We start from the raw sequence: 56,434 nt of genomic DNA, 5'->3' as shown, positions 1-56,434 counted from the left end.
AAGGGGCAAGGCCCCTTGCGTTCTCTTGGGGGATCTAAAGGGGGCCATTCTCTCACGTGAGAGAATGGCCCCCTTTAACGCACCCCCTGCACGGTGCAGGGACAAAAGCAGCGCTGCCGCGCTGCATCACCCCCGCGCCTTAGCGGCGCGCTTTAATTTATAGAGCTCTTCGGCAGCCAGCCGCGTCTTGGCGACCACATCCCCGCCGCCTTGCGGAAAGCAGTAATACAACGCTTTGTGGTCGCCGATGCACAGCATATCGCCGATCTCGTACCAGAAATAGTCGGCGTACAGGCTGTACGAGGCCTCAGGCTTTTGGAAATAGTCCAGTTTCCCGCCGCAGCCGGTCAGGTGGAAGCCGTTTTCATCGTGGTGCAGCCGGCCTTCGCCCACGCGGCAGATCTCGCGCATGTTGACCATCATGCAGATCTGCACGGGAATATCAAGCTGATATGCGCCGCTTTCCAGCTCCTCGCGCACGCACTGCCGCTCCCAGGTGTACCAGTCCGGCACGTGGGTGAACGCGGCCTCGCCGTTCAAACATTCCAGCGTACCAATCTCTGTCAAGCGGTATTCCTTGTTACAGCTTCGGCAAATGAGAGATGTGCCCTTGCCCTCCATTTTCCCCTCGGCGAGGCAGTGCGGGCACTTGTAGAGCACGCGGTTGAGTCCGTCGGCGCGGAACGGCTCGCTGACGGAGACGCCGTTTTCCTCCTGCCAGCGGAAATTGTCGAAGCGGAAGGCGGAAAAGATGCGCTCATTGATCTCGGCGACGTTCCTTTCTGCAACGTCGCTGGACGAGAGCAGGCACTGCATCTGCGCTGAGACCTTCGCGCGCCGCTTTTGCAGCCCGTTGTAGAGCGGGTCACGCGCGAACGCGCCGTAGGTGCGGATCATCACGACCGGCACATTCAGTGCCTTGACGCACTTGCCGATGCTCTCCGGCAGCGGTGTGGCCGTGCCGTCGAAGCTGTAGCTCGCCTCGGGGTAGAGCAGCACAGACGTTTTGAGCGTCCGCACGCAGTAGAGCATATCGCGCACGAGCGTCGTGTCCGAGCAGAACTTGCGCGTGGGGATGCAGCCGACGCTGCGCATCAGCCACTCCTTGCCGACAAAGCCGTCCGACGTGCAGACGATGTTGAACGGGCGCGGGTACAGCACCGCCTCCGCGATTTTGAGGTCGAGAAAGCACGAGTGGTTCATCAGGACAAGGCAGGGCTCATCGCTTTTGATCTGCGCCATGCCGATCTTCTCGCAGTGGAAATGCGTCGCCAGAAGGTCGGGCGCGGAGGCTGCGCGCAGGACCGTCCGGAACAGGAGCGACGGCTTTTTCGGCTTTTTGTGCACCTGCGGCGGCTGGGCAAGCGCCTGTTCATATGTCATATCGACGACTTTAATTTTCATTCTGTTTCTCCGGCACGACGTGGACGTTCAGATGATCGTAGGACATCTCCACGTTGTGCTTTGCAAAGGTGTTGCGCAGGCGCTCGTACATCTTAAAATAAGTGTCCCAGTAGGCGTCTGCCGCCGTCCAGCAGCGGATGGTGTATTCGATGGAGCTGGCACCGTAATTCGAGAGATACACCGTCGGCGTGGGTTCTTTCAGCACGGCGGGGAAGGCGAGAACGGCGTCCATGCAGGCCTGCTTCACCTCGTCCGTCGGCGCGTCGTAGGATGCTGTGACCTTGTAGACGATGCGGCGGCGGCCCAGGACGGTGAAGTTGATGATCTTCGAGCTGGACATTTCGCGGTTGGGCTGGAGCACGATCTGTCCGTCCGGCGTTTCGATCTTCGTGTGCGTCAGTGAAATTTCACGCACCGTGCCGGTCGTGCCGCCGACTTCGATCTCGTCGCCGAGCGAGAACGGATGCGAGAAGAGAATGACGAGCCCGCCGGCGACGTTGCCGAGAATGTCCTCGGCGGCCAGCGTGACGCCCAACGTCAGCACCGACATGATGGCGGTGAGCGACGAGGTGTTGATGCCGAGCGCCTCGGCTGTGATGATGATGGTAAGCAGATACAGAAGCGTTTTGAGGCTTGTGAGGATGACCTTTTGCAGCCGCTCGTTCAGGCGGTTCGCGCGCGAGAGCAGCCGCGAACAGAGCTTGAGCACGAGCCGCACGACAATCAGGCAGATGAGGAACGTCAGCAGCGCGGAAAGGATGCTGCCGATGCTGTAGCCACCGATCGAGCGGGAGATGATCTGGGAAATATTGTCCATGGCGTTTCGCCCCTTTCGATGCCCAGTATATCAGTGTTGCCGCGCCTTTGTAAAGAGCACGCTAAGATTCCTCAGAATTCCTTAAACTTTGCCGGTTGAGAAACGGGCGGAAAGAGCGTATAATGCAGCGTGATCTTTTTTGAAAAGGAAGTGCCCGCATGCGCCCTTACGCCCTCATCGACCTCCACTGCGACACGTTGACCGACTGCATGTACGCAGGATCGAACATCATCGACACACTCGACGATCCCGCGCGCACGCTGTCGCTCACAAGTATTCCGAAGGACATCCACTGGGCGCAGTTTTTCGCCGTGTTCGTGCCCGATGAGCTGCGCGGGGAGAAGGCCATCCGCTTTTTTGATGCCGCCTGCGCGAATTTCGACCGCCAGATGCGAAAATTCGCAGATCGTGTGTCGCCCTGCCGCAATGTTGCCGATATGGAGCGCGCGTGGGCGGCGGGGAAGACCGCGGCCTTTCTGAGCGTGGAAAATGGCAGCGCGTTTGCTGGCGACCTGTCGCGCATCGGGAAGACGAAGCGTCAGGGCGTCTGCGCCGTGACGCTGACGTGGAATGGGGAAAACGAGCTCGGCTCGGGCAATGTGACGGACCGCGGCCTGACGGACTTTGGCCGCGCCGCCGTGCGCGAAATGGAGCGCTGCGGCATTTTGATCGACATCTCGCACCTGAACGACGCGGGGCTCGCGGACGTGTTCGAGACGGCGGAAAGGCCGTTTCTCGCCACGCACTCCAACGCCCGCGCAATTTGCGCGCACAAGCGCAACCTGACGGATGTGCAGATCAAGGAGATGGTGCGTCGCGGCTGCCTGATCGGCCTCAACTACTACGGGCCATTCCTGCGCGACGGGGGAGCGGTCAGGAGCTTAGACGACGTCTATCGCCATGTGGCGCACTTTTTCGACCTCGGCGCGCGCAAAAACCTCGCCCTCGGCTCGGACTTCGACGGCGCGGTGCTGCCGCCGTGCCTTGATTCGCCGGAGAAGGCGGCGGATTTTTACGAGTATCTGCTTTCGCGCGGCGTATCGCAGCAGGACGCAGACGGCATTTTCTTTGAAAATGCTCGCACATTCCTGCGGAAAAACCTTGGGTGAGCGCAAAACGCTTGGCAGCGGGCAACGCACTGTGATACAATCAATAAAAACAGGGGAGGGGAGCACATGGCAAAAAAATCGAGCCGCAACACCAAGGCGCGCATCGTCTCGGCGGCGTGGAAGCTCTTTTACGAGCAGGGCTATGAGGAGACGACGGTGGAGGAGATCATCTTCGAGTCGGAGACGTCGAAGGGCTCGTTCTACCACTATTTTGACGGCAAGGACGCACTGCTCTCGTCCCTCTCAGTGCTGTTTGACGAGCGGTATGAGGAGCTGATGCAGCAGCCCCACGACGAGATGGACTGCATCGAGCTCTTATGCTGGCTCAATCAGGAGTTGTTCACGACGATCGAGAACACGGTCTCCATCGAGCTTCTGGCGCGGCTTTTTTCCTCCCAGCTCGTGACCAAGGGAGAAAAGCACCTGCTCGACCGCAAACGCACGTACTATCGTCTTTTGCGCCAAATCGTCTCTCAGGGGCAGGAGCGCGGGGAACTGACCGACACGCGTACCGTGAGCGAGATCGTCAAGGCCTACGCGATGTTCGAGCGCGGGCTGATGTATGACTGGTGCCTTTCGGGCGGGGAATATGCGCTTGTGCAGTATGCGCGGCAGATGATGCCGCTATTTTTAGACGGCTTTCGCAAAAAATAAAACTTGTTTCAAAAACAGTCTACTAAATCGTCTTGCAGAAAATGTAGTAAAATCAATCAAAAAATCAGAATTTTGCAGTGCCGTACAGGAATTATTCTGTACGGCATTCTGTATTTACGTCTACTTTCTTTTGTGCTATATTGTGCTCGTCTTAACGAAAACTAAAGGAGAAAATCACATGACAAGCGCACAGATCATTATTGTAGTGACCATCGTTCTCTATCTCGCCGCGATGGTATTCGTCGGCGTGTATTTTGGCAAAAAGTGCAGCGGCAGCAGCTCGGACGATTTCTACCTCGGCGGCCGCAAGATGGGCCCCATCGTCACGGCCATGAGCGCCGAGGCGAGCGATATGAGCAGCTATCTTTTGATGGGTCTGCCTGGCCTTGCCTACCTCTGCGGACTGCCGGAGGTGACGTGGACGGCCATCGGTCTGGCCATCGGCACGTATCTCAACTGGCTGATCGTCGCGCGCCGCCTGCGCCGGTATTCGGCCAAACTCGGCGCCATCACGATCCCCGACTTTTTCGCCCGCCGCTATGGCGATAAGAAGCATCTGCTCTCCTGCATCGCGGCGGTCGTGATCCTCATTTTCTTTATTCCCTACACGGCGTCCGGCTTCAAGGCCATCGGCACGCTCTTCAATAGCCTTTTTGGCGTGGAGTACCACACGGCGATGATCGTCGGCGGCATTGTGGTCGTGCTGTACACGGTGATGGGCGGCTTCATGGCCGTTTCGTTCACCGACCTGATCCAGTCTATCTTCATGACGATCGCGCTCATCGTCATTGTGTGCTTCGGCGTGCAGCAGGCGGGCGGACTGGACACGGTCATCGACAACGCCAGCGCGCTGCCGGGCTATCTCAACATGACGCAGGGCTACGACGCCGCGACCGGCACGGCCTCGACGTACAGCGCTCTGAGCATCGTCTCCACGCTCGCATGGGGCCTCGGCTACTTTGGCATGCCGCACATCCTGCTGCGCTTTATGGCCATCCGCGAGGAAAAGGAGCTCAACCAGTCCCGCCGCATCGCGACGATCTGGGTTGTCATCTCAATGTTCATCGCCGTGTGCATCGGCGTCATCGGCTACAGCGTGTCCGCCGCGGGCAAGGTGCCTTTCCTGACGACGAGCGCGGAGTCTGAGACCATTATCATCAAGCTTGCAGATCTGATGAGCCGCCACGGTGTGCTGCTCGCCGTCATGGCGGGCATCATCCTCTCGGGCATTCTGGCCGCAACGATGTCGACCGCGGACTCGCAGCTCTTGGCCGCGGCGTCCAGCGTGTCGCAGGATCTCATGCAGCACTCGTTCGGCATGAAGATGAATCAGCGCACGACGATGCTCGCCGCGCGCACCACGGTCATCTGCATCGCCATCATCGGCATGGTGCTTGCCTGGGACCCCAACAGCTCCGTGTTCCGTGTCGTTTCGTTCGCGTGGGCGGGCTTTGGCGCGGCGTTCGGCCCCGTGATGCTCTTCTCGCTCTTCTGGAAGCGCGCGAACAAACAGGGTGCGCTCGCGGGCATGATCACTGGCGGCGCGGTGGTCTTCATCTGGAAGTATCTCATCGCGCCGATGGGCGGCGCGTGGGCCATCTACGAGCTGCTTCCCGCGTTCCTTGCGGCGTGCATTGCGATCGTGATCGTATCGCTCGCGACGCCCGCGCCGGAGAAGGCCGTCACCGATACCTTTGACGAGATCTGTGGCAAATAAAAGGGAAGAACAGGCGAGGGCTGCGGCCCTCGCTTTTCTTTGTTAGCCAAATGGAGTGAAATGGAAAAATATGACAAAAAATCCGCATTGACTATTGAAAATGGAATGACTAACGTTTATTATAGATAACATCTATTTATGGATGCTGACATCAGGCGGCGGGATACGTGCATTTGTCCTGCCGGCCGATACTACACTGATGGCAAGCAGTGAAAGGAGAAAACAGCAGTGTCAAGACTCGATATTATGACGCCCTCCCATGCCCAGACCGTCATCGACGGGCTGTACCGCGATGTGGAGCGGCGTATCGCCGCAAGCCCTCCGGGACTGTGTCCGGTGGACCTGGCCAAGAGCTTTCTGGACCTCTGCCATGCGCAGACGTGCGGCAAGTGCGTTCCCTGCCGTATCGGCCTCGGCCAGCTCTCTGAGCTGATGGAGCAGGTGCTCGAGGGCGAAGCCACGATGGAGACCATCTCGATCATCGAGCGCGTGGCGCGCGTGATCGTCAACAGCGCCGACTGCGCCATTGGCCGCGATGCGGCGCGCCTGGTGCTTGACGGCGTGCAGGGCTTCCGCGACGACTATGAAGAGCACATCCTGCGCCACCGCTGCCTTGGCGGCATGCGCGAGCCCGTTCCCTGCGTGGCACTGTGCCCTGCGGGCGTGGATATCCCGGGCTACCTCGTGCTCATCAAGTACGGCCGCTACGCCGACGCCGTGCGCCTGATCCGCAAGGATAACCCATTCCCCTCGGCCTGCGCGTACATCTGCGAGCATCCGTGCGAGGCGCGCTGCCGAAGAAACATGATCGACGACGCGGTCAACATCCGCGGCCTCAAGCGCTACGCGGTGGATAACGCGGGCTACGTGCCGCAGCCTGACTGTGCCGAGCCCACAGGCAAGAAGGTCGCCGTCATCGGCGGCGGCCCGAGTGGCCTTTCCGCGGCGTATTACTTAGCCCTGATGGGCCACAAGGTCACCGTGTATGAAAAGCGCGCGAAGCTCGGCGGCATGCTGCGCTACGGCATCCCCAACTACCGCCTGCCGCGCGAAGTGCTCGACGCGGAGATCGCGTCGATGCTGGCGCTTGGCATCGATGTGCATGTCAACGTCAATGTCGGCGACGATGTGACGTTCGACGAGCTGCGCCAGCAGAACGACGCGCTCTACATCGCGCTCGGCGCGCACACGGATAAAAAGACCGGCATCGAGGGCGAGGACGCCGAGGGCGTCATCTCCGCGGTCGAGATGCTGCGCGAGATCGGCGACGATTACATGCCGGACTTCCGCAACAAGGACATCGTCGTCATCGGCGGCGGCAACGTCGCGATGGATGTCTGCCGCAGCGCGGTTCGTCTCGGCGCGCGCAAAGTGAGCTGCGTCTACCGCCGCCGCCAGGAGGACATGACGGCCCTTCCCGAGGAAGTGGAGGGCGCCGTTGCCGAGGGCGTGGAGCTCGTGACGCTTCAGGCACCTGTCCGCATCGAGACCGATGCGAACGGTCACGCCGTCGCGCTGTGGACACAGCCGCAGATCATCGGCGAGATGGATAAAAAGGGCCGCCCCGCGCCCGAAAAGGCCAAGCGCAGCGAAAAGCGCATCGCGGCGGACGTTGTCGTTGTCGCCATCGGTCAGGGCGTGGAGACCCACGGCTTTGAGCAGACGAAGATCGCCATCAAGCGCGGCGCGTTCGTCGCCGAGGCCAGCGGCCAGATCGACAATATGGACGGCGTCTTCGCCGGCGGCGACTGCGTCACCGGCCCTGCGACCGTCATCCGCGCCATCGCGGCCGGCAAGGTCGCCGCGGCGAATATCGACGAATACCTCGGCTTCCACCACGAGATCGACCCCGGCGTCGAGATCCCCACGGCGCGGCTGAACAACAAGCCGCCCCACGGCCGTATCGACACCACCGAGCGCGAGGCAGGCGAACGCAAGCACGACTTCAAGTGCATCGAGTGCGGCCTCACCGATGAAGAGGCGTACTCCGAGGCGTCGCGCTGCCTGCGCTGCGACCACTTCGGCTACGGCATCTTCCGCGGAGGGAGGAAAGGCAAATGGTAAGAAACATTACACTGACCATCGACCACAAGAGCGTCACCGTGCCCGAGAATACCACGATCTTGGAGGCCGCGCGCTCGGTCAATATCAATATCCCGACGCTGTGCTACTTAAAGGACATCAACGAGATCGGCGCGTGCCGCATCTGCTGCGTGGAGGTCGAGGGCATGGAGCGCCTTGTCCCCGCGTGCGACAATGTGGTGGCGGACGGCATGGTCGTCTTCACGAACAGCGCCAAGGCACGCGAGGCGCGCCGCATAAACCTGCGCCTCATCCTCTCACACCACGATACGTCATGCACGAACTGCACGCGAAGCGGCAACTGCACCTTGCAGCAGCTGGCGAACGACTTCAACATGCGCGGCACGCACTTCCCCAAAAAGCTGCGTCATGAGGCGGTGGATTATTCCACGCCGCTCATTCGCGAAAACGACAAGTGCGTGCAGTGCCTGCGCTGCATCCAGGTGTGCGAAAACGTGCAGAGCGTGAAGATCTGGGACCTTCTCGGCACGGGCTCGCGCACGGTCGTGGACGCGTCGTACAACCGCCGCATTCAGGACACCGAGTGCACCTACTGCGGCCAGTGCATCACCCACTGCCCGACGGCGGCGCTGCGCGAGCGCGACGACACGGGTCTCGTCTTCGACGCGATCGACGATCCGAATACCGTCACCGTGGCACAGGTCGCGCCCGCGGTGCGCGCGGCGTGGGCCGAGCAGTTCGGGCTCGACAGCGAGTTCGCAACGCCCAAGCGCATGGTCGCGGCGCTGCGCGAGCTGGGCTTCAACTATGTGTTCGACACCGACTTTGCCGCCGACCTCACGATCATGGAGGAAGGCAGCGAGTTTATCGAGCGCTTCACCCACAAGGACCAGTATCAGTGGCCGATGTTCACGTCCTGCTGCCCGGGCTGGGTTCGCTTTGTGAAGTCCCAGTACCCCGAACTGACGGACAATCTCTCCACGGCCAAGTCGCCCCAGCAGATGTTCGGTGCGGTGGCGAAGAGCTACTTTGCCGAAAAGGTCGGCATCGACCCCAAGCGCCTTTTCGTCGTCTCGATCATGCCGTGCGTGTCGAAAAAGAGCGAATGCGCGCTGCCGACGATGAAAAACGACGCGGGCGACCCCGATGTCGACGTGAGCATCACGACGCGCGAGCTGAACATTATGATGCGCGCGAATCACATTGAACCCAAGTACCTGCCCGAGGAGGAGTTCGACAGCCCGCTCGGCTCCGCGACCGGCGCGGCGGTCGTCTTCGGCACGACCGGCGGCGTGATGGACGCGGCGCTGCGTTCGGCGTACTTCCTCATCACGGGCAAGAATCCTGACCCTGACGCTTTCACCGCCGTGCGCGGCATGGACGGGTGGAAGGAGGCGACGTTCAACATCCCCGGCGCGGGCGACGTGCGCGTCGCGGTCGTGAGCTCGCTCGGGAAAGCCCGCAAGCTCATTGAGGCTGTCAAGCGCGGCGACGCAGCGTATGACTTTGTCGAGGTCATGGCCTGTCCCGGCGGCTGCGCGGGCGGCGGCGGCCAGCCCATCCACGACGGTACCGAGCTTGCCGAGGAGCGCGGCAACGTGCTCTGGCGGCTCGATCAGGGTGAGCTTCTGCGCTTCTCACACGAGAATCCGGATGTCAAGGCGCTCTACAAGGACTACCTCGGCGCGCCGCTTGGCGAAAAGTCGCACCACCTGCTGCACACCGACCACAACGCGTGGCAGATGCCGCAGAAAATGCTGTAAGGACGCAAAAAAACTCCGTATGAGATTTCTCATACGGAGTTTTTTATTGCTGAATTTTATCGGGTGTACGCGCCGTACTCGCTGATGATGGCGCAGAGTTGACTGAACGCCTGCTGCGCGTCGCCGTCGATCTTGTAGGCGACGGCGGGGTGGGCGTCATCGTAGATGAAGCCCTCGTCCCAGTTGAGGTATAGGTCGTGCTTCTGTCCGTCTTCGGGGATCCACCAGACGGTGACATAGTTCTCGTTCTGCGTGAAGCGGGAGAGAAGCGACGTGGGCAAACGATAATAGCGCTGCACCGAAATTTCGGACATGGCGCTGCGCAGAGCTGCGGCGGCCTCACTGTCATCCTCTACTCGGCAGTCGCCGGTGTCGAACGTGCCGTAGCCGTCCGGCGTGGGAACAATGGTCGAAATGCAGAAGAGTCCGTCGACGCGGGCGGCCTCAGGTGCGGGGATCAGCTCGCCGAGCGGCTGCGCACGGCGCGGCAGCAAAAAGATAGCCACGACGAGCAGCATCGCGGCGACGGCGATGAGCACGGTTTTTCTCTTTTTATCCATGGGGTTCTCCTTTCCAACATCAAACTTGCTTTTGTCGTCCAACAGGGGAGAGGGGAATCGCTTTTCGATAGTTTACCTGAGAAAGAGCTTTTTGACAAGCCCTTCTTCGGGCGTGACATAGAGTGTGCGGTAATTGTCGTAGGTCACCATGCCGGGGCGTGCGCCCGCGGGCTTTTTGACGAACTTCACGGGGCAGTAGTCGACGGGGACGCTGCTGCTCTCCTTCGCCTGCGAGAAGTAGGATGCGAGCATTGCGGCCTCGCGCAGATCATCGTCGCTCGGCGTGAGTCCCGCGCAGCGCAGGATGACGTGCGAGCCGTGAATGTGCTGGGTGTGGAACCAGTAGTCGCGCTTGTCGGCCTTTTTCGTCAGCTGATCGTTCTGCACGTTGCTGCGGCCGACGAGGACCTCGAGCCCGCTCGACGTTTTGAATGTGCGCGGGGCGAAGGCGCGCTTGAGCTCCTTTTTGCCGCTCGACTTTCGGATATAGTTCGTCTCCTGCAATTCGCGGCGGATCTCATTGAATTCCTGCTCAGTCTCCGCCTGCGCAAGCTCCTGCAGGACGCTTTCCAAGTACGCGCGTTCGTTTTCCGCCTTTTCGATCTGCTCGCGCAGGTGGGATTCGGCGGTCTTGAGCTTGTTGTACTGCTTGTAGTTTTTCGCGGCGTTCTGCTGGGGGGAGAGCAGCGGGTCGAGCGGGATGTCGATGGTCGGGCAGTCGTCCTCATAGTAGTTTTCCGCATGCAAGACTTTTTCTCCGCTCTTCATGCGGTACAGGTTTGCGGTGATGAGGTCGCCGCGAAGGCGGAATTCGTCGCGCTTCTGCGTCGCGGCGTAGTCGCGCTTCAGATTTTCAGCCTTGCGCGCCATGCGGTCGCGCGCGACCGTGACCGCGTGCGTCAGCTCGCGGCCGCGGCGGGCGGAGAGCTCCTGCCGCTCACGCGCGTCGTAGAACTCGTCGAGCATTTGCGAGAAGCTCTCACGCGTCTCGACCTGCGTTTCCGCGCTGTACTGCGCGATGGAACGGTAGGTGAAATCCACGGGCTTGCCGTCGCGGTAGAGGATGACGGGCATATAGTTATCTTCCTTTACAGCGTTGGCTGTATCGGAAAATTCCTGCACCAGCGCCCCGCGCTGCGCATCGTTCAGCGCGCCGAAGCGCACGTCGGTCTCGTGTCCCGCGCGGAAAGCGAATTCACGCGCGATCAGCGGCGAAATGCCGGTGTAATGGTCGAGCACCCACTTGTCGACAGGCTGCTCCGCGTCGCCGCCGCGCTGCGCGAGGGCGAGGGAGTCCTCCTCCTGCGATAAAAGCGACAGCTTGTCGAGCGGCGTTGGCAGGTGGTAGAAAAGGCCGGGCAGCAGTTGGCGCGTGGCGGAAAGGTCTGCATCCACGCGGCGCAGACATTCGACGATGCGCCCCTGCGCGTCGAGCAAAATGAGGTTCGAGCGCCGGCCCATGCATTCGAGCACGAGCTGCTTTTGGCTGATCTCGCCGAATTCGTCCGTGCACTGGAGCGTTAAAATCACCATGCGTTCAAGGTCCGGCTGCTCGATGGACAGCACGCGCGCGCCGACTAAGTGCTTGCGCAGCAGCATGCAGAACATCGGCGGCTGGGCAGGGTTGTTGCGCAGGATGTTTGTGAGCTGGATGCGCGGCTGGTTCGCGCCCGCGTTAAGCAGCAGCCGCAGATTGCCGCGCAGCAGCAGAACGATCTGGTCGCGCGCGGGCTGCTGCACCTTGTCGATGCGCGCGCCGATGAGCTGAGGTCTCAGCTCGTGTAAAACTGCCCGCAGGCAGATCGCGTCAAGTGGCATTGTCGTCCTCCATCATCCGGTTGAAAAGCTCGTTGATGCGCGCGTGATCGTCGCGCAGATACAGCCAGCCGAACAGCGCCTCGAGGCCTGTGGCCTTCTGATAGTCCGCACGGTCGGCGTGGTGGGGGATGGAATGGACATTCGCGTTGCGCCCGCGGCGGAACACAGAGGCCTCGTCCTCCGTCAAAAGGGGTAAGAGCTTTTCGGCAAAGCGCGCCTGCTGCGGCGCGCAGACGAGCTCGACCGTCGCGCGGTGCAGCCCCTTGCCCGTCGCCTTGCCGTGCACGCACAGATACGTGCGCACAAGCAGCTCGTACACCGCGTCGCCCAAGTGGGCGAGGCCGATGGAGCTGATGGCGCGGATGGCGTCGTCGTTCATTTTGGCTTGCGTATAATCGTACATAAAGACTCCTGAAGTTCGAAAGTACACATATTCTATAACCTTGTCGGAATTCTGTCAATCGGCGCGCGCCGCCGCGCGCGAAAAGCCGTTGCGCTTTTGCAAAAATCCGCTATAATGGCAGAAAAGACAAGACCTTTGAGATCGGAGAAGAGAAGCCTATGAAAAAACTGACCACCGCGCTGCTCACGGCGCTTTTGCTGCTGAACCTTGCCGCCTGCGGCGAAAAGGAGCCGGACGACACCCCGTCCGGCTACGACAATTCGCTCATTTCCGAGCTTTACAGCGAGGAGGGCGAGTACACGGACGCCGAGAACAACACGCTCGCATACAGCTACCATGTGCCAAGAATCGTGTCGGAAACGGCGGTCGCCGCCGCGCTGAACGACGAGATCGCCGATCAATTCGGCGCGCTCGTGCAGGAGCAGAAGAACATGATGGCCTCCCGCGTTTCGCTCACATGCATTTCCGTCACGTGGACAAGCTACTGGAACGACAGCCTGCTCTGCCTCGTGGTGCGTGCGGAGATGGACGGCGACACAAGCATGACGGAGACGTACAGCTACGACTTTTTCGGCGGCAAGCGGCTGATGAGCGAGGATCTGCTGGCGCGCTGCGAGCTTTCAACGCAGGACTTCATCACGGCGGCGCGCCGCACCGCGGCAAATTACTTTGACGAGATGTACCGCGACGCGCTCAGCGGCAGCATGGGCGGCGCGGACTTCATCGCGTCCTACGCCGAGCGCCGCGCGTGGACACTCTCGGACGAGAACATCAACGCGGAAATGCGGCTCTATCTCGACAGCGGCGCGCTGCACATGATCGTGCCCATCGGCTCGTTCGCCGGGGCGGAGAGCTACGACGCTGACCTTGCGCTCGACCTCTCCGCGCGCGAGACGGTCGAGAAGACGGCGCAGGACAGCTTTGTCAAGGCCGCGCTCTCGGGCGGCGATTTGACCGTCAGCTTTGAAAAGACGGCGGACTCCGCGTGGTACGCGGAGAATTTCCGCTTTGACTACGAGACCGTCTACCCGGTGGAGGGTTTGTATTCCGACTACACGGATGTGTTCGTCGGCTCGGTGGGGCAGGGGTACTTCCCGTACATCTTCCTGCTGACGAGCGAGGGGGCGGTGGAGTATGTGAACCTGCTCGAGGGCCTGACGGCGGGCTTCCTCTGCGACGGCGGGCCGCTCGGCGGCGTGAAGGACATCGTTTCGTTCGAGTCCGGCGAGGTCGAGGAGGACTATGGCACGTATCAGACGGTGTTCGCCGTCGACGCATCAGGGGAGAAACACGATCTCTCCGGTGCGGTCAGCGACGCGGACTACACGATCCCGTCGGAATTTCTCGGCGAGTGGACGGCGACCGTGACGCACGACACGGCTGAGCAGGGCAGCTACGACAGCGACTACATCCTGACGCTGACCGATGGCGGCGGCCTCACGGTGCAGGACATCAACAGCGAGGTTGGGATTTACTTTGAGTACACCGGCCAGCTCAACTACCTTGGCACGAACGGCGAGGGCATGGTCTTCGGCTACCACTTGAACGAGAATGCAGGCACGGTGCGCTACGGCGCGTTCACGCTGCTGCGCGGCAGCGACGGCCTGCACGTCAAATCCGTCGCAGGCGAAAACTTCTTCGACGCGCCGAGCGGACGCTACACAGTGTTTGCGAGAGGGTAAAAAGAAAAGCAGGGCCTTTTTTGAGCGCGGAAGGGCCCTGCTTTTTTTGCGGCTTTGACGCGCTAAGCAAAATTAGAGGGGGTACCGCTTTGACCGCGCTCCTGATCCATGCGGTCACACCCCCTTGGCATCTGACGGGAGAAAGAGGCTTTGGCGGCATCCGGAGACCAAGGAGAAAGCCTCTCAAATCGGGGGAAATGCTCTAGTGAAAGGAGGACCTTTCAAAAAAGCAAAAATTTCTTCAAAAAAGTGTTGACAGGTTCTACTCTCTGTGCTATATTATCACTTGTTCCGAGCCGAACGGAATGGTAAAAGCAAAACGGCATGGGGGTATAGCTCAGCTGGGAGAGCGCTTGACTGGCAGTCAAGAGGTCAGCGGTTCGATCCCGCTTATCTCCACCAAGAAAAAGCCTTGAAAGTGTAAACTTTCAAGGCTTTTTTGCTTACCATCGATCCGAAAGAAACGCGGGTGGAAAGAACATGAAACTGATCTGCATCGGTGACAGCCTGACCTTTGGATACGGCGTGCATCTGTCTCAGCGGTGGACGCGGCTGTGCGCACAGGAGACGGGCTGGGAGCTTGTCAATGAGGGCATCAACGGCGACACGACCGGCGGCATGCTGGCGCGCATGCAGGGCGGGGTGCTTGCGGAGCTGCGCGAGGGCGGCCTTGGCGCCGACCGGCCCTATGTGCTGCTGATGGGCGGGAGAAACGATGTGTTCTACTCTGGCTCCGACGCTGCGGCGCGGGGAAATATGGGCGCGATGATCCACCAGCTCTTTTCCGTGGGCGTGCTGCCGATGGTTGGTATCCCGCTTCCGGCGGATGCACCGCATGCGCCGTGGGCGTGGGCGGCCGCGGTCGATTTTGAAGCGGCGGAGCGGACGATGAAAGGGTACTGCGCATGGCTCAAGCGGTACTGCACGGCGTTTGGCGTGCCGTATATCGACTTCTGCGCGGATTTTCTGTCGCCAGACGGATCGACCCGCTCGGAGCTGCTGCTCGACGGTCTGCACCCGACGCCGGAGGGACACCGCTTGATGGCGCGGCGGCTGAGCGCGCAGCTGAAAAGACAAGGATAACAGCCCTGAAAAAGGCTTGAAAATCAACGACCCTGATAGAAGGAGACCACGACCATGAAGCTATCATATCTGGACCTGATGACAACCGATCCAAGCTACAATCTGGCGATGGAGCAGTACGTGTTCGACTGCCTCCCGCGCGACCGCATGTATTTCATGCTCTGGCAGAATGACAACGCGATCATTGTCGGAAAGTATCAGAACACGATCGCTGAGATCAACGAAGAGGCCGTGCGCGAGCGCGGCATTCGCGTGGTGCGCAGACTTTCCGGCGGCGGTGCGGTCTATCACGACATGGGCAACCTGAACTTCACGTTCATTACAGATGTCGGCGAGAGCAATGCGCTGGACCTCAAGCTCTTCTGCGAACCGGTCGTGCGCACGCTGGCGACGCTCGGCGTGAAGGCGGAGGTCAACGGCCGCAACGACATCACGATCGACGGAAAGAAGTTTTCCGGCAACTCGCAGTACATCCGCCAGGGACGCGTGATGCACCACGGCACGATCATGTTCGATTCGGACCTCTCTGTCGCCAGCGAGGCGCTGCGCGTCGACCCGACAAAGATCCAGACCAAGGGCATCCGCTCGGTGCGCAGCCGCGTGACGAACGTTGCCGAGCATCTGCCGGAAAAGGTCACGCTGCCGGAATTCCGCCGCATCCTGCTGGAAAACATCCTGAAGGAGAATCCGGGCGAGGCCTACCCGCTGACGCAGGACGACCTTGCGGCGGTGGAAAAGCTGCGCGCGGAACGTTACGCCACATGGGATTGGAACTACGGTTTCTCTCCGGCGTGCACGATGCTGCGCCGCCGCCGCGTGGACGGCTGCGGCCTGACCGAGGCCTACATCACCGTGGAGCACGGAAAGATCGCGGCCCTGACATTCAAGGGCGACTTCTTCAGCGCCTCGGAACCGGACGAGCTGGCGGCGCACTTTGTTGGCTGCACGCCGTACCGCGCGGGCTATGAAAAGGCGCTCGGCGATGTGGACGTTTCGCGCTACTTCGCAGGCTTGCAGAAGGATGAGCTGATCGACATCCTGTGCGAGGGATAATAGAAAGGGGAGCCGGTGTAAAAAGTGCCGACTCCCTTTTCCTCGCTCAAATGGCAGGCATAGCATGTCATTTTCCGCCCATCAGCAGAGCCAGCAGCTCTGCAAGCTTCGACTTCACTACGGCATCACCGCTTGCGGCGCTCTGCGTCAGGATGCCGTCGCACAGCGGGGAGAACGCTGCGCTCCACCACTGGAGGGTATTAGTGCCGCGCGCGGCGCAGAAAAGCAGCATGACTACGAGGCCAACGGCAAGGGAAAGCTCCCATTTCGTCCATTTCATCGAAAAACCGCCCATCTCAAAGAATTTGCTTCGAGTATGGACGGCTTTTTCGCTTCTTAAACAAATTCCGTGCAAAAAGTTTGAATGCTGCTGCTTTGCAGCGCGTCACAGGCTGCGCGGCAGGAGGTCTCATCGGAAAAAAGACCGAACACCACGCTGCCTGAGCCGGTCATGGCTGCGGCTTTGGCACCGTGCAGCAGGAGAGTATGCTTGATTTTTTCGATGCAGTCCCTCTGCTCGCCCTCGAGCGCCTGCTCAAAGACGTTGCGCACGTTTGCACACAGCGTGTCCGCGTCGCCGTGCTCAATGGCGACGAGCATCGCGTCCGTATCAGGACGGTCGGTGATCGTTACACCGTCTACGCGCGCGAAGAGCGCGGGTGTGGAGATCGGGAAGTCCGGCTTGCAGACGGCGACGAAGAAGCGCGGCGCGGGCTTGAGGACGGTCAGCTTTTCGCCGCGGCCCTCGGCCAGCTGCGTGCCGCCGCGGATGCAGAAGGGAACATCACTGCCGACGCTTGCGCTGATCTGCTCGAGCCGCTCGTCCGTGAGCGCGGGGGAGACAAGATCGCGCAGTGCGCGCAGCACCGCCGCGGCGTCCGCGCTGCCGCCAGCCATACCGGCTTCGGACGGGATGCGCTTGGTGAGCGCGATGTCAATGCCGCCGCGGTAGTCCATGGCCTCGCAGAAGACCTTTGCCGACTTGACGGCGAGGTTGCGCTCATCGCAGGGAAGCGCCGCGCCGTCGACGCGGCAGGTGATGCCTTTGCCGTCTGTGAGCGTGACGGTCACATCGTCGTGGAGCGAAACGGTCTGCATGACCATCTGCATCTCGTGGTAGCCGTCATCGCGCTTGCCAAGAATGTCAAGCGTCAGGTTGAGCTTAGCATAGGCGGGGACAGTTATGCTGCGCACGGGCTCCTCGACCGGCGCATTCAGCGCCTTGCCGCAGTGGGGGCAGTAGGCACCGCCTTCACCTATGCGTCCGAGCGGTCTGCCGCAGTGCGGACAGCGGTAGTAAAGAACCCCAATCACGATGGCAAAGAGCATGATCGCGATACCGAGAATAACAAGCGGTACGCTGACGCTTGTGCCGACGCCGCTGAGCAGCGCGCCGGTAAGAAGCAGCGGTGTTTGGAGCTTTTGGACCCTGCGATAGTCCATCAGGGGCTTTTTGTCGTTCATCGCGGCCTCCTTGTGCGCTCAGTGCTTCTTTTTCTTGTGCTGGATCTTTTTCTTCTCCTCGGGCTCCGGCTCGTCGGCGATCCACGCGCCGCATTTCGGGCAGCGCTTGGGATTGCCGCGGCCGAGGTGCTCGCCGCACTTGGGGCAGCGGTAAAAGCGCCACCAGACGATGAGCGAAGCGCCCATCATCATGAGACCGACGAGCGCGGTGACGGTGTTTTGAAAGCCCCATGCGCCGACGAAGGAGACCACTGCGCCGCCCCAGAGCAATACGTCCTGCCAGATCCTGGCTGTTTTCAAATCCATAGAGAATCCTCCTGATGAGAAAAGCGCCGCAAGGCGGCGCTTTTCTGCAATGGTTACATTAGGTTAGCGGATCTTGCGTGCCTCGACGTAGTAGCGCTTGTCCTGCGCGTGACCCATGGAGAAGGTCTTGCGCGGCAGAACGCCGTCGGCCATGACGGTCTTGAAGAGCTGCTCCTTGCCCATCGCGGGAAGCAGGAAGCCCATGTTGCCCTCCTTGGAGCCAAGCTCGCGGGTGACCTCATCGCCGTGGATGTAGTCGACCTCGCCGCCGAACTGCTTGAGGTACTCGTCGATGAAGGTCTGCAGCGTGCCGACGGCGAGCTGGACCTTCGGGTCGGGGACGGTGACGAAATCGTCGTGGCCGTTCCAGCAGACCTCGATGACATGGCCCTCGCCCTTGCCCTCGTGGGCGTTGGGGTAGAACTTCTTGAACTCGTCCATGAACTTCTCATGGTCGACGCCGAAGAGCACGCGGTGGATGGGCTCGAACTGGAGCGCATCGTCGTGGTTGTTCACGACCTCGACAAGTGCGTAGCGGGAGGGCAGCGCGAGGTATTCCTCGGGAGTCTTGCCCTTCTTCTGCTCTTCATAGCAGGCCTTGGCGGTGGCGAGGGAGTGGTTGCCGTCGCCGACGGCGAACAGCAGGGGCGCGACGCCGGAGACGCCGTACTTGCTCTTCATCGCCTCGTCGGTCGTGAGGCCGGTCAGCGCGTCGGCGACTGCGTCGATCTGCGCAGCGGAGAGCTTGTAGCCCTTGATGTGGCCGCCGTTTTCCATCAGGTCGAAGTCATAGACGCTCTCCATCTTGTCGGCCGCGGCGGTCAGGGGCTCGATGACGGTCTTCTCGGGGTCGTCAATGAGCAGCATGACGTGGGGCAGCTCGATGGGGGCGTTGCGGCGCACGCGGGCGCGCGGGGGGATACGGTCGAGCACGGTGCCCTCAGTCGCGCGGATCAGCGCGCCGGAGCCGGGGGTGAAGTCGTACTGGTCGAGGTCGACCATACCAATGAGGCCGTGACGGATCTTACCGTCGCTCTGGCCGCGCTCGATGTAGATGAGGGAGTCCTTGAGCGTCTCGAAGATGCCCTCTTCGAGGTACTTGCTCATCGAGGCGTTGATGTCGGCGATGAACTCGTCGACGTTGGGGGCCTTCAGGTTGGCCTCGGGCAGGATGAGGCGCAGGGTGGAAGGCGCGTCGCCGACGGTCTTCTCCACGCGCTCCCAGTACTCGGGCTCAGAGGTGAACTGGTCGCATGCGACGACCGCCCACTTGCTCATATCGACATCCTTCTTGGGCAGCAGAATGTCGGAAGGATAAAAGCCAAGCTTGGAAAACTTTTCGTTCATGGTGATTCCTCCGTTATTTGTTTGATAAGCGGAACGCGGGGCGCTCCGCTGGTGCGATTGTAAAACAAATTATACAATAGCCCACGCGGAAAAAGCAATGGAGAAAGTGAAAAAATGTCCAAAAGCGCTTTATGGAAATGCCATGATAGAGCGCTTCGCGGCCCGCTTGCTTGACGAACGCCCCGCGGCATGATATTCTGACAACCTATGCGGAAAAATACGAAAGATTCAGGTGATGATTTTGGATAAGCGCGCAGATTTGGGACACGGGGACGTCAAAAAGCTGCTCTTTTCGCTCTCCGTGCCGACGATCACCTCGCAGATCGTCAACATGCTCTACAATCTGGTCGACCGCGTGTTCATCGGCCACATGCAGCCCGCCGAGACCGTCGGAAAACTCGCGCTCACAGGCGTTGGCGTATGCCTGCCGATCATCATGGTCATCTCGGCGTTCGCGTCGCTCATGGCCATCGGCGGCGCGCCGCGCGCCTCGATCGCCGAGGGCGCAGGCGAGAGCGAAAAATCCGAGCGCATCATGGGAAACTGTCTGACGATGCTCCTCATCACGGCGCTGGTGCTGACGGTGCTGTTCGAGTCCTTTGCCGAGCCGCTTTTACTGATGTTCGGCGCGAGCGAGAACACCATCGGTTACGCGCTCGACTATATGCGAATCTACGCCCTCGGCACGATCTTCGTGCAGCTGACACTTGGCATGAACGCCTACATCACGGCACAGGGCTTCGCCACCGTGAGCATGAAGACAGTGCTCATCGGCGCGCTCTTAAATACGGCTCTCGACCCGCTGTTCATCTTCGTGCTCGGTCTCGGCGTGCGCGGCGCGGCGCTGGCGACGGTGATCTCGCAGGCAGTGTCGGCCGTGTGGGTGATGACGTTCCTCACGGGAAAGAAGACGCGCTGGCACTTAAAGCGCGAGAACCTGCGCGTGGACGCGAAGATCGTGCTGCCGTGTATCGCGCTGGGACTTTCCCCGTTTGTGATGCAGTCGACGGAGAGCCTCATCGCCATCTGCTTCAACTCATCTCTCCTGCGCTACGGCGGCGACATGGCCGTCGGCACGATGACAGTGCTGACGAGCATCATGCAGTTTTCGAACATGCCGCTTCAGGGCTTGACACAGGGCGCACAGCCCATCGTGAGCTACAACTTCGGCGCAAAGAACGCCCAGCGCGTGCGCGATGCCTACTTCTGCCTGCTGCGCGCGTGCTTTACTTATTCAATGGCCATCTGGCTTCTGGTCGAGCTCTTCCCGCGCGCGTTCATCCTGATTTTCAATAATGACCCCGCGCTGGTCGAATACGCGGCGTGGGCCGTGCGCATCTACATGGGGTGCAGCGGTATTTTCGGCATCCAGATCGCCTGCCAGCAGACGTTTGTGGCGCTCGGCAACGCGAAGACGTCGCTCTTCCTCGCCGTGTGGCGCAAGATCATCCTGCTCATCCCGCTCATCTATATTCTGCCGCACTTTTTCGCGGACAAGGCGTTCGCGGTGTTCCTGGCCGAGCCCGTGGCAGATTTCGGCGCGGTGGCGCTGACGAGCTTCACGTTCTACCGCCAGTTCCGCCGCTCGATGCACGAGCTGGAAGGTGCGGAAGCGACTGGGGAGCGGTAAAGAAAATTTTTAACGCAAAAATAAAAGGAGAGGGAACTCCCTCTCCTTTTATTTTTTACGCCTGGCCGCCGCTTTCCATCGGCTCTTTCTCGCGGAACAGCATCGTGATACACCAGATGCCGGCAAGGCCTACGAGCGTGTAGATCACGCGGCTGAGCATACCGATCTGTCCGCCGAAGAGAAAGGCGACGCAGTCAAAGCCGAAAAGGCCCACGCTGCCCCAGTTGAGCGCGCCGATGATAGCAAGCGTCAGCGCGATTTTGTCGATGACCATGAGGTTCCCTCCTTAAAAAGATGGTTTGGTCTTCGGTAGTCTTCCCGTGATGGGCGAAAATATGCACGCAGTGCTTCTTCATTACCGGACGGTATAATCCGCATTGCCGAAAGGCATAAAATGTGATAAAATTTTCAAAAATCCAGTCGGAACAAAGGGGGAAGGGCGCTTGCTGCACATACTGATGGGACGCGCGCGCACGGGCAAATCCGAGCGCGTGCTGCAAAGGATCGCCGCGCTGGGGGACTCGTCGCAGCAAATCCTGCTCGTGCCGGAGCACGCCTCGCATGTGGCGGAGATGGACCTGTGCCGTGTTTGCGGCGACACCGCGTCGCGCCATGCCGAGGCCTTGACGTTCAAGCTGCTCGCCTCGCGCGTGCTGGGCATCTGCGGCGGCAGCGCGGACGTGACGCTCGATTCGGGCGGAAAGCTCCTGACGCTCCAGCGTACGCTCACGGAGCTTGCGCCGGTGCTCAAGGTCTACAAGCGCCCGTCGCAGCGCGCGGCATTTTTGGAGAGCCTGCTCGCCGTGATGGAGGAATTGCAGGCCTACGCCGTATCGCCCGAGCAGCTATCCGAGAGCGTAGCGCAGATCGAGGGCGAGAGCGGCGACAAGCTGCGCGACCTTTCTCTTATCTACGGCATTTACCTCAGCAAGCTCCACGCACCGGGGCACGACGCGCGCGATGTGCTTGAAAAGCTGGAGGAAAACCTCGAAGCGTCGGGATATATTGAAAATAAAGACATTTTCCTCGACGGTTTTTCGTATTTTACGGGGCGTGAGCTGCGCATTCTGCGTATCCTGCTGCGGCGCGCGAAGAGCGTGACCGTCACGCTCCTTGGCGACACGCAGGACCGCGAGCTCTTTTCCGAGAGCCTGCGCGTGCGCGAGCGGCTGTACGCGCTCGCGCGCGATGCCGGCGTCGCATGCGAGGAGAAAATTCTTCCGCAGGGCGAGGTGCGCGGCGCGCTCGACCATATTGAGCGCTGCTTTTTCGGCGCAGCGGACGAATTTACCCAGCCGACTGATGCCGTTGCGCTCTACGAGGCGGGCAGCGCGTACAGTGAATGCGAGTGGGTTGCGTCGCAGATTTTGAAATTAGTGCGTGAGCAGGGCTACCGCTATCGCGAGATCACCGTCACGGCGCGCGATCTCGACTCCTACGCGGGCGCAATCGAAAACGTGTTTGCCCGCTACGGTATTCCGCTTTATTATGCCCACCGCAGCGATATTTTGAAAAGTCCCGTGCTGACGCTGCTGCTCGGCGCGCTCGACGCCGCGAGCGGAGGCTTTGAGTATGAGGATGTGTTCCGCTGTCTCAAGACCGGCCTCGCCGGCCTCAGCATGGCGGAATGCGACATTCTGGAAAATTATGCGCTCAAGTGGGAGATCCGCGGCGCGATGTGGACGCGCGAGACGCCTTGGTCGGCGCATCCCGACGGCTACGGCGAAGACTGGACGGACGAGGCAAGGGCGCGGCTCAAGACGGTCAACGCACTGCGCGAGCGCGTGCAGGGGCCGTTTGCGCGCCTAAAAAAAGGTGTGGGCGGCAGCGGTGAGGCCGAGCAGAAGGTGCGCGCGCTGTACGGCTATTTGGAGGAGATCAAACTGCCGGAGGTCTTGCAGACGCAGACCGAGCAGCTTTTCGCCGCGGGCGAGGCCCAGCGCGCCGAGGAAACGGCACAGCTGTGGGGCATTCTTTGCGGTGTGCTCGACCAGTTTGTGGAAATCCTGGGCGACGCGATCCTCGACGCCGAGGAGTTTGCGAGTCTGATGCGCCTTGTGCTGACGCAGTACAGCGTGGGCACGATCCCCGTGACGCTCGACGCGGTGAACCTGTGCGAAATGACGCGAAACGACCGCCACACGGTGCGCGCGCTGTTCCTGCTCGGCGCGAACGACGGCGTGCTGCCTGCGGCGGAGAACCGCGGCGGCGTGCTGCGCGACGAGGACCGCGAGGCGCTCGAGAGGCAGCAAATCTTCCTCGCGCCGCACGGGATGGAGCAGTTTCATCTGGAAATTCAGAATCTTTACGCCGCGCTGGCCCAGCCGACGGAAAAGCTGACGGTGTCCTATCCCGTCTCGGACGGAAAGGGCGCGGAGAAGCGGCCATCGTTCGTCATCGGGCGCATCGCGCGTCTGCTGCCGTTGATCAGCGTCGAAACAGAGAGCGCTGACAAGGAATATCGCCTGTCAGCAAAGTCGACGGCGCTCGAGTATGCGGGCGAGCATATCGGCGGCGCGCTGTGGCAGTATTTTGAAGGACAGGGCGACGCGGAGCGTGCGCTTGCCGCGATGAAGGACGCTTCGCGCTATACGCGCGGGCATCTGTCGCGCGACGCGGTGCACGCGCTCTACGGCGGCGCGGTGACACTGTCCGCCTCGCGCATGGACATGGCGCGTTCATGTCACTTTGCCTATTTCATGCGCTACGGCCTGAAAGCCAGGGAGCGCACGGGCGCGGGCTTTGACGCGCCGCAGATCGGCACGTTCGTGCACGATGTGATGGAGCATACGCTGCGGCAGGCGAAGGAGTGCGGCGGACTGCATACGCTATCGAAGGACAAGCTGCACGCGCTCGTGCGCGCGTCGATCGAGGAATACATCGACCGCGTGCTGCCGGACTTGTGCGAAAAAAGCGCGCGCTTCCGTTATCTGTTCAACCGCCTGTGTGCGACGGTCGAGCGCATCATGGACGAGGTGAGCGAGGAGCTGCAAAGCTCCGACTTTGAGCCGCTGGCATTTGAGCTGGAATTTGGTGCGGACGGGCAGCTGCCCGCCATCACGATCCGCGAGGAAAACGGCACGGCGCGCGTTGTCGGCAAGGTCGACCGTGTGGACGGCTGGCTGCACGACGGCAAGCTATATTTGCGCGTCGTGGACTACAAGACGGGCAAGAAGAGCTTCGACCTCGCCGAGCTGCGCTACGGGCTGGGGCTCCAAATGCTGCTCTACCTCTTTACGCTTAAAGAAGAGGGACAGATGCTTTTCGGCGGACACGAGATCGTTCCCGCAGGAGTTCTCTATACGCCCGCGCGCGAGCCGATGCTGCGCTGCGCGCGCGACACGGAGCCCGAAAAGATCGAAAAAGCACTCAAAAAGGAGCTGCGCCGCAGCGGCATGGTGCTCGAGGACCCGGCGGTCCTGCAGGCGATGGAGCACAGCGCGCTCGAATCGCCGTGCTACCTGCCCATCGCGGTGAAAAGGGACGGCGCGGTGACGGGAAGCCTTGCTTCTGCCGAGCAGCTCGGAAAGCTCTCGAAATACGTCGACCATATTTTACATGAAATCACGCAGGAGGTCTTCGCAGGCAACATCGACGCCGACCCCTACGCGCGCACGCCGCAGCAGTCGGCCTGCACATACTGCGAGTTCGCGAGCGCGTGCCACTTTGAAAACGGCTGCGGCAGTGACCGTATGGAATACATCAAGGCGACGAAAAACGACGAATTCTGGCAGTACATCGACGAGGTGAACGGAGAGGGGGCGCACGAAAATGGCTGAAAAGCTGACAAACGAACAGCAAGCGGCGGTGGACAGCCGCGAGCGCAGTCTGCTCGTCTCCGCGGCGGCGGGCTCGGGCAAGACGAAGGTGCTCGTCGAGAGGCTCTTTTCCTACGTGGAGCGCGAAGGGGCGAATCTCGACGATTTCCTCATCATTACCTACACGCGCGCCGCGGCGAGCGAGCTGCGCGGCAAGATCGCGAAGGCGCTCACCGAGCGCATGGAGCGCGACCCTGGCAACTACCACCTGCGGCAGCAGATGCTGTGCGTCTACCGTGCGGACATCAAGACGGTGGACGCGTTCTGCACCGCGCTTTTGCGCGAAAACTGCCATCTGCTCGGCGAGGATGCGCGCGGCCACGCGCTGCGGCCCGATTTCCGCGTGCTGGACGAGAACGAGGCGCAGGTGCTGCGCGAGCGCGTGCTCGCGCGCACGCTGGACGATTTTTACGACTGTCTGACGCCCGGAGGCACACTGCTCGCCGACACGCTCGGCGCGGGGCGCGACGACAGCGCGCTTGAGGACTTAGTGCTCGAGCTGCACGCAAAATTGCAGGCGCAGCCGTATGAGGACAAATGGCTCGAGGCGCAGCGCGCGTTTTGGCGCGCCGTGCCGGATAAGATCGAGGACACGCCCTATGGAAAAATTCTGCTCAATGAGGTGCGGCGCAAGGCGCGCCACTGCAAAAACCTTTTGCAGCGCGCGGCGCAGGAGATGTGCGCGAATGACGCGCTGAACCAGAAGTATGCGCCCGCGTTCCTCGACGCGTCCTACCAGCTCGAAGCGCTGGAGGGGAAGACCGCAGAGGGCTGGGACGCCGCGCGCGGCGTGACCATCGCGTTTCCGCGCCTCGCCGCGGTGAAGGACAGCGACGGCGGCGAGATGAAAGCGCGCATGAAAAGCCTGTGGGACAACTGCAAGGAGACCGTCAAGGGCTTTGCCGAGATTTTTTCCGCCTCGTCCGACGAGGCGGTGGAGGACCTGCGCACGATGGCGAGCGCAATGCTCGCGCTCATCGACCTGACGGCGGACTTTTCCCGCCGGTACAACGAGGAAAAACGGCGGCGGAATTCTGCTGACTTCTCCGATCAGGAGCACGAGGCCATCCGCCTTCTCATCGGAGAGGACGGTGCGCCGACAGAGCTTGCGCGTATCGTCAGCGCGCGCTACCGCGAGATCATGGTGGACGAGTATCAGGACACCAACGAGGTGCAGAACCGCATTTTTGACGCAATTTCTTGTAAAGGAGAAAACCTTTTCACTGTTGGCGATGTCAAGCAGAGCATCTATCGCTTCCGCCTGGCCGACCCGCGTATTTTTTTGCAGCATTATAACACCTGGCCACCGCTTGAGGACGCAGAGGAGCACGACAGCGCGAAGCTGCTGCTCTCGCGCAACTTCCGTTCGCGCAAGGAAGTGCTGGACGCGACGAATTTTATCTTCTGCAATATTCTTTCCGAGGAAATGGGTGAGCTCGACTACGGCGCGGATGAAATGCTGCGCCTCGGCGCGAATTATGTCGAATCGAGCGCGTGCGGCGCGGAGTTCCATCTGCTCGATCTGCCGACGCAGACGGGCGAGCAGCGCGTGCGCGCGAGCGAGGCTGAGGCCGCGTTCGTCGCGGACTATATCAGCAATATGCTGACAAGTGAATTTCCTATACAGGATGACAAAACAAAAGAGCTGCGTCCCGTGTGCGAGGAGGACATCGTCATATTGATGCGCTCGCCGAGCACGCGCCTTTTGGACTATCGCCGCGCGCTGGAAGCGCGCGGCCTCCACTGCGCCGCTGACGCGGGCGAGGACTTTTTTGCCTCGATGGAGATCGCAGTGCTGTTCGCACTCTTGCAGGTCATCGACAATCCGCGGCAGGACGTGCCGCTCATTGCCGTGCTGCGCTCTCCGCTCTTCGGCTTTACACCCGATGAGCTCGCGGCGATCCGCGCGCGGCAGCGCACGGGTGACTTCTACGATGCGCTGCTTTTGAGTGAGGACATCCACAGCAGAGAATTTCTCGATACGCTGGACGCTTTGCGCAACAGCGCGGCGCACCTGAGCGTGCGCGAGCTGCTGAGCGAAATCTACCGCCGGTGCAATGTGCTCGGCATCTTCGGCGCGATGCGCCGTGGGGCGGAGCGCAAGGAAAATCTGCTCGCGTTTTTGGAGCTCAGCGAGGACTACGCGCGCTCGGGGCGGCAAGGCCTTTTCGACTTTGTGCGCACGCTGCGCGAGCAGCTTGCCGAAGGCGAGGCGGGTTCGATGCAGACCGCGCACGCATCATCAGGCGTTCGCATCATGTCGATCCACAAGTCGAAGGGCCTCGAATTTCCGGTCGTGATCCTCTCGGACCTCGCGCGTCGCTTCAGCAATATGGACTTTTTGAGTTCGGTGCTCGTGCACCCGCAGCTCGGGCTGGGGCCGGTGTGCGTGGACACGCAAAGGCACATCCAGTACCCGACGGTCGCACGGCAGGCGCTCGAGCGCACGCTGCGGCGCGAGGCGAAGGCCGAGGAGCTGCGTGTGCTGTACGTTGCGATGACGCGCGCGAAGGAAAAGCTCGTCATGGTGCACACGCAGGCAAACGCGAAAAGCCGCGTCGCCGACCTTCTGGCGCTGAGCGATTGTCCTGTGCTGCCAGAGGCTGTGGACAGCGGCAAGTGCATGGGCGACTGGATCATGCTGCCGCTTTTGCAGCGCAGCGAAGCGGCGTCCCTGCGCGAGCTTGCGGGGCAGAGCGGCGAGGGACGCTTCTATGCTGACGAAACGCCGTGGACGGTGCGCGTGCACGACGGTTTGAGCTTTGTGACGCCGCAGCAGCGGCCCGATGACGCGCCAGTGGATGCCGCGCCGCCGAGGGATGAGCTGCCGGTGGATTTTGCTGCGCTGTCGTACCGCTACCCCTACGCGGGGCAGACGGCCTTTCCCGCCAAGCTGACGGCCACGCAGCTCAAGGGCCGCGCGCTGGACGAGGAGATATCCGAAAATACAACGCTCCCACCGCGGCTGCGCAGCCTATATAAACCAAAATTCCTTGCGGGCGAAACGACGCTCACGGGTGCGGAGCGGGGCACGGCGCTGCACCTTGTGATGCAGGACCTTGACTTTTTCTGCGAAGCAAGCGAGCAGAGCGTGCGTGAGCAGGTCGAAAAGCTCAGAGCGCAGCGCAAGCTGACCGACGAGCAGGCAAGCGCCGTCGATGTGCGCGCGATCGTCCGATTTTTGCGAAGTGATCTTGCCGCGCGCATTCGCAAGAATGCGCAGACGGTGCGGCGCGAGTACCGCTTCTCGCTGCTGCGGCCGGTGCGGGACTTTGCCACGCTGGACGCCGACGACGCGGTGCTGCTGCAGGGCGTGGTAGACTGCTTTTTTGAAGAGGACGGCGAGCTTGTGGTCGTGGACTTCAAGACTGACCGCATCGGAAGAACACAGATCGAAGAACGAGCTGAGCACTACCGCCCTCAGCTCGAGGCATACTCCATGGCCCTTATGCGCGTGATGGGCAAAAAGGTCAGGGAAAAGGTGCTGTATTTCTTCTCGGTCGGCGAAGAAAAGGTGCTGTGAATACATAAAAACACCCTCCGCGGGAAATCCGCGGAGGGTGTTTTACAAGATTTGCTCACACGATAAAATGCTCTAAGATCAGCACTGTCGCGCAGCAGACGAGCGAGACGGGGAGAAGTCCCAGTCCGCACCAGGCGGCGACGATGCCGATGACCATGGCCGCCGCGCCCGCGATGGGCGACTGCGTGGCGTTCATGATGGCGGGGAACGTCATCACCGCGAGCGTGACGTAGGGCACGTAGAAGAGAAACGAGCGCAGGAAGGGATTCTGGATCGGCTTGCGGATCAGCGTGAGCGGCAGGACGCGGATAAGATAGGTCGTGGCCGCCATGACGAAAAGATATAAATACGTTTTCATGCGACGAGATCATCCTCCTTGTGCGGGAACAGAATGGCGGCGGCAGCAGAGATCACGATGGTCAAGACCAGGATACGCATGCCCTCGGACAGCTCGCGCGTGAACGGCAAAACGCTTGCAAGAAGCGAGCAGAGAAAGCTCACGCCGATGCAGCCGAGCACGATGCGGTTCTGCTTGCCGACGGGGATGATGATGGCGAGAAACATGCCGAACAGCATCACGGAGCAACCGCTGACGGCCCAGACGGGCATGAGATTCCCCATCAGCACGCCGAGCACGGTGCCGATGCTCCAGCCCGGCATGGCCGCGCACATGGTGCCGAAGTAATACCACACCTCAAGATACCCAGGCTGCGCGATGGCGAGGCCGAAGATCTCATCCGTCAGGTCATAGGCGATGAGGAGCCGCCAGGGAAGCGGCGTATCGGGCGAGAGACGCTGGCTGAGCGCACAGCTCATCAGAAGATAGCGCGCGTTGACGACCAGCATCATCAGCGCTATGGCCCAGAGGCCGGAGTCGGCGGCGATGATGGTGATGCCGCCGTATTCACCCGACGAGGCGTTGTTCAAAAAGCTCAGCAAAAAACCCTGAAAAATGCTCAGGTGCGCGTTGTGCGCGCTGATGCCGATGCCGAAGCTGACAGCAAAATAACCAAGCCCAATGGGGATGCCGTCGCGCAGTCCCCGCAGGAAATGTTTTTTTGACATAATTCTGATGTTCCTTTACTTCCAATCATCCGTGCGCAAGGCGCGTAAATGCCATTATACGACTGAAAACGGCAGAAGTAAAGAGAAATTGCATAACGAGCGTTAAAAAATTGACGATGAAATTAGGAAAAAGTGCTAAGGAAGAGAAAAGCACGGAGAGGATCAAAAATTTCTCTTGCAATTTGACACAAAGCGTGGTAATATCCTATATGGCTTTTTTAGAAAAGTACATTTGGATCAGAAAGAGGTGAACACGAGCAATGAAGGAAGGAATCCATCCCAATTATCAGCAGACTACTATTACTTGCGCCTGCGGTAATGTGATTGAGACAGGTTCCACCAAGCAGAATATCAAGGTGGAAGTGTGCTCTAAGTGTCACCCCTTCTTCACTGGTAAGCAGAAGCTGGTCGATACCGGCGGCCGCGTTGCCAAGTTCAACAAGAAGTTCGGCCTGAACTAATTCAATCACAAAAGCAGCTCTGCTACGGCAGAGCTGCTTTTTTCTGCTTTTTTGGAACGCTCAGTTTTGCCCGTCGGGATATTCGACGATGAAGGGGAGCGGCTCACTGAGACTTTGGTCGAGGTAGTTTATCTCCTCGTAGCTGTCGCCGCCTGCAATGGCGCGCACCTGGAAGAGGCGGACGCGCAGTACTGTGTCGTCCGCAAGGTTGACGACAAGCTCGCAGACGAGCGGCGTTGCCCCGAGCGGGAGCGTGAAAGCCTCCGATTCGCTGCTGGAGGCATAGGCGAGGTCATAGTACGACACGCCCTCTATGACGGATGCGCCCACGGCTTCGGCGCTGTCATCGCCGACATAGGTGACGGCGCTGCCATCGCTGTACGATGCTTCGAGCGGCACGCGCCTGAGCAACTGATTGGCGCGCGTGTATTCAAGACACGCGCTGCGGATGGACACATCGGACAGCGCGCCGAGCGAGATGGTGCCGAGCGGGATGCCGGCATTGCCCGGCGTGAACTGGTACTGCCATTTGCTGCCGGCCTGACGCTCGTAGGAGATGAGGGCGAGAAAGCTTTTGAGCTGCGGCTGATAGCGGGATTTGAGATCATAGATCGTGTCGAGCTCCTCTGACTGTGTCTCACCGTCGTGCTTGAAGTTGACACCAACGCCGAGCTCGTCGCTCAGAGGGACGGTTACACTACCGTGCAGATACCCGAAGCCATCCTGCGTAAGGTCGGCAGAGTAGCCCGGCCGATAGCTATCCAGCGGCGAGGAATTGCCATGGTCGGTCACGCCGATGATGACAGTCGTTCCCTCGCTGATTGTCTTTGGCAGCAGGGAAAATGCGATGGTGCATTCCTGCCTTTTAAGATCGACGTTTGTGATCTCGTAATTATACTGCGAGATCAGGCTCGACTCGCGCGTCAAAATGTCCGAGACGTTATTGCTGATGCCGTCGATCTGGCTGGAGAGGTTGTTCTGCACGCTGTAGATCTGGCTGCGAAGGTCATTCACTTGCATGCTGAGCGTATTGATGCGGTTATTGTAGTGCGCGCCGACGGCGATGAGCGCGGCGAGCGCTACAGCCGCGCCGCCGACGATCTTCTTGTGCTGTATGCAGAAATCGCGGAAGCTCAGCTTTTCCGCGGGAGCTTTTTCGGCGTTGCTTTGAACCGGCGATTCGGCGGCATCCTGCTCGAGTTTGGCATGCTCCAGACTGAGCAGCTCGTCGACGGAAACGGAGTAGAGCTTAGAGAGTTCGATGAGCTTGCTAAGCTCCGGTTGCGTGGCGCCGCTCTCCCATTTGGAGACGGCTTGGCGCGAGACACCGAGCTTCTCCGCCAGCTCCTCCTGCGACATGCCGCTCGCGCGGCGCAGTTCGTAGAGCTTTTCATATAGTTCCATGAAAGGTTCCTCCTTGGGGAAATGTTGCTGCGTTCGACGCCGTGCACTGCGCCTTTGCAGGAAAAGCATAGCAGGAAAACGGGAGAAAACACCACCAACCGGGCGTTTCTTTTTGTCAACCTGAGGTTGCGTCCACCCTATTTTCACATGAAAGGGGCGGAAATGTCAATGAAAAGCGTTTTTGCCTTTTCTTTTGGCGGAAAATACACTATAATAAAAATGATTTGTACAGCGCAGATTTCGGCGCGATAAGGAGAATCTATGGAAGAATTGAAAGAGAACAACGCGCCGCGCGACAGGGCGATTTTAGTCGGCCTTTCGTCGCCGCGGCTCGATAAAAAAGAAAACGCGGACGAGGAGAGCCTTGAAGAGCTCGGTGCGCTCGTCGAAACGGCGGGCGGCGTCAGCGTCGGCGTGGTTTTACAAACGCTGCCGTCGCCGAACCCGCACACATTCATCGGCGAGGGCAAGGTGGACGAGATCCGCGAGCTGGTAAAGTCGCAGGAGGCGACAATGGTCATCTTCGACAATGACCTCTCGCCCTCGCAGATGCGCGTTCTGAGCGAAGAGTTCGGCGTGCAGGTGCTCGATCGCAGCGGCCTCATTCTCGATATCTTCGCCCAGCGGGCGAAGACAAAAGAGGGCCGGCTTCAGGTCGAGCTTGCGCAGTATCAATACCTGCTGCCGCGCCTGATCGGTATGTGGACGCATCTGGAGCGTCAGGCGGGCACGTCGGGCAAGGGCCCCATCGGCTCGAAGGGCCCCGGCGAAACCCAGCTTGAGACCGACCGCCGCCACATCCACCGCAAGATCGACAAGCTCAAATCCGATCTTGAGGAGGTGCGCCGCGTGCGCGCGACGCAGCGCGACCGCCGCAGCAAGAATGAGATCCCGGCCGTCGCCATCGTCGGCTACACAAACGCGGGCAAGTCAACGCTCCTGAACGCGCTGACCGGCGCGGGCATTCCCGCGAATAACCGCCTGTTTGACACGCTGGATACGACGACGCGCCTTCTCACGGTGTCCGACACGCTGGATGTCGTGATCTCCGACACGGTCGGCTTCATTCGAAAGCTGCCGCACCAGCTGGTCGAGGCGTTCAAGGCAACGCTTGAAGAGCTCGAATACGCCGATCTTCTTCTGCACGTCATCGACATTTCCGACCCGCACTGGCTCGAGCAGGCGCAGATCGTGGACGAGCTGATCGAAGAGCTCGGCGCGCAGCAAATTCCCTGCCTGCGCGTTTACAACAAGTCCGACCTCTACTTCGGCGATATCCGCCCGCACGGAGAGGACAGCGTCAACATCAGCGCCAAGACGGGCGAGGGGATCGATGAGCTGCTTGCGCGCATCGATAAGCTCCTCGACAAGGGAACGCGCCGCGTGACGATCCACCTGCCCTATGACAAGGGCGGGCTTCTCGATATGCTCTACCGCGAGGCGAAGGTCGAATCCGTCGAATATGGCGAGACCATCGACATCGTGGCCACCTGCGTGCCGCGCGTCATCGGCCAGGTCAAGGACTATATCGAGGGCTACCGCGAGCCGAAGGAGGACTGGGAGGAATGACGTTTGAAACGACGCGCCTTCTCCTGCGTCCGTGGTGCGAGAGCGACGCGGAGAGCTGCTATCGATACGCGAGGGATCCGTTTGTCGGCCCCGCCGCAGGCTGGCCGGCGCATACGAGCGTGGAGAACTCCCGCGAGATCATCCGAACCGTCCTCTCGGAGCCGGACACGTTTGCAGTCATTTTGAAGGAACGGCCAGACGAGCCTGTCGGCTCCATCGGCGTGTTTCCGACGGAAGCGCCAGAAATCGGGAGTGAGCCGGAAATCGGCTATTGGATCGGCCGCCCGTTCTGGGGTCAGGGGCTTATCCCCGAAGCCGTGCGAGAGCTGTTGAGGTACTGCTTTGAGGATAAAGGCGCACAGCGGGTCTGGTGTTCGCACTATGCCGGCAATGAAAAGTCAAAGCGCGTGATCGAAAAGTGTGGCTTTTCTTTACAGCTGACCTGTGAAAGGCCGGCGCTTGTGGACGATGCGCTGCGGCCGACGCTTTTTTACGCCCTTACGAAAGAAAAGTGGGAGAAAACCCGCTGAAAGGAACATTGAAACCATGACAGAGTACCTTGTCCCATACGAGAGCGCGGAGAGCGAGTTTGAAGAAAAGCGCTCGCGCTTCATCAGCCACGTTTTCCTTGTGGAGACCGAGGCGGAGGCCCGCGCGCGCATCGACGAGATGAAAAAGAAATACTACGACGCGCGCCACAATTGCTGGTGCTTCATCCTGCACGACGGCACCGTTCGCTACGGCGACGATGGCGAGCCGCAGGGCACGGCAGGCCAGCCGATGCTGAACGTCTTCCAGCGCGAGGGTGTGGAGAATGTGGTGTGCATTGTCACGCGCTACTTCGGCGGGATTCTGCTTGGCGCGGGCGGGCTGACGCGCGCCTACGCCAAGGCGGCGAAGGACGCACTTGACAATGCGGGCAAGGCGCGGATGCAGCCGTTTTCCGTGCTGCTGCTCGAATGCCCGTACCCGATGTTCGAGCGCATAAAGCTGCTGATCGAGGGACACGAGGGCAGGATCGAGTCGAGCGACTACGGCGCGGCCGTGACGCTCACGTTTCTTCTGCCTGTGCAGAAGGTGGCGGACTTTTCCGCCGCGCTCACGGAGCTCTCCGGCGGGCAGATGAGCGCGGAAGAGGTCGAGCAGCGCTTTCTGCCCGGCGCAAGGGAGTGACGGCATGAGTTTGCGAAGAAAAATCTACGAGGTCATCGAGGTCGCGGACAAGGACGACCGCGACAGTCTCATTTACGACCGCTTCATGCTCGTGTGCATCGCGGCGAGTATTGTGCCGCTGTGCTTCAAGGAGACGAATGCGCTGTTTATATGGCTCGACCGCGCAACGGTCACGGTGTTCATCGTGGACTATCTGCTGCGCTGGTGGACGGCGGACCTAAAGTACGAAAAGAGCGGGAAATGGGCGTTTTTGCGCTATCCGTTCAGCTTTTTCGGTATTGTAGACCTGCTGTCCATCCTGCCGTCGCTGACGATGCTGTCGTCGGGGTTCAAGCTGTTTAGGCTTTTCCGCCTCAACAAAGCGCTCAAGGCGCTCAAATTCCTGCGCTACTCGCACAGCTTTGAACTTATTTTGAATGTCATCAAGCGCGAGAAACGAGCGCTCGCGGCAGTGTGCGTGCTGGCGGGCGGGTATATCGCGCTGTCGGCGCTCATCATGTTTCAGGTGGAGCCCGACAGCTTTGACACGTTTTTCGACGCCATCTACTGGGCGGTCGTCACGCTGACGACCGTCGGCTATGGCGACATCTATCCGACGAGCGAGATCGGCCGCATCGTGAGCATGACGTCGTCGTTCATGGGAATCGCCATCGTTGCGCTGCCCACCGGTATCATTACGGCTGGCTACATGCGCGAGCTCAGCCGTGAAAAGTGGGACTAAATAGAGAGGGCAGAACCATGGAGATCAGAACAGCAACGATGAACGATCTGGACGCGGTCGCGGCAGTGGAAGCCGAGTGCTTTCCCGTGGCCGAGGCAGCGACAAAAGAGGAATTCGCCGAGCGAATCAAATATTACGGCGACCACTTCTGGCTGATGTTCGAGGGCGACAAGCTCATCGCGTTTCTTGACGGCTTTGTGACGGACGAGCCCGACCTGACCGACGAAATGTACGCGAAAGCATCCATGCACGACGAAAATGGTGCGTGGCAGATGCTCTTCGGTCTGAACACCTTGCCGGAGTACCGGAAAAACGGCTGCGCGGGCGAACTGCTCCACCGTGCCGTTGAGGATGCGAGAAAGCAGGGGAGAAAGGGTGCAGTCCTGACCTGCAAACAGCGGCTCGTCGACTACTACGCGAAGTTCTGCTTTGTCGACGAGGGCGTGACAGACAAGTCCGTGCACGGCGGCGTTGTCTGGCACCAGATGCGCATCACATTTTGATCGAGACTGACAGAAAAAGGGAGCACGCTTGCGCGTGCTCCCTTTTTGCGATTTTTATTGCTTTCCCGCGAGGTAGTAGTCGCTTTGGCCCGGATGGTAGAACGGACAGGCGGTCAGCTTGCCGCGCAGGAACGACGCCATCTCGTCCTCATCGAGTTGCTCGTCACAGTAGTAGCTGTCGGACTCTTCATCGTAGCTGTAATAAACGCAGTCCTCGCACAGGCTGATGGACATGAGATCATCTCCCGAAAGAAATTAGTGCTGATACTCGAATTCGAGCTCGTACATGCTGACGATGTCGCCGTCCTTGATGCCAAGGTCCTCAAGCTGCTGGAAAACGCCGTTTTCTCGCAGCATCTTATCAAAGAACATCCGGCTCTCGTAGTCACCGAAGTTGATGTTGCTCATAAGGCGTTCAAGCCACTTGCCCTCGATAATGTAGGTGTTGTCCTCGATGGTGATCTTGAGCGGCTCGCTCGCGTCGATCTTCACGGGCTTGGGAACGTACTCGGGCTCGTAGACCGTGACGGGCGGGAGTGTGGAGAGCTTTTCGGCGATCTTGAGCACGAGCTCGCGCGTGCCGGTGTGCGACGCGGCGGACAGGGCGAAGAGGGGATAGCCGAGCGGCTCGACATGCGCGCGCAGCTTTTCGAGCAGGCTCTCGTCCTCCATGATGTCGGTCTTGTTCGCGACGACGATCTGCGGGCGGGTGGCAAGGTCGGGGGAATACTGCGAGAGCTCTGCGTTGATGGCGTCAAAGTCCTCGACCGGGTCGCGGCCCTCGCTGCCCGACACGTCGACGACATGAACGAGCAGACGGCAGCGGTCGATATGGCGCAGGAAGTCGTGACCAAGGCCCGCGCCCTCGGCTGCGCCCTCGATGATGCCGGGGATGTCGGCCATGACGAACGAAACGCCCTCGTCGACGTACACGACGCCGAGGTTGGGGTAGAGCGTGGTGAAGTGGTAGTTTGCAATCTTGGGGCGCGCCTTCGACACAACGGAAAGAAGCGTCGACTTGCCGACATTCGGGAAGCCGATGAGGCCGACGTCGGCCAGCAGCTTCAGCTCGAGCACGACATCGTGCTCCTCGCCCTCAAGGCCCGATTTGGCAAAACGGGGCGCCTGACGCGTCGGCGTTGCGAAATGCGCGTTGCCCCAGCCGCCCTTGCCGCCGCGGCAGAGGATGAACGGCTCGGAGTCGGACATATCCTTGATGATCTCGTTCGATTCCGCGTCGCGCACGACGGTGCCGCGCGGCACGCGGATCGTGAGATCCTTGCCCTGCTTGCCGAACTTGCGCGCGCCCTGACCGTCCATGCCGTTGTCGGCGACGTATTTGCGCTTGTAGCGAAAGTCCATCAGCGTGGACATGTTGTCGTCGACAACGAGGACGATGTTGCCGCCGTTGCCGCCGTCTCCGCCGTCGGGGCCGCCTGCGGAGACGTACTTTTCGCGGTGGAACGCCACCGCGCCATTGCCGCCCTTGCCCGCGCGGCAGAAGATGCGCGCCTTATCAATAAAAGATGCTGCCATGTTGGCACCTCCTTGAATTCTTGTTATTCCTAAACAAATAGTTTATCCGTTTTTTGGCGATTCGTCAAGAAAAACGGAACGTTTCACAAAAAAGAAAAAATCGAAAAAAGTTGGGAACTTTTTTGTGCTCCCTTTCGTCAAAGGAAAAGACACAACGGGAAAGGAAGCGGAAACCTTGAAAAGACTGCTTGCATTGATGATGGTCGTCGCCGTAACGGCGGCACTTTTGGCCTGCACGAAGGGCGGGCGCGATAACGAAGACGAAAATGACACGCCCAATCCTGAGCCGCAGTACGTCGGCGCGGACACGATGACGCTGCGCGTCGTGGGCGACGGTGAAAACGGTACGCTCATTTTAGCGGGAGAGACGGAGGTCTACGCCCTGCCGCTCGAAGGCGTGACGCTGTACTTAGACGGCGGCAGTGTGTCCGCTTCCGAGATCGAAAGCGGCATGAGCGCCGAGGTCTGGTACACCGGCGGCGTGCAGGAGACATATCCTGCGAAGTTTTCACAGGTGGTGGCCGTGTCGCTCTCGCGTGAGGAGAGTGCGCAGTATGACCTCTGCGGCCTCTACTTGCAGGTGCTTGAGGACCTGTGGAACGAGGACGACGGGCTCAACGGCGGCGCGGAGGTCGTGAGCGTCGATCTGAGCAAGGCACCCGGCGGGCTGACCGCGGGCGAAAAGGCGGCGGTCGCCTACATCTATGCGCAGAAGCACGGCGTGCAGGGCCTGACGATGACGTTTGACGAGTTGCGCGAGGAGGGGTACCTCATGGGCGAAAAGCTGGAGGGCGGCAGCACGGCTTATTCGTTCACGAACGGTCTGCTCTTCACCATCACGCCCGATGAGAGCGCGGAGGGGGAGAGCTTTTCGCTGCCGGTGGTCTGCTTCAGCGCTGAAAAGTGGCGCTCGCCGCTCGGCGCGTATTACTTTACGAAGTGTACGGCCTCCCGCGGCGATAATGGCTGGGAATACACCGTCGGCGCGGAAGCGATCTCTTAAATTACAGCAGGTTCTTTAATTTGAGCAGCGAATCGACGATCTGGTCGGCCTCGCAGCGCTCCGGAACGGGGCGGTGCGTGTGGTTGTACCAGATCGTTTTCATGCCCGCGTTTTTGCCGCCGGTGATGTCGGCGGTCAGCGAGTCGCCAATCATCATGCACTCGTCCGCGGCAACATCGGGAAGAAAAGCGCGGCAGGCATCGAAAAACGCCTTTTCGGGCTTGCGGTAGCCGAGTGACTCTGAAACGAACACATGGTCAAAATAGGGGAGAAGTCCCGCCATTTCAAGTCGGTTGAGCTGCTGGTCGTGGAAGGCGTTGCTCGCCGCGCAGAGGATATATTTTTCCTTGAGGTAGCGGCAGATCTCGTCCGCGCCGTCGACTGGGATGGCCGTCTCGTAGAGGAGGTCCAAAAACCGCTTTTCAAACGCGGCGCCGTCGGCCTGGATGCCGAGGGCCTCGAAGATGCGGTTCCAGCGGAATTCAAAAAGCTGCTGCGTTGTGAGCTCGCCGCGCTCGATCATGAGCCAGAGGCCGTCATTGATGCGCGTGAACGTCGCGTAAGTGGAATCGTCATAGAGGAGACCCCATTCGGCAAAGCCGATGCGCATGGCCTGCTCGGCGCATTTGCCGAAGTCGAGCAGCGTGTCGTCGATATCCATCAAAACTGCCTTGAGCATGAAAAGTGACCTCCTGCGGAAAAGATAAAGAAAAGAGCCCCGAGCATTCGCTCGAGGCTCTTCATTGTGCAATTACTCAGCGGGGTAAACAGAAGCCTGCTTACGATCCTTGCCGAGACGCTCAAAACGGAGCACGCCGCTCTCCTTGGCGTAGAGAGTATCGTCAGAGCCGATACCGACGTTGACGCCCGGATGGATGTGGGTGCCGCGCTGGCGCACAAGAATGTTGCCGGCGAGAACGAACTGACCGTCAGCGCGCTTGGGGCCAAGGCGCTTGGCGTTAGAGTCGCGGCCGTTCTTCGTGGAGCCGCCGCCCTTCTTGTGGGCGAAAAACTGAAGACCGATGTTCAGCATGGTGATTTGCCATCCTTTCTGTAAGATGATCGGAACAGGGGGCTTACGCCTCCATGACTTCGATATTGTCCGGATATTCGCTGTGCAGCTCGGAAAAGAGCAGCATCAAACCCGTTAAAAGAGCCTGACAGGTGTTCTCGTTCGTGGCGGACAGACCGCCGGGGAGCCGGAATTCCACAGCGCCGGAGCGTTCATGGACCTTGACGGAAGCGGCGAGGCCTAAAACATCGTTCACGGTGCTTTCCACAAGGCGGACCGCACTTGTGACTGCCGCGCAGACGATATCGCTGCCCTCTTCGCTGTAACCGCTGTGGCCCTTAGCATCAAAACCGATGATGCGCTTCCCCTCAGTGAGGAATGTAACAGTGGTCATGCCTTAGACGGAGATCTTGCCGATCTCAACCTTGGTATAAGGCTGACGATGACCCTGACGCTTGTGATAGCCCTTCTTGGCCTTGTACTTGTAGACACGGACCTTCTTGCCCTTGCCGTTCTTAACGACAGTGGCCTCCACCTTCGCGCCCTCCACCACGGGAGTGCCGAACTTGGTGTTTTCGCCGTCAACGATCGCCAAAACCTGATCGAAGGTAACGGCGTCGCCCGCCTCAACGGGGAGCTTCTCAATGAACAGGGTGTCGCCCTCGTTCACAACATACTGCTTACCGCCGGTAACGATGATCGCTTGCATTACTTGCACCTCTTTCCTTAATTACGGACTCGCTGTCGGGGGCGTTCGAAAAGTCTCGAAACTTTCCGAAACTTTAAGCCCATTCAAAGCGGCTGTTCAAGTATAACTTCTGACTTTGAAAAAGTCAATAGGTTTTTGGAAAATTCTCTGTGCGGTTTTGCTCAGGTGCAAAGTGAGTCGCGGCACGTGTGCCGCGAGGAAGCAGCGCCAAAGGCGCTGCACGGGTCAAAGGGGATATTCTCTTTCGCAAAAGAGAATATCCCCTTTGGAACCCCAAGAGAAAGACTTTGTATTGTCAGATTGCAGCTTGAAGAACTGCACGCGCTGCGCAATCAGGTGCCTGCTTGATGATGTATCTAAACGATTTTACTTTCTTCTATCTTCGCTGTCGCTTTGCCTGCGTGTCGGAGGTCTTACGCAATTTCCGTCTACTTTGGATTTTATCAATTCTGTTGTTGCCAGCCAAGGCGGCATTGCTGTGCTCGCCGCGATATGCGCACCATCGGTAGACGGCGATTAGGCTGCACTCCTACAAGATCAGCAGAGCGGCAGCGGATAATAGGAGCAGAGGCAAGTCGTATAGCAATGCTAACGCGGCAACGCCGCGCGCATGGTAGTACAATCGGCAAGCATTGCAGTTCTTCGAGCTGCTCGCCTGCAATGGGAAACGCCTTTCTTTTGGACGGGCGTCGCATCACGTGCAGCACTTGCGGCGCTGCAATTTCCACGCAGCGCTGTCGTGCTGCAAAACATGCAATTTTGCATACTTTTCACCGCGCGGTAAACAATAACTCCGCAAGTTTTATTTGGAAGGAGAGCATTTCAATATGGAAAAGCGAAAAGAGATGTGGCGCGCGCTGCCGTTTGTGATGGCGCTGCTGCTGCTCACCCTCGTGCCGGCGCAGAGCGCATCGGCGCTGTTCGGCAAGAGCAAGGAGGAGGTCAAGGCCGCCGACGGCGCGCCAGTGGCGGAGAACATGGAGATCAAGGTCTATCGCGGCGTCGCGTATGAGGGTGAATTCCGCGCGGTGGACAACGAGGGCGACGAGGTGACGTTTGCCATCACGCAGGAGCCGAAAAAGGGCACGGTCGCGCTGACGGAGGACGGCCTCGGCTTTGTCTACACGCCGGGCGGCAAGCTGGGGACGGACAGCTTCACCTACACGGCAATCGATGCCTACGGCAACACCTCGCTGCCCGCGACGGTGAGCATCACGATTGAAAAGGCGAATAGCGGCGTCTGCTACGCCGACATGGGCGGTGATCGCGCGCACACGGCGGCGGTCGATCTTGCCGAGCACGGCGTGTTTGTGGGCGCAAAGATCGGGGACAGCTATTTCTTTGAGCCCGAGCGCACGCTCTCGCGCGGTGAATTTGTCGCGATGGCGCTCGCGGCAATGGACGTGAGCGAGGAGGATGTGCAGATGACCGGCTTCTGCGACGATGCGAGCATCCCGACCTGGGCGAAGGGCTACGCCGTGAGCGCGCTGAACGCGGGCGTTGTGTCCGGCGTCAGCACGGCGGAGGGCGTTGCCTTTCGCGCAAATGACGCCATTACGCTCAATGAGGCCGCGGTCGTGCTGAACCGGCTGCTTCGCGTGACGGACGTGGACCTCTCGGACTACGACGTGCAGGACGCGGACAACGCCTGGTGCGCACAGGCGGTGGCGAATTTGCAGTCCGTCAGCGTGATCGAGAGTGGGCGTTTTTCCACTGACGAGATGCGCTCGGGCGTGACACGTGCGCAGGCGGCAGAGATCCTCAGCGCGGCGATGACGCTCAAGGACGGACGCGCGGGAAAGGGCGGACTGCTCTCCGGCATTTTCGGCTAAGGGCAAAAAGTGAGAAAAGCGAACAAAAGAGAGCGGTTTTCACGCCGCTCTCTTTTGCTTGTATTTGGGAAAAAGCTGTGGTAAAGTATAAATTAGTATAGTATGGATAAACGGGGGCGGCGACGTCCCTTTCAAAAATAAGGAGGAAAACGGTATGCGTATCGTTGTTTTAGCAGGTGGGCTGAGTATGGAGCGCAATGTGTCGCTCTCGAGTGGCAACAAGATATGCCGCGCGCTGAGAGCGCGCGGACATCAGGCCATTCTGGTGGATATGTTCATGGGCTTTGAGGACTACGACGGTAAGCTCGAAGATGTTTTCGACGCACCGGACGGCTTCTGCGGCGACTATTCCGTCGCCGAGGCGAAGCCCGACCTCGCCGCTGTGCGCGCGAGCCGCAAGGACCAGAGCAAGAGCCTTTTCGGTCCCGGCGTGCTCGATGTGTGCGCCAAGGCGGACGTCGTATTTCTGGCGCTGCACGGCACCTGCGGCGAGGATGGCCGCGTGCAGGCCGCGTTCGACCTGCTCGGCATTCCGTACACCGGCGCAGGCTACCTCTCGAGCGCCATCGCGATGGATAAGGACCTGACGAAGCGTCTTGTGTCGGAATATGTCATCACGCCGCAGTGGCGCACCGTGCGCTACACGGAGGGCGACATCGCGCGCCTTGTGTCGGAAACGAAGCTCCCTTGCGTCGTCAAGCCGGTCGCCAACGGCTCGTCTGTCGGCGTCTCCATCGCGCATACGGGCGCGGAGCTCAAAAAAGCGCTTGAAGAGTGCTTACAGTTCGGCGCGCAGGTCGTGCTCGAACAGTACATCTCCGGCCGCGAGATCCAGGTTGGTATCATCGCGGGCAAGGCACTGCCCTCCATCGAAATTATCCCGAAGACGGGCTTTTATGACTACGCGAACAAGTATCAGGCCGGCGCGGCGGAGGAGATCTGCCCCTCGCCAATCCCCGAGGACTGGGAGATGCGCGTGCGCACCGCGACCGAGACGGTCTACCGCCTGATCGGCCTGAGCGTCTACTCCCGCGCGGACTTCATCGTCACGCCGGACGGCACGCCGTACTTCCTCGAGATCAACACGCTGCCCGGCATGACGAAGACGAGCCTTCTTCCGCAGGAGGCGGCGGCGGTCGGCATCGGCTACGAGGAACTGTGTGAAAAGATCGTCGAAGAGTCGCTGAAGCAGAAAAGAGGGCTGTAAATGGAGGCCATCACGGTAAAGGAGCTGCTCGCGGCGGTGCACGGCGAGCTCTTGCAGGGAGATGAGACAGCGCAAATCCTCGGCGTGAACACAGACAGCCGCACCGTCAAAGCGGGCGAAGTTTTCGTGCCGCTCGTCGGCGAGCGCTTCGACGGGCATGACTATATCGAAAAGGCGATTTCCGCGGGCGCGGAGGGCTGTCTGTGCGCCCGCGTGCCGGAAACGCTGCTGCCCGGAAAGTTTTACATCAAGGTGTCTGACACGCTGCTTGCGCTCAAGGACTTGGCCGCGTGGTACCGTGCGCAGTTTTCGATCCCCTTTGTGCAGGTGACGGGCAGCGTCGGCAAGACGACAACAAAGGAAATGATCGCCTCGGTACTGGGCGTGAAGTTCCATACGCTCAAGACCGCGGCCAACTATAATAACGAGATCGGCACGCCGCAGACGTTGCTGGGCCTCTCCCGCGCGCATCAGGCGGCGGTGATCGAGACGGGCATGGACCGCGCGGGGCAGATCCGGTATCTTGGCGAGATGGTGAAGCCCGATATCGCCGTCATCACGAACGTCGGCGACATGCACATTGAATACCTCGGATCGCGCGAGAACATTCTGAAGGCCAAGTGCGAGATCTTTGAAAACCTCAAAAAAGACGGCCTCGCCGTCTTAAACGGCGACGACGAGCTTTTGAACACCGTCTCTCTGCCGCAGAAAACGTTGCGCTGCGGCCTGTCCGAGCACTGCGATGTCCGCGTCAGCGAGGTCGAAGACCTTGGCATCGACGGCATTCGCTGCGTCGTGACGACGGCAAAGGAGCGTTACGCGCTCTCCATCCCCGTGCCGGGAAAGCACATGGTCTACTCCGCGGCGATGGCCGCGGCCATCGGTGAATACCTTGGCGAGACCAAAGAGGAGATCGAGCGCGGCGTTGCGGCCTACGAGCCCGCGGGCTCACGCATGCACGTCATCACGTTCTCTGAAAACCGCCGCCTGCTCGACGACTGCTACAACGCGGGTCCGCAGTCGATGGCGGCGTCGCTGCGCGTATTGGGCGCGAGCGGCGGCAAAAAGGTCGCCGTCATCGGCGATATGGCGGAGCTCGGAGAGCTCACCGAGCGTGCGCATAAGGAAATCGGAGAACTCACCCAAGAGCTCGGCATCGACACTGTCATCGCAATCGGTGCACGGGCAAAATACTTTACAGAAGGGAACCCCTCTGCGCAGTGGTTCGGGAGCGTGGACGAGGCGATGGGCGCCGTCAAGGCGGCGTTCACGGCGGAGACGGCGATGCTCGTCAAGGCCTCGCACTCCATGCACTTTGAGAAGATCGTAGAGGAACTGACCAAAGCATGATCGACATCAGTGTTACGGGACTCATCAAGTCCTTTGACCTCGAAAAGAAAATACTGGACGGTATCACCTTTCAGATCGACACGGGCGAGCGCGTGGGCCTTCTCGGCAAAAACGGCGCGGGCAAGACGACGCTCTTCCGTATCCTGACGGGCGAGCTCGACTACGACGCGGGCGAGGTGAGCATCGCCTCGGGCCGCAGGCTGGGCCTAATCTCACAAATTCCTGTGTATCCCGAGGGCTACACGGTCGAGGATGTGCTCAAGAGCGCGTTTTCGCGCATGCAGAGGATGGAGGACGAGATGAACGCCCTCTCCCAGCAGATGGCAAGCGGCGACGAGAGCGAAGAGACGCTGCGCCGCTACGGCGAGCTTTCGGCCAAGTTTGAGGGTCTCGGCGGCTACGACACCGAGACGCCCATCAACAAGGTTGCCAACGGCCTCTCCATCCCGCCGGAGATGCGCGAGCGGTTGTTCGACACACTCTCGGGCGGTGAAAAGACGCGCGTGAACCTCGGCCGCCTCATTTTGGAGGATACGGATATCCTGCTTCTCGACGAGCCGACGAACCATCTGGACCTGCACGCCATCGAATGGCTGGAGCAGTATTTGTCAACGTTTAAGGGCACGGTCGTTGCCATCTCGCATGACCGCTACTTTTTGGACCGTACCATCACGCGCGTCATCGAGGTGCTCGACGGCAAGGCGGAGTTTTACAGCGGCAACTACAGCTTCTACGCGGTGGAAAAAGAGCGCCGCTATTTGGAAAAGATGCGTCAATACGAAAAGGAGCAGGCCAAGATCGCTCAGCTCGAAAAGAGCGCCGAGCAGCTGCGCATGTTCGCCTTCAAGGGCATGGACAAGACGTACCGCCGCGCGCTGTCGATGGAAAAGCGCATCGAGCGCATGCGCACGACGGACAAGCCGACGAAGGAGCGGGCGCTGAGTGCGCAGTTCAAGTCGCAGGAATTCTACGGCGACGAGGTGTTTGCGCTCAAAAAGCTTAAAAAGAGCTTTGGCGACCGCGTGCTGTTCCACGACGTGGATTTACAGGTGCGCGGCGGCGAGCGCATCGCGCTCATCGGCGACAACGGCACGGGCAAGTCGACGCTCATCAAGATGCTGATGGAAGAGGAATATCCCGACGAGGGCAAGATCAAGTTCGGCCCGTCGGTGCGCATCGCGTACCTGCCGCAGATCGTCGAATTCGACGTGCCGGAACGAAACTTGGTCGACACGATGCTCTACTCTAAGCGCAACATCACGCCGCAGAGCGCGCGCAACCGCCTGGCCGCGTTCCACTTCACGGGCGAGGACGTTTTTAAGAGTGTCAGCGTGCTCTCGGGCGGTGAGCTTTCGCGCCTCAAGCTCTGCATCCTGATGGATGAGGAAGTGAACCTGCTTATTCTCGACGAGCCGACGAATCACCTCGATATCGCGTCGCGCGAGTGGATCGAAGAGGCGGTGGAGAGCTACGACGGGACGCTCCTGTTCGTGAGCCACGACCGCTATTTCATCAACCGCTTTGCAACGCGCGTGTGGGAGCTGGAGGGCGGCGTCATCACCGACTATCCGATGGGCTTTGCGCGTTACCGGCAGGTCAAGGCGCTGGAGGCACAGAACAAGATCGACCACACGCCAAAGGCTGTAAAGGAAAAGACGGTTACAGAAAAACCGAAGCCGAACCGCTCTGCCCAGCAGGCGCGGCGGCAGCTCACCATCTGTGAAAAGGAAATTTCCGCGCAGGAGACCGCCATTGCCGAGATCGAGCAGCGCCTTGAAGAAGCGGGCGGCGACTACGAGCGTTACAGTGAAATCTACAAGGAGAAGGAAGCCGCCGAGCAGAAGCTCGGCGAGCTGATGGAAAAGTGGGAAACGCTCGCCGAACAGGCGGGCGAATGAGGAACACACCATGAAGAGACAGAAAAGACTGTGGACGGCGGCAGCAGCCTGTGCCGTGCTCGGCGCGGCGTGCCGGGCTGTCCCCGGCGTGCGCTTTGCAGGACTCCTGTTCTGGTGCCTGACGGCGCTTTTGATCGTCTTTGCGATGCTCGAGCAGTACAAAGAGCATGCATGGGCGAAGTGGGGAAAACGCGTTCTGCTCGCGCTCGTGTGCCTAGGCCTTGTCGCATTCGGGTATCTTGAATCGCTCGTTATTCGCGGCGCGCACACGGACGGGCGCGCGGAAGACGCGCAGTGCGTGGTTATTTTGGGCGCGGGCGTGAACGGCACGACGCCGTCGCTGATGCTCTCGTCGCGGCTGCAGGCGGCGCTTGACTTCATCGCGGACAAGCCGGACATCCCCATCATCTGCTCAGGCGGTCAGGGGCCGGGGGAGGATATCTCCGAGGCCGACTGCATGGCCGACTGGCTCATCGCCCACGGCGTGGACGAGAGCCGCATCTACCGCGAGGATCGATCGACCAGTACGCAGGAGAACTTTGCTTACAGCGAAGAGATCATGGCGGAGCTGGGGCTTGATGCGGGCGACACGTTCGCCTTTGTCACGAACGACTACCATATTTTTAGGGCGGGGCGCATCGCCGGAACAGATGCGGCCTGCGGCGTGGCGGCGACGCTGCCGCGCAGCGCCTATTACGATGCCTTACAGCTCAACTACTATGTGCGGGAGGCCTTTGCCACCGGTTGGCTCCTGCTGAGAGGAAACTGAGTATGAACGATAACATTTTATGCCTTTACTATTCCCGCACGGGAAACACGAAAAAAGCCATGGAGGAGGTCGCCGAGGCGCTGGACTGCGAATGTTTCGAAATTCGCGACAAGGTCGATCGCAGCGGCACGATGGGCTACCTTCGCTGCTGCTTTGACGCGATGCACAAGCGCACGAGTGCGGTTTCGCGCCCGAAATGCCAGAAGCCGCTGTCGGACTACAAGCTCGTCATCCTCGGCACGCCCGTGTGGGCGGGCCGCTGTTCGAGCGTGATTCGCGGCTTTTTGAAGCGCCGCGGCTATGAGATCCAGAACGCGGCGTATCTCATCACGCACAAGAGCGAGCAGGACTATAAGGACGTCTTCCGCCAGATGGACCTCTATTTGCAGACGCCGCACGTGGCGGAGGTCTCGCTCTGCCCCGATTCCGCGGGCTACCACTTCTGGCGAGACCAGTTCGTCAAGGCCTGCTCTGACTTCATTGCGGAGGACAAGGCCTGATGTGGGAAAAGCTCAAACAGCTCGCGCGCCGCTATGACGAGATCGGCGAGCTGCTCGAAGTGCCGGAAATTTACGCTGACCCAAAGAAGCTGCGCGCGCTCACGCGCGAGCAGAAGGAGCTTTCCGCCGTGGTGGAGACCTACCGCGCGTACCAGAAGTGCGAGGACGACATCGTGCAGGCGCTGGAGCTTGTATCCGACCCCGAGCTCAAGGACATGGCGCAGGAGGAATTGAACACTGCCAAGGCGGAAAAAGAGCGCCTTTTTGACGAGCTGCGCGTGCTGCTCCTGCCGCGCGACCCGAACGACGACAAAAACGTCATCGTCGAGATCCGCGGCGGCGTGGGCGGGGAGGAGAGCGCGCTTTTTGCCGCCGACCTCTACCGCATGTATGCGATGTACGCGGAAAAGCGGGGGTACCGCGTGGAGCTGCTCAACTACAACGATACGGAGTTGGGCGGTGTTAAGGAAGCTGACTTTATCGTCAGCGGCGATGGGGCGTATTCGAGATTCAAGTTTGAATCCGGCGTCCACCGCGTCCAGCGCGTGCCGGAGACGGAGTCCGGCGGGCGCGTGCACACCTCGACCGCGACGGTCGCGGTGCTGCCGGAGATGGAGGAGGTCGACGTCGACCTCCGGCCTGAAGACATTGAGATGCAGGTCTACCGCGCTTCCGGTGCGGGTGGCCAGCACGTCAACAAGACGAGCTCCGCCGTGCGCCTCATCCATAAGCCGACGGGCACCGTCGTTTCGTGTCAGGAGGAGCGCTCCCAGCTCCAGAACCGCGCCAAGTGTATGGCGATGCTCGCGAGCAAGCTCTACGAGGCTGAGCGCGAGCGCGTGGAGGGTGCGATCACGAGCGAGCGCCGCGCGCAGGTCGGCAGCGGCATGCGCAACGAGCGCATCCGCACCTATAACTTCCCGCAAAACCGCGTGACTGACCACCGCCTGACGGGCGAGAACAAGAATTTCAACATCGACACCGTGATGAACGGCGATTTAGACCCCATCATAGACGCGCTCACGATGCAGGAGCAGGCCGAAAAGCTGCGCGAGAGCACCGAGGCTTAAGAAAGAAGAGAGAACATTGGAGACAAAATGGTTTACCCTCCGCACGGTGGAGGATAAAGAGAGCATCGCGCAGGCGGCGGACATTCTGCGCCGCGGCGGGCTTCTGGCCATCCCGACGGAGACGGTCTACGGCCTTGGCGCAAACGGCCTTGACGAGACCGCCGTGCTGCACATTTTCGAGGCCAAGGGCCGCCCGCAGGACAACCCCCTTATCCTGCATATTCCCGACGCAAGCTGGCTCACGCGCTACTGCGAGGATGTACCGGACGCGGCCTACAAGCTGGCCGAGCGCTTCTGGCCCGGCCCGCTGACGATGATCCTGAAAAAAAAGCCCTGCGTGCCGCTGCGCACGACGGGCGGGCTCGAGACCGTCGGCATGAGATGTCCCGACCATGCGGTCACGCGCGCCATCATCGAAGCATCCGGCGTGCCGGTCGCCGCGCCGAGCGCCAACACCTCGGGCCGCCCCAGCTGCACAACGGCGGAGCATGTGCGCGAGGATATGTGGGGGAAAATCGACGGCATCGTCGACGGCGGCCCCTGTCAGGTGGGCGTGGAGTCGACGATCATCGACCTGACGGTCACGCCGCCGCAGCTGTTGCGCCCGGGCGGACTGCCGCTCGAGAGCCTGCGCGATGCGCTGGGCGAGGTGACGGTCGACAAGGCCGTGACGCAGAAGATGAATGACGGCGAAAAGCCGCGCGCCCCGGGCATGAAGTACCGCCACTATGCGCCTAAGGCCCCCGTCACGGTCGTGACCGGCGGGGCGAAGGCGAGCGCACGTTATCTGCTCACACACGCGGGCGAGAAGTCCGGCATCATCTGCTTTGACGAGTTCACGCGGCTCTTCGACGGGCACATCGTCCACCCCCTCGGTGCGAGCGACGATAAGCGCGCGCAGGCGCAGCACGTCTTCGACGCGCTGCGGACGTTCGACGAGACGAATGTGGGCGAGATCTGGGCACAGTGTCCGGACAGTAAAGGCCTTGGCCTTGCCATCGGCAACCGCCTCAAAAAGGCCGCGGGCTTCCATGTGGAGGACGCGGACGACGGCAAGATCGTCATCGGCATCACCGGCGGCACGGGCGCGGGGAAGACGAGCCTTCTGCGCGCGCTTGAAAGAAAGGGCGCATGCGTGCTCGACTGCGACGCGGTCTATCACGAGATGTTAAAAGATGACGAGCCGCTGCTGCGCGCGCTGCGCGAGGCGTTCGGCGATGTCATTTTTCGGCAGGACGGCAGCGTGGACGTCCATGCCATCGGCCTGATCGTCTTCAAGGACAGAAAAAAGCTCGCCGAGCTCGACGCCATCGTGCATGAGCGCATCCCGCGCGCGCTGGCGCAGAAAATGGCGGCGACGAACGCGGAGATCATCGGCCTCGATGCTATCAAGCTCATCGAGAGCGGCCTTGGCGCGATCTGCGACGCGACCGTCGCCGTAACGGCGCCTGAAGAGGTGCGGGTCAAGCGCATCATGGCGCGCGACAGCATCACCGAGGAGTATGCAAGGTCGCGCATTGCGGCACAGAAGGACGCGGACTATTTCCGCGCGCAGTGCGATTATGAATTTGTGAACGATCTGCCGACCGCTGAAAAGGCGGAACACGCGGCAGAGGTCTATATCAACACGATCATCAACAATTTGAAGGAGGAAACTGAGAGATGAGTGAAAAGAACAAGCTCGCTGAAAAACTGCTCTACGCCCCCAAGAATGGCTATGACCGCCTGAGCGCAGAGGATGAAAAAGCGATGGAGGCCTATTGCGAGGACTACAAGAAGTTCCTCAACAACGGCAAGACCGAGCGCCTTTGCGTGGAGTACTGCATCGAGCTGGCGGAAAAGAAGGGCTTCAAGGCCTACGAAGCGGGTATGAAGCTGAGCGCCGGCGACAAGGTCTACTTCAATAACCGCGGCAAGGGCATCATGCTCGCTGTCATCGGCAGCGAGGACTTGAGCCACGGCGCGAACATCGGCGCGGCGCATACCGACTCCCCGCGCCTCGACTTAAAGCCCCGCCCGCTTTACGAGGAGGCCGAGATGGCCTACTTCAAGACCCACCACTACGGCGGCATCCGCAAGTACCAGTGGGTGACGATCCCCCTTGAGCTGCACGGCGTGGTCGTGCTGCGCGACGGCTCGAAGGTCGACGTTCACGTCGGCGGCAAGGAGGACGATCCCCAGTTCATCATCAACGACCTTTTACCGCACCTTGGCCGCGAGCAGGGCAAAAAGCCGCTCAACGAGGCCATCCCGAGCGAGAGCTTGAACGTGCTGCTCGGCGGAAAGCCGTTTGAAGATAAGGACTGCTCTGACCGTTTCAAGCTCGGCGTTCTCCAGTATTTGAACGCGCAGTACGGCATTACGGAGGAGGACTTCATCTCCGCCGAGCTCGAAGTCGTCCCCGCCGGCAAGGCGCGCGACATCGGCTTTGACCGCAGCTTCATCGCGTCCTACGGTCACGACGACCGTGTCTGCGCGTATGCAGAGCTTGCAGGTATTTTTGACGCTGTGTCCCCGAAGAAGACCGCGGTCTGCATCTTCGCGGACAAGGAGGAGATCGGCTCCGAGGGCGTGTCCGGTATGCTGTCTCAGGCGTTTGAGTGGTTCATGGGCGACATGTGCCGCACGCAGGGCGTCGCGCTTTCTGACTGCTTTGCCAACTCCTTCTGCCTGAGCGCAGATGTGACGGCGGCCTACGACCCGAACTTTGCCGACGTGTACGACAAGCGCAACTCCGCCTTCGTCAATTACGGCGTGGCGCTGTGCAAGTATACCGGCTCCGGCGGCAAGGGCGGCGCGAGCGACGCAAGCGCTGAGGTCGTTGGCAAGGTACGCAAGCTGATGAATGACAACGGTGTCTTCTGGCAGATGGCCGAGATGGGCAAGACCGACGCCGGCGGCGGCGGTACGGTCGCCAAGTTCATGGCCCAGCGCAACATCGACACGCTCGACGCGGGTGTGCCCGTGCTCTCGATGCACGCACCGTATGAAACGGTCGCCAAGCTCGACTGCTACATGACCTACAAGTGCATGAAGGCCATCTTCGAACAGGCATAAGAAAACATTCTGCGATTTCGAAAACGCTCTCCCACAAATGGGAGGGAGTTTTCTGTCCAGAATCATGCAATGGTGAACAAAGTGTAAAGTTTCCTGCGCTTTTGCTTGCATAAGCGAGCGCGGCGTGATAAGCTGTCAAAATGCCAAAGGATCAGGAAGGGAAGAGAGTCATGCTCCAGTTATTCACCGATACGTCCGCGAACCTGCCGGTCGCGCTGACGAAACAACACCACATCACCGTCGTGCCGTTTTCCTACACGGTGGATGGAAAGGAGACGGACTATCCCGATGACGCGGATTTCGACGGCGCGGCGTTCTACGGCGCGATGCGCCGCGGCGCGGTCGTCAAAACGTCGATGGTCAATCCCGCCCTGATGGCGAACTACTTTGAACGTGCGCTCTCGCAGGGCGACGATGTGCTCTATGTCGGCATGTCCGGCGGCATCAGCGGCACGGCGCAGGCCGCGGTCATCGCCGCGGGCGAGCTGACGGAAAAATACCCCGCGCGGAAGATCGTCACGATCGACACCTACGCTGCCTCCCTTGGCGAGGGGTTACAGGTGCTCGAAGCCACGCGCATGATCGAAGAGGGGAAGAGCTTAGACGAGATCAAGGCGCATTTGCTCGCGAGAAGACCGCATATGTGCCAGTTTTTCACGGTCGATGACCTTGCGTACTTAAAGCGCGGCGGCCGCATTTCGAGCGCGACGGCACTGATCGGCACGGTGCTGAGCATCAAGCCGATTTTGTGCGGTGACGAGACGGGGCACATCATCTCCTGCGGCAAGGTGCGCGGCATGAAGCGCGCGTATCAGGAGCTTGCGAATTATTACGACGGCCGCGCGCTCGACAAGAGTGAGATGCTCGGCATCGCCCACGCAGACAATGAAGAGGGCGCGCAGGCGCTCATCGCGTTGCTGCGCGAGAGGGGCTTCACCGGCGAATGCCTGAACGTGGTCTACGAGCCCGTCACCGGCGCCCACGTCGGTCCGGGAACGGTCGCGCTGTTCTTCTACGGGAAAGAAAAGTGAATGCAGGGACCGCCCGAAGGGAAACTTTCGGGCGGTTTTTTCTATGGTAGACTTTGCGCAAAAGGTCTGATATGATGACAAAAGAGAGATTTTGAGAGAAAAATGGGAGGGCTTTATGAAAAAATCGTGGCTCATCAGAGCGCTGCTGCTCACCGCGTATTGCGTACCGTTTGCGTTTTTCTCTGTGAAGGGTGATATTACTTCGGGGACGATGCTGTATTACGGCGTGATGATCGTCAGCTTTGTGATTTTGTACCGGTGCGCGCTGAAAACAGACAACGTTCCGATCATTTTTATCGGAAATATACTGAGCTTTATTTCTTCTTATTTGACGGCAAAGCTGTCGAGGTTAGACCCGATGGAATGGTACTGCAAGCTGTTTACATCCCACTCTCTGATCGTCGCGATATCGGTCGCGTCCCTCATCATCCATGCAATCATCGTATGGAGAAGAGGCAGAAAGCAGAGGAACGCACAGGGGTGTGACAGAACATGAAGAGACACAAAAAAGCGATGATCGCACTGCTGATCGTAGCCCTGTTCGGTATGATATTGGCCTGCATTTCTTCCCATCCTTTTGTTTCACGCAGGTGCGAGGTGCCGGAGGAGTATGTCGCTGAGATCCGCGCGCAGTCGGTGGGAGTTTACTCAAAGAAAGTGCCCTTGCTGCCGATTTACATTTCCATCGAGCAGTTTTCAGCGGGACGGGCTTATTATACGGTTCACTATTTCCCGTTTGGAACGCTTGGCATGTCCTATAGTTTGACCGACGGATTTTGCCAGGAAAATCCGCTGACGGGCCTGCAATAAGATGAATCGGCAGAACCGGCTGTTTTTCCACTGGATTTTTGCACACGCTTCTGTTATGATAAACGCCAAAGAAACGCCATGGATCGGCATTTTATCAGACCGTCAGCAAAGGAGAAACGAATATGGAAACGATACAGGCCATCAGAAGCAGAAGAAGCATCCGTAAGTACCAGCAAAAACCCGTCCCGCACGAGGTCATCGAGCAGATCGTCGCCGACGCGGCCTACGCCCCCTCGTGGAAGAATACGCAGATCGCGCGCTATGTGCTCGTCGAGGACCGCACGACGATCGACAAAATGGCGGAGGAGATGGTGCTTGATTTCAAGCTGAACGAGAAGACGCTCAAAAACTGCCCCGCCGTTATGGTGCTTACCTATGTGACTGGCCGCTCGGGCTACGAGCGCGACGGCTCGTTCTCGACGCCGAAGGAGGCGGGCTTTGAGATGTTCGACGCGGGCATCGCCGCGCAGACATTTTGTCTTGCCGCGTGGGAGCGCGGCGTCGGCACGGTCATCACGGGCTACTTCGACGAAGAGAAGATCACGAGACTTTTGAACCTGCCGGAGAATCAGAAGGTCAGCTGTGTTATCGGTCTTGGCTATCCCGATGAGGAGCCCGCCGCGCCGAAGCGCAAGAGCGTGGAAGATTTGCTGACGTACAAATAAAAAGCTGTAAGCGCCCGAGGAAAACGCCCTCGGGCGCTTTTTTGCTGGATTCAGACAATGCTTTCTGGTAAAATAAGCAGTATAAAAATATAGAAAAATGAGAGATATGGAGGCCATAAGATGAAAAAATACAGCTTATCGGTTATTTGCGTAGTGCTTTTTGCCCTGCTGGCTGGATGCGGCAGCAAGGAAACGTCAAACATAACGGTCGATTATGGCGATTCGGCTGTCTACACAGAACAGGATATGGATGATGCGATAAAGGTGATCGAAGAGATGATCGGTTCGTGGGAAGGCTGCGAATTACATAGCATTTCATATTCGTCAGATGACGTCTGCACGGATGAAAAGAACCTTTCGTGGATGAATGATTTGGAAAAGGCAAATGACAACGATCTGGTTTTTACACAATGCATCATGTTCGACAGCAGCTTTCGCTCTCCGAAAGAGGGCGGCGGAGCTTGGGAGCCGGACACGGAATACACATGGTCCTGGTGGTTGGCTCGCAGCGATGGCGGGGAATGGAAACTGATGACTTGGGGATATTAAAGTGCTTCCCGGTTTGAGGCTCGTATTTCCGACGGCACAAAGGGTATGCTTTGCCCGCTTTCTGCAAATCCTACCGGAAATGACTTTCGGGAGGACTTTGCCATGAGAAGCGAAACGAAACCCTCGCAGGACGAGGAGAAAAACGGGCAGGAGCCGCTGCTGCCGCCCATTCAGCCGGTCATCGACTTCGGCTCGGTCGTCATCAAAAATAGCCGCGCGGCCATCCACTGCCTGACGATCGCCGGACAGATCGAGGGCCACATGCTGCTGCCGAACACGCAGAAGGCGACAAAATACGAACACGTGCTGCCGCTGCTGGCGTATTTAGAGGAGAGCAAGGAAATCGACGGCGTTTTGTTCCTGCTCAACACCGCCGGCGGCGATGTGGAGGCGGGGCTTGCCATCGCCGAACTGATCTCGGGGATGAAAAAGCCGACGGTCTCGCTCGTGCTCGGCGGGGGACACTCCATCGGCGTGCCGCTTGCTGTCGCGCCGATGGTGACGATGATCGCGCCGTCGGCGTCGATGACCATCCATCCCGTGCGCACGAGCGGCACGATCATCGCCGCGCCCCAGACGTACCAGTATTTTGAGCGCTTGCAGGAGCGCATTGTGCGCTTTGTGACGAAAAACTCACGCATCGGGCGCGACGAGTTTCTGCGCCTGATGATGGATACGCAGGACTTAGCCTCCGATGTTGGCAGCGTGCTCTACGGGGAAGAAGCAGTGGCCTGCGGCCTCATCCAGCGCCTCGGCAGCCTCTCCGACGCGCTCGACGCGCTGTATGCGCTGATCGACGAAAAGAAGAAGTAAAAAAGCCTCGCAGAGTTTGCCGACGGAAGTCGGCAAATAGAGTTAAATCATTTTCTGTCGGGGCGTGTACCTGACAGAAAATACAACTCAGGCTGCAAGTGTGCGAATTGTTCGCCGTAGGCGAACAATTCGTGCGCGCAGCAGACTGAAAAAGTTTGTCGGAAAAACCCGTTAGGGGTTTTTCGACAGTTTTAGACGCCTTCGGGCGTCTTTTTGCGCTTTGTTTATCGAATCCACTTGAAAAGGCGGCGGAAAAATGGTATATAGTATTAGTCAAAATGTGTCATTATACCCTTATCGTGGGGGATGACGCCTTTTTCCAAGGAGGATATCGCTCGTGTACTTAAAGGCATTGGAGATCCAAGGGTTCAAGAGCTTCCCGGACAAGACGGTGCTCAACTTCGGTGAGGACATCACCGCCATCGTCGGGCCGAACGGAAGCGGTAAATCGAATATTTCGGACGCCATCCGCTGGGTCATGGGCGAGCAGTCGAGCAAGTCGCTGCGCGGCGCGAAGATGGAGGACGTCATCTTCGGCGGCACGGAAACGCGCAATCAGATGGGCTTTGCGCAGGTGACGCTCGTGCTCGACAACACCGAGCACATCTTCCCCAGCATGGAGGAGACCGAGGTCGCCGTCACGCGCCGGTACTACCGCAGCGGCGAATCGGAATACTATATCAACAAGCAGTCCGTGCGCCTGCGCGATGTGAACGAGCTGTTCATGGACACCGGCATGGGCCGCGAGGGCTATTCCATCATCGGTCAGGGCCGCATCGACGAAATACTCTCGCAGAAGAGCGGCGACCGCCGCGAGATCTTTGAAGAGGCGGCGGGCATTTCGCGCTTCCGCTACCGCAAGGAGGAGACGGAACGTAAATTGGAGCGCACGGAAGAAAACTTAGTGCGCATCAACGACAAGATCGCCGAGCTGGAATTGCAGGTCGAACCCCTGCGTGCGCAGGCAGAGACGGCGAAGCAGTATCTTATCTACCGCGACGAACTGCGCCTTTTGGAAATTTCCGTGTGGCTTGAAAATCTGGAAACGCTCAAGACGAACGCCATCAAGCTCGACACCGACCTGTCGCTCGCGCGCGAGGAGCTCAAAAAGGCGAACGCGGACTTAGAGGCGCTGTACGCTGCGTCCGAGCAGTTCTCCGCGCGCATCCACGAGAACGACATCGCGCAGGAGGAAAAGCGCGCGCAGCTCTCGGAGCTCGACGCGCAGGTTAAAGAGCAGGAATCTGCCGTCGCGGTGCTGCAAACGGGCATCGCGCACAACGAAGAGAACATCGCGCGCGTGGAGGAGGAACTCAGAAGCCAGTCTGACCGCGTGGGATCGATGGATGCGCAGATTGCGCAGCAGCGCGCGCGTATCGAAGAGCTGGAACAGAGCAAAAACGAAGTCGAAACGGCGCTCTCCGAGCTTTTGAAGCAGGCGGAGGAGCTGTCGAAAAACGCGGGCGAGGCCGCAAGCGAGGCCGAGACCCTGCGCGGGCGCGAAGCGCTTGCCCTGTCCGCCGCGGCGGACAG

53 protein-coding genes and 1 tRNA gene are annotated in these 56,434 nt (G+C 59.9%); 35 read left to right on the top strand and 19 right to left on the bottom strand.

Translation table 11 applies throughout. The features are described 5' to 3' along the window. Window positions 1–126: 126 nt before the first annotated feature. Together NI20_RS0110920 and NI20_RS0110915 are read right to left on the bottom strand one after the other, a co-directional pair. Window positions 127–1,404, bottom strand: a complete 1,278-nt coding sequence (locus NI20_RS0110920) for a 1-acyl-sn-glycerol-3-phosphate acyltransferase (protein ID WP_033121436.1) — start codon at window positions 1,402–1,404, stop codon at window positions 127–129. After that, on the bottom strand, window positions 1,394–2,221 hold the full coding sequence (locus NI20_RS0110915) for a mechanosensitive ion channel family protein (protein ID WP_033121435.1): 828 nt from the start codon (window positions 2,219–2,221) through the stop codon (window positions 1,394–1,396). The genes NI20_RS0110920 and NI20_RS0110915 overlap by 11 nt, the downstream gene beginning before the upstream one ends. 158 nt (window positions 2,222–2,379) lie before the next feature. On the opposite strand from NI20_RS0110915, the gene NI20_RS0110910 reads away from it, so the two are divergent. The 5 genes from NI20_RS0110910 to NI20_RS0110890 all read left to right on the top strand — a co-directional run bounded on the left by NI20_RS0110910 (window position 2,380) and on the right by NI20_RS0110890 (window position 9,507). After that, window positions 2,380–3,330: a dipeptidase gene (locus NI20_RS0110910; protein WP_033121434.1), complete on the top strand. Its 951-nt coding sequence runs from the start codon at window positions 2,380–2,382 to the stop codon at window positions 3,328–3,330. A 66-nt stretch (window positions 3,331–3,396) separates the two neighbouring features. Then, the gene (locus tag NI20_RS0110905) at window positions 3,397–3,984 is read left to right on the top strand and encodes a TetR/AcrR family transcriptional regulator (RefSeq protein WP_033121433.1); all 588 of its coding nucleotides are present in this window, start codon (window positions 3,397–3,399) and stop codon (window positions 3,982–3,984) included. Between the two features lie 178 nt (window positions 3,985–4,162). After that, window positions 4,163–5,701: a sodium/proline symporter gene (locus tag NI20_RS0110900; RefSeq protein ID WP_033121432.1), complete on the top strand. Its 1,539-nt coding sequence runs from the start codon at window positions 4,163–4,165 to the stop codon at window positions 5,699–5,701. Between the two features lie 228 nt (window positions 5,702–5,929). Next, window positions 5,930–7,765, top strand: a complete 1,836-nt coding sequence (locus NI20_RS0110895) for an NAD(P)-binding protein (protein ID WP_033121431.1) — start codon at window positions 5,930–5,932, stop codon at window positions 7,763–7,765. After that, entirely contained in the window at window positions 7,759–9,507 is a 1,749-nt protein-coding gene (locus tag NI20_RS0110890) for an NADH-dependent [FeFe] hydrogenase, group A6 (protein WP_033121430.1), read from the top strand. The genes NI20_RS0110895 and NI20_RS0110890 overlap by 7 nt, the downstream gene beginning before the upstream one ends. 56 nt (window positions 9,508–9,563) lie before the next feature. On the opposite strand, the gene NI20_RS0110885 is transcribed toward NI20_RS0110890, so the two are convergent. The 3 genes from NI20_RS0110885 to NI20_RS0110875 form a co-directional block, all read right to left on the bottom strand. Then, the gene (locus tag NI20_RS0110885) at window positions 9,564–10,067 is read right to left on the bottom strand and encodes a hypothetical protein (RefSeq protein ID WP_033121429.1); all 504 of its coding nucleotides are present in this window, start codon (window positions 10,065–10,067) and stop codon (window positions 9,564–9,566) included. Window positions 10,068–10,139: 72 nt separating this feature from the next. Next, window positions 10,140–11,885 (bottom strand): NFACT family protein, encoded by a 1,746-nt coding sequence (locus tag NI20_RS0110880; protein WP_033121428.1) that lies wholly within the window; start codon window positions 11,883–11,885, stop codon window positions 10,140–10,142. Next, window positions 11,875–12,288 (bottom strand): Mini-ribonuclease 3, encoded by a 414-nt coding sequence (locus NI20_RS0110875; RefSeq protein ID WP_033121427.1) that lies wholly within the window; start codon window positions 12,286–12,288, stop codon window positions 11,875–11,877. The genes NI20_RS0110880 and NI20_RS0110875 overlap by 11 nt, the downstream gene beginning before the upstream one ends. Before the next feature lie 158 nt (window positions 12,289–12,446). On the opposite strand from NI20_RS0110875, the gene NI20_RS0110870 reads away from it, so the two are divergent. The 4 genes from NI20_RS0110870 to NI20_RS0110855 all read left to right on the top strand — a co-directional run bounded on the left by NI20_RS0110870 (window position 12,447) and on the right by NI20_RS0110855 (window position 16,106). Next, complete coding sequence (locus NI20_RS0110870; protein ID WP_033121426.1) at window positions 12,447–13,970, top strand: hypothetical protein; 1,524 nt, start codon at window positions 12,447–12,449, stop codon at window positions 13,968–13,970. Window positions 13,971–14,296: 326 nt separating this feature from the next. Further along, window positions 14,297–14,372, top strand: a tRNA-Ala gene (locus NI20_RS0110865). A 78-nt stretch (window positions 14,373–14,450) separates the two neighbouring features. Further along, a complete protein-coding gene (locus NI20_RS0110860; protein ID WP_033121425.1) occupies window positions 14,451–15,053 on the top strand; it encodes a GDSL-type esterase/lipase family protein in 603 nt (200 codons plus the stop codon). Window positions 15,054–15,107: 54 nt separating this feature from the next. Next, window positions 15,108–16,106, top strand: a complete 999-nt coding sequence (locus tag NI20_RS0110855) for a lipoate--protein ligase (RefSeq protein ID WP_033121424.1) — start codon at window positions 15,108–15,110, stop codon at window positions 16,104–16,106. Window positions 16,107–16,173: 67 nt separating this feature from the next. On the opposite strand, the gene NI20_RS0110850 is transcribed toward NI20_RS0110855, so the two are convergent. From NI20_RS0110850 to NI20_RS0110835, 4 genes are all read right to left on the bottom strand, one after another. Then, on the bottom strand, window positions 16,174–16,386 hold the full coding sequence (locus tag NI20_RS0110850; RefSeq protein ID WP_033121423.1) for a hypothetical protein: 213 nt from the start codon (window positions 16,384–16,386) through the stop codon (window positions 16,174–16,176). A gap of 56 nt (window positions 16,387–16,442) precedes the next feature. Then, complete coding sequence (gene ispE / locus NI20_RS0110845) at window positions 16,443–17,570, bottom strand: 4-(cytidine 5'-diphospho)-2-C-methyl-D-erythritol kinase (RefSeq protein WP_242842985.1); 1,128 nt, start codon at window positions 17,568–17,570, stop codon at window positions 16,443–16,445. 18 nt (window positions 17,571–17,588) lie between these two features. Then, window positions 17,589–17,876, bottom strand: coding sequence for a hypothetical protein (locus NI20_RS0110840; protein WP_033121422.1), 288 nt, complete (start codon window positions 17,874–17,876; stop codon window positions 17,589–17,591). Window positions 17,877–17,939: 63 nt separating this feature from the next. Further along, on the bottom strand, window positions 17,940–19,223 hold the full coding sequence (locus NI20_RS0110835; RefSeq protein WP_033121421.1) for a DUF1015 domain-containing protein: 1,284 nt from the start codon (window positions 19,221–19,223) through the stop codon (window positions 17,940–17,942). A 235-nt stretch (window positions 19,224–19,458) separates the two neighbouring features. On the opposite strand from NI20_RS0110835, the gene NI20_RS0110830 reads away from it, so the two are divergent. Continuing rightward, entirely contained in the window at window positions 19,459–20,853 is a 1,395-nt protein-coding gene (locus NI20_RS0110830) for an MATE family efflux transporter (protein WP_033121420.1), read from the top strand. 55 nt (window positions 20,854–20,908) lie between these two features. On the opposite strand, the gene NI20_RS0110825 is transcribed toward NI20_RS0110830, so the two are convergent. After that, complete coding sequence (locus NI20_RS0110825) at window positions 20,909–21,127, bottom strand: DUF378 domain-containing protein (RefSeq protein ID WP_033121419.1); 219 nt, start codon at window positions 21,125–21,127, stop codon at window positions 20,909–20,911. Window positions 21,128–21,296: 169 nt separating this feature from the next. On the opposite strand from NI20_RS0110825, the gene NI20_RS0110820 reads away from it, so the two are divergent. Both NI20_RS0110820 and addA read left to right on the top strand, forming a co-directional pair. After that, entirely contained in the window at window positions 21,297–24,632 is a 3,336-nt protein-coding gene (locus NI20_RS0110820; protein ID WP_033121418.1) for a PD-(D/E)XK nuclease family protein, read from the top strand. Continuing rightward, complete coding sequence (gene addA, locus NI20_RS0110815; RefSeq protein ID WP_033121417.1) at window positions 24,625–28,194, top strand: helicase-exonuclease AddAB subunit AddA; 3,570 nt, start codon at window positions 24,625–24,627, stop codon at window positions 28,192–28,194. Before NI20_RS0110820 ends, addA begins: the two co-directional genes overlap by 8 nt. Before the next feature lie 55 nt (window positions 28,195–28,249). Here the strand turns inward: addA and NI20_RS0110810 are convergent, their stop codons facing one another. Both NI20_RS0110810 and NI20_RS0110805 read right to left on the bottom strand, forming a co-directional pair. Next, window positions 28,250–28,552 carry an AzlD family protein gene (locus NI20_RS0110810; protein WP_033121416.1) on the bottom strand — a complete coding sequence of 101 codons (303 nt, stop codon included), beginning with the start codon at window positions 28,550–28,552 and terminating at the stop codon, window positions 28,250–28,252. Beyond that, window positions 28,549–29,259 carry an AzlC family ABC transporter permease gene (locus NI20_RS0110805; protein WP_156108627.1) on the bottom strand — a complete coding sequence of 237 codons (711 nt, stop codon included), beginning with the start codon at window positions 29,257–29,259 and terminating at the stop codon, window positions 28,549–28,551. Before NI20_RS0110805 ends, NI20_RS0110810 begins: the two co-directional genes overlap by 4 nt. Before the next feature lie 260 nt (window positions 29,260–29,519). On the opposite strand from NI20_RS0110805, the gene rpmE reads away from it, so the two are divergent. Further along, window positions 29,520–29,720, top strand: a complete 201-nt coding sequence (gene rpmE, locus NI20_RS0110800; protein ID WP_033121414.1) for a 50S ribosomal protein L31 — start codon at window positions 29,520–29,522, stop codon at window positions 29,718–29,720. A gap of 60 nt (window positions 29,721–29,780) precedes the next feature. Here the strand turns inward: rpmE and NI20_RS16020 are convergent, their stop codons facing one another. Further along, a complete protein-coding gene (locus tag NI20_RS16020) occupies window positions 29,781–31,124 on the bottom strand; it encodes a helix-turn-helix transcriptional regulator (RefSeq protein WP_052084604.1) in 1,344 nt (447 codons plus the stop codon). 261 nt (window positions 31,125–31,385) lie between these two features. Between NI20_RS16020 and hflX the strand changes: the two genes are divergently transcribed. The 5 genes from hflX to NI20_RS0110770 are packed head-to-tail and all read left to right on the top strand — an operon-like array spanning window position 31,386 to window position 35,090. Continuing rightward, window positions 31,386–32,693, top strand: a complete 1,308-nt coding sequence (gene hflX, locus NI20_RS0110790; RefSeq protein ID WP_033121413.1) for a GTPase HflX — start codon at window positions 31,386–31,388, stop codon at window positions 32,691–32,693. Continuing rightward, the gene (locus NI20_RS0110785; RefSeq protein WP_033121412.1) at window positions 32,690–33,223 is read left to right on the top strand and encodes a GNAT family N-acetyltransferase; all 534 of its coding nucleotides are present in this window, start codon (window positions 32,690–32,692) and stop codon (window positions 33,221–33,223) included. The genes hflX and NI20_RS0110785 overlap by 4 nt, the downstream gene beginning before the upstream one ends. Window positions 33,224–33,239: 16 nt before the next feature. Continuing rightward, the gene (locus NI20_RS0110780) at window positions 33,240–33,866 is read left to right on the top strand and encodes a YigZ family protein (RefSeq protein WP_033121411.1); all 627 of its coding nucleotides are present in this window, start codon (window positions 33,240–33,242) and stop codon (window positions 33,864–33,866) included. A 4-nt stretch (window positions 33,867–33,870) separates the two neighbouring features. Continuing rightward, on the top strand, window positions 33,871–34,587 hold the full coding sequence (locus tag NI20_RS0110775; RefSeq protein ID WP_033121410.1) for an ion transporter: 717 nt from the start codon (window positions 33,871–33,873) through the stop codon (window positions 34,585–34,587). A gap of 17 nt (window positions 34,588–34,604) precedes the next feature. Beyond that, the gene (locus NI20_RS0110770; RefSeq protein ID WP_033121409.1) at window positions 34,605–35,090 is read left to right on the top strand and encodes a GNAT family N-acetyltransferase; all 486 of its coding nucleotides are present in this window, start codon (window positions 34,605–34,607) and stop codon (window positions 35,088–35,090) included. A 54-nt stretch (window positions 35,091–35,144) separates the two neighbouring features. Here NI20_RS0110770 and NI20_RS0110765 read toward each other — a convergent pair whose 3' ends face one another. Both NI20_RS0110765 and obgE read right to left on the bottom strand, forming a co-directional pair. Beyond that, window positions 35,145–35,324 (bottom strand): DUF6472 family protein, encoded by a 180-nt coding sequence (locus tag NI20_RS0110765; protein ID WP_033121408.1) that lies wholly within the window; start codon window positions 35,322–35,324, stop codon window positions 35,145–35,147. A 21-nt stretch (window positions 35,325–35,345) separates the two neighbouring features. After that, window positions 35,346–36,626, bottom strand: coding sequence for a GTPase ObgE (obgE, locus tag NI20_RS0110760; protein ID WP_033121407.1), 1,281 nt, complete (start codon window positions 36,624–36,626; stop codon window positions 35,346–35,348). A gap of 175 nt (window positions 36,627–36,801) precedes the next feature. Here obgE and NI20_RS0110755 point away from each other — a divergent pair, with 175 nt between their 5' ends. Beyond that, window positions 36,802–37,629 carry a hypothetical protein gene (locus NI20_RS0110755; protein WP_052084603.1) on the top strand — a complete coding sequence of 276 codons (828 nt, stop codon included), beginning with the start codon at window positions 36,802–36,804 and terminating at the stop codon, window positions 37,627–37,629. A 1-nt stretch (window position 37,630) separates the two neighbouring features. Here the strand turns inward: NI20_RS0110755 and NI20_RS0110750 are convergent, their stop codons facing one another. The 4 genes from NI20_RS0110750 to rplU all read right to left on the bottom strand — a co-directional run bounded on the left by NI20_RS0110750 (window position 37,631) and on the right by rplU (window position 39,350). After that, window positions 37,631–38,308: a YjjG family noncanonical pyrimidine nucleotidase gene (locus NI20_RS0110750; protein ID WP_033121406.1), complete on the bottom strand. Its 678-nt coding sequence runs from the start codon at window positions 38,306–38,308 to the stop codon at window positions 37,631–37,633. Between the two features lie 72 nt (window positions 38,309–38,380). Further along, the gene (gene rpmA / locus NI20_RS0110745; protein WP_033121405.1) at window positions 38,381–38,662 is read right to left on the bottom strand and encodes a 50S ribosomal protein L27; all 282 of its coding nucleotides are present in this window, start codon (window positions 38,660–38,662) and stop codon (window positions 38,381–38,383) included. Between the two features lie 43 nt (window positions 38,663–38,705). Beyond that, window positions 38,706–39,035, bottom strand: coding sequence for a ribosomal-processing cysteine protease Prp (locus NI20_RS0110740; RefSeq protein ID WP_033121404.1), 330 nt, complete (start codon window positions 39,033–39,035; stop codon window positions 38,706–38,708). Window positions 39,036–39,038: 3 nt separating this feature from the next. Beyond that, window positions 39,039–39,350 (bottom strand): 50S ribosomal protein L21, encoded by a 312-nt coding sequence (gene rplU / locus NI20_RS0110735; protein ID WP_033121403.1) that lies wholly within the window; start codon window positions 39,348–39,350, stop codon window positions 39,039–39,041. Between the two features lie 827 nt (window positions 39,351–40,177). On the opposite strand from rplU, the gene NI20_RS0110730 reads away from it, so the two are divergent. The 16 genes from NI20_RS0110730 to NI20_RS0110655 all read left to right on the top strand — a co-directional run. Beyond that, window positions 40,178–41,182, top strand: a complete 1,005-nt coding sequence (locus NI20_RS0110730) for an Ig-like domain-containing protein (protein ID WP_242842984.1) — start codon at window positions 40,178–40,180, stop codon at window positions 41,180–41,182. 154 nt (window positions 41,183–41,336) lie between these two features. Continuing rightward, the gene (locus NI20_RS0110725) at window positions 41,337–42,389 is read left to right on the top strand and encodes a D-alanine--D-alanine ligase (RefSeq protein ID WP_033121402.1); all 1,053 of its coding nucleotides are present in this window, start codon (window positions 41,337–41,339) and stop codon (window positions 42,387–42,389) included. Continuing rightward, window positions 42,390–43,739 carry a UDP-N-acetylmuramoyl-tripeptide--D-alanyl-D-alanine ligase gene (gene murF / locus NI20_RS0110720; RefSeq protein WP_033121401.1) on the top strand — a complete coding sequence of 450 codons (1,350 nt, stop codon included), beginning with the start codon at window positions 42,390–42,392 and terminating at the stop codon, window positions 43,737–43,739. Further along, a complete protein-coding gene (abc-f, locus tag NI20_RS0110715; protein WP_033121400.1) occupies window positions 43,736–45,637 on the top strand; it encodes a ribosomal protection-like ABC-F family protein in 1,902 nt (633 codons plus the stop codon). The genes murF and abc-f overlap by 4 nt, the downstream gene beginning before the upstream one ends. A 10-nt stretch (window positions 45,638–45,647) precedes the next feature. Next, window positions 45,648–46,406 (top strand): YdcF family protein, encoded by a 759-nt coding sequence (locus NI20_RS14300; protein ID WP_052084602.1) that lies wholly within the window; start codon window positions 45,648–45,650, stop codon window positions 46,404–46,406. A 2-nt stretch (window positions 46,407–46,408) separates the two neighbouring features. After that, complete coding sequence (locus NI20_RS0110705; protein WP_033121399.1) at window positions 46,409–46,906, top strand: hypothetical protein; 498 nt, start codon at window positions 46,409–46,411, stop codon at window positions 46,904–46,906. Then, window positions 46,906–47,976, top strand: a complete 1,071-nt coding sequence (prfA, locus tag NI20_RS0110700; RefSeq protein WP_033121398.1) for a peptide chain release factor 1 — start codon at window positions 46,906–46,908, stop codon at window positions 47,974–47,976. Before NI20_RS0110705 ends, prfA begins: the two co-directional genes overlap by 1 nt. 16 nt (window positions 47,977–47,992) lie before the next feature. After that, window positions 47,993–49,642: an L-threonylcarbamoyladenylate synthase gene (locus tag NI20_RS0110695; RefSeq protein ID WP_033121397.1), complete on the top strand. Its 1,650-nt coding sequence runs from the start codon at window positions 47,993–47,995 to the stop codon at window positions 49,640–49,642. Then, entirely contained in the window at window positions 49,639–51,033 is a 1,395-nt protein-coding gene (locus NI20_RS0110690) for an aminopeptidase (RefSeq protein ID WP_033121396.1), read from the top strand. Before NI20_RS0110695 ends, NI20_RS0110690 begins: the two co-directional genes overlap by 4 nt. A gap of 170 nt (window positions 51,034–51,203) precedes the next feature. Further along, window positions 51,204–52,064 carry a DegV family protein gene (locus tag NI20_RS0110685; protein ID WP_033121395.1) on the top strand — a complete coding sequence of 287 codons (861 nt, stop codon included), beginning with the start codon at window positions 51,204–51,206 and terminating at the stop codon, window positions 52,062–52,064. Window positions 52,065–52,179: 115 nt separating this feature from the next. Next, entirely contained in the window at window positions 52,180–52,560 is a 381-nt protein-coding gene (locus NI20_RS0110680) for a hypothetical protein (protein ID WP_033121394.1), read from the top strand. Further along, complete coding sequence (locus NI20_RS0110675) at window positions 52,557–52,874, top strand: hypothetical protein (RefSeq protein ID WP_033121393.1); 318 nt, start codon at window positions 52,557–52,559, stop codon at window positions 52,872–52,874. Before NI20_RS0110680 ends, NI20_RS0110675 begins: the two co-directional genes overlap by 4 nt. A 122-nt stretch (window positions 52,875–52,996) precedes the next feature. Next, window positions 52,997–53,539, top strand: coding sequence for a nitroreductase family protein (locus NI20_RS0110670; RefSeq protein ID WP_033121392.1), 543 nt, complete (start codon window positions 52,997–52,999; stop codon window positions 53,537–53,539). Window positions 53,540–53,659: 120 nt separating this feature from the next. After that, entirely contained in the window at window positions 53,660–54,088 is a 429-nt protein-coding gene (locus NI20_RS0110665; protein WP_033121391.1) for a hypothetical protein, read from the top strand. 102 nt (window positions 54,089–54,190) lie between these two features. Then, entirely contained in the window at window positions 54,191–54,901 is a 711-nt protein-coding gene (locus NI20_RS0110660; protein ID WP_033121390.1) for a ClpP family protease, read from the top strand. Between the two features lie 337 nt (window positions 54,902–55,238). Next, window positions 55,239–56,434: chromosome segregation SMC family protein (locus tag NI20_RS0110655; RefSeq protein WP_033121389.1), on the top strand; the 1,196-nt coding region annotated here is incomplete at its 3' end.

Source organism: Oscillibacter sp. ER4 (assembly GCF_000765235.1).
In the GTDB taxonomy this organism is placed as follows: Bacteria; Bacillota; Clostridia; order Oscillospirales; family Oscillospiraceae; genus Hominicoprocola; species Hominicoprocola fusiformis.
Note: the sequence above shows the minus strand (reverse complement) of the source record. Positions and strands in the feature narration are given on the sequence as shown.

Excerpts from the sequence above, each read along its gene's own strand:
- ispE (WP_242842985.1), bottom strand. The coding sequence starts at position 17,570 with ATGAACGACAAAAAGCCCCTGATGGACTATCGCAGGGTCCAAAAGCTC.
- NI20_RS0110725 (WP_033121402.1), top strand. The coding sequence starts at position 41,337 with ATGCGTATCGTTGTTTTAGCAGGTGGGCTGAGTATGGAGCGCAATGTG.
- NI20_RS16020 (WP_052084604.1), bottom strand. The coding sequence starts at position 31,124 with ATGGAACTATATGAAAAGCTCTACGAACTGCGCCGCGCGAGCGGCATG.
- NI20_RS0110885 (WP_033121429.1), bottom strand. The coding sequence starts at position 10,067 with ATGGATAAAAAGAGAAAAACCGTGCTCATCGCCGTCGCCGCGATGCTG.
- rplU (WP_033121403.1), bottom strand. The coding sequence starts at position 39,350 with ATGCAAGCGATCATCGTTACCGGCGGTAAGCAGTATGTTGTGAACGAG.
- rpmE (WP_033121414.1), top strand. The coding sequence starts at position 29,520 with ATGAAGGAAGGAATCCATCCCAATTATCAGCAGACTACTATTACTTGC.
- NI20_RS0110685 (WP_033121395.1), top strand. The coding sequence starts at position 51,204 with ATGCTCCAGTTATTCACCGATACGTCCGCGAACCTGCCGGTCGCGCTG.
- NI20_RS0110920 (WP_033121436.1), bottom strand. The coding sequence starts at position 1,404 with ATGAAAATTAAAGTCGTCGATATGACATATGAACAGGCGCTTGCCCAG.
- NI20_RS14300 (WP_052084602.1), top strand. The coding sequence starts at position 45,648 with ATGAAGAGACAGAAAAGACTGTGGACGGCGGCAGCAGCCTGTGCCGTG.
- hflX (WP_033121413.1), top strand. The coding sequence starts at position 31,386 with ATGGAAGAATTGAAAGAGAACAACGCGCCGCGCGACAGGGCGATTTTA.
- NI20_RS0110915 (WP_033121435.1), bottom strand. The coding sequence starts at position 2,221 with ATGGACAATATTTCCCAGATCATCTCCCGCTCGATCGGTGGCTACAGC.
- NI20_RS0110905 (WP_033121433.1), top strand. The coding sequence starts at position 3,397 with ATGGCAAAAAAATCGAGCCGCAACACCAAGGCGCGCATCGTCTCGGCG.
- NI20_RS0110780 (WP_033121411.1), top strand. The coding sequence starts at position 33,240 with ATGACAGAGTACCTTGTCCCATACGAGAGCGCGGAGAGCGAGTTTGAA.
- NI20_RS0110875 (WP_033121427.1), bottom strand. The coding sequence starts at position 12,288 with ATGTACGATTATACGCAAGCCAAAATGAACGACGACGCCATCCGCGCC.
- NI20_RS0110775 (WP_033121410.1), top strand. The coding sequence starts at position 33,871 with ATGAGTTTGCGAAGAAAAATCTACGAGGTCATCGAGGTCGCGGACAAG.
- NI20_RS0110900 (WP_033121432.1), top strand. The coding sequence starts at position 4,163 with ATGACAAGCGCACAGATCATTATTGTAGTGACCATCGTTCTCTATCTC.
- NI20_RS0110850 (WP_033121423.1), bottom strand. The coding sequence starts at position 16,386 with ATGAAATGGACGAAATGGGAGCTTTCCCTTGCCGTTGGCCTCGTAGTC.
- NI20_RS0110860 (WP_033121425.1), top strand. The coding sequence starts at position 14,451 with ATGAAACTGATCTGCATCGGTGACAGCCTGACCTTTGGATACGGCGTG.
- NI20_RS0110660 (WP_033121390.1), top strand. The coding sequence starts at position 54,191 with ATGAGAAGCGAAACGAAACCCTCGCAGGACGAGGAGAAAAACGGGCAG.
- NI20_RS0110680 (WP_033121394.1), top strand. The coding sequence starts at position 52,180 with ATGAAAAAATCGTGGCTCATCAGAGCGCTGCTGCTCACCGCGTATTGC.
- NI20_RS0110675 (WP_033121393.1), top strand. The coding sequence starts at position 52,557 with ATGAAGAGACACAAAAAAGCGATGATCGCACTGCTGATCGTAGCCCTG.
- NI20_RS0110910 (WP_033121434.1), top strand. The coding sequence starts at position 2,380 with ATGCGCCCTTACGCCCTCATCGACCTCCACTGCGACACGTTGACCGAC.
- NI20_RS0110805 (WP_156108627.1), bottom strand. The coding sequence starts at position 29,259 with ATGTCAAAAAAACATTTCCTGCGGGGACTGCGCGACGGCATCCCCATT.
- NI20_RS0110825 (WP_033121419.1), bottom strand. The coding sequence starts at position 21,127 with ATGGTCATCGACAAAATCGCGCTGACGCTTGCTATCATCGGCGCGCTC.
- NI20_RS0110855 (WP_033121424.1), top strand. The coding sequence starts at position 15,108 with ATGAAGCTATCATATCTGGACCTGATGACAACCGATCCAAGCTACAAT.
- NI20_RS0110785 (WP_033121412.1), top strand. The coding sequence starts at position 32,690 with ATGACGTTTGAAACGACGCGCCTTCTCCTGCGTCCGTGGTGCGAGAGC.
- NI20_RS0110890 (WP_033121430.1), top strand. The coding sequence starts at position 7,759 with ATGGTAAGAAACATTACACTGACCATCGACCACAAGAGCGTCACCGTG.
- NI20_RS0110750 (WP_033121406.1), bottom strand. The coding sequence starts at position 38,308 with ATGCTCAAGGCAGTTTTGATGGATATCGACGACACGCTGCTCGACTTC.
- NI20_RS0110810 (WP_033121416.1), bottom strand. The coding sequence starts at position 28,552 with ATGAAAACGTATTTATATCTTTTCGTCATGGCGGCCACGACCTATCTT.
- NI20_RS0110740 (WP_033121404.1), bottom strand. The coding sequence starts at position 39,035 with ATGACCACTGTTACATTCCTCACTGAGGGGAAGCGCATCATCGGTTTT.
- NI20_RS0110870 (WP_033121426.1), top strand. The coding sequence starts at position 12,447 with ATGAAAAAACTGACCACCGCGCTGCTCACGGCGCTTTTGCTGCTGAAC.
- NI20_RS0110705 (WP_033121399.1), top strand. The coding sequence starts at position 46,409 with ATGAACGATAACATTTTATGCCTTTACTATTCCCGCACGGGAAACACG.
- rpmA (WP_033121405.1), bottom strand. The coding sequence starts at position 38,662 with ATGCTGAACATCGGTCTTCAGTTTTTCGCCCACAAGAAGGGCGGCGGC.
- addA (WP_033121417.1), top strand. The coding sequence starts at position 24,625 with ATGGCTGAAAAGCTGACAAACGAACAGCAAGCGGCGGTGGACAGCCGC.
- NI20_RS0110665 (WP_033121391.1), top strand. The coding sequence starts at position 53,660 with ATGAAAAAATACAGCTTATCGGTTATTTGCGTAGTGCTTTTTGCCCTG.
- NI20_RS0110670 (WP_033121392.1), top strand. The coding sequence starts at position 52,997 with ATGGAAACGATACAGGCCATCAGAAGCAGAAGAAGCATCCGTAAGTAC.
- prfA (WP_033121398.1), top strand. The coding sequence starts at position 46,906 with ATGTGGGAAAAGCTCAAACAGCTCGCGCGCCGCTATGACGAGATCGGC.
- NI20_RS0110690 (WP_033121396.1), top strand. The coding sequence starts at position 49,639 with ATGAGTGAAAAGAACAAGCTCGCTGAAAAACTGCTCTACGCCCCCAAG.
- obgE (WP_033121407.1), bottom strand. The coding sequence starts at position 36,626 with ATGGCAGCATCTTTTATTGATAAGGCGCGCATCTTCTGCCGCGCGGGC.
- NI20_RS0110880 (WP_033121428.1), bottom strand. The coding sequence starts at position 11,885 with ATGCCACTTGACGCGATCTGCCTGCGGGCAGTTTTACACGAGCTGAGA.
- NI20_RS0110770 (WP_033121409.1), top strand. The coding sequence starts at position 34,605 with ATGGAGATCAGAACAGCAACGATGAACGATCTGGACGCGGTCGCGGCA.
- NI20_RS0110730 (WP_242842984.1), top strand. The coding sequence starts at position 40,178 with ATGGAAAAGCGAAAAGAGATGTGGCGCGCGCTGCCGTTTGTGATGGCG.
- NI20_RS0110835 (WP_033121421.1), bottom strand. The coding sequence starts at position 19,223 with ATGAACGAAAAGTTTTCCAAGCTTGGCTTTTATCCTTCCGACATTCTG.
- NI20_RS0110840 (WP_033121422.1), bottom strand. The coding sequence starts at position 17,876 with ATGGATTTGAAAACAGCCAGGATCTGGCAGGACGTATTGCTCTGGGGC.
- murF (WP_033121401.1), top strand. The coding sequence starts at position 42,390 with ATGGAGGCCATCACGGTAAAGGAGCTGCTCGCGGCGGTGCACGGCGAG.
- NI20_RS0110830 (WP_033121420.1), top strand. The coding sequence starts at position 19,459 with ATGATTTTGGATAAGCGCGCAGATTTGGGACACGGGGACGTCAAAAAG.
- abc-f (WP_033121400.1), top strand. The coding sequence starts at position 43,736 with ATGATCGACATCAGTGTTACGGGACTCATCAAGTCCTTTGACCTCGAA.
- NI20_RS0110765 (WP_033121408.1), bottom strand. The coding sequence starts at position 35,324 with ATGTCCATCAGCCTGTGCGAGGACTGCGTTTATTACAGCTACGATGAA.